We start from the raw sequence: 57,671 nt of genomic DNA on the forward strand, positions 1-57,671 counted from the left end.
GTGCTCCAGGAACTCCAGGGATTCCGTCTACTCCGTTTACCTTAACCCATTTGGTATTATCACTTGCATCTCGTACATACACTATTCCTGTATTATAGTCAATATACATTTGAATAGTAGAATCTAATCCTTTAGTACCCGGCAATCCGTTTCCTCCACTAATACCGTTTTTACCATCGATTCCGTTTTTACCATTGATAGAAGACCACGTACCATCTGGATTTTGCACATAAACGGTTCCACTTGTACTATCTACATATAAGCTTATATTTTCACCAGGATAACCTGGGGCTCCTTTTGGACCAGGAACACCAGTTCCTGTAATAATAGTGGTGTTTGCATTAACTTCTGCAGCAGTAGCTATTCTTTGCCATTTATTGTCATACCAATAGTAGTAACCTGGTGTAACATCAGCAATTGTACTCGTGTTAAAAACCATTAAACTGTTTACATTGCCATTGGTAATAGTGCTAACGTCAGTTGAACTTTTTAAAGCAACTCTAGGTATTAAAACCCCTTTATCATTTGCAAAAATTTCTAATTGCGATGATACATTTGGAGTTGGAGTCCCTATACCAACCTGTGCATAAGCACCTATACTACCTAATACAAAAAACAAAGGAAGTAATCTATTCTTCATAAGATTTAATCTTTATGGGTTATTAAATTATTTAAATTTTACTGGTTCCAAATAATTCATCTTACTATATGAAGCTCGTTGAAATTTTGGATTCACAAAATTCTTCTTTAATATTCCCTATCATTACCGCTAAAAGTTTTTACAGTTTCATTTTAAGACATTACTTACAAATAATTGTTAAAAAAAATCTAGAAAATGGAATTTATGCTTAGTTACACTTTTATTTTTATAAAAAAAGCAGCAAGAAAACTTGCTACTTTTGAAAACAATTATTTCGAAACAATTGTTAATTATAACCTTATTGATTGTTTACATATAGATATCCTGCTTTTTCGACTTTATTTCCGTTATTATCATATTGCACTGTGTAGAAATAAGTACCTGTTGGAAGTTTATCTCCTTTTTTGACAGTAGCACGTCCGTCTGAATATCCTTGGAATGGACTTGTTACATTGTCATAACCGTCTTTCTCATATACTATAACTCCATACCTATTGTATATTTTTACACTGTTATTAGGGTAGCAATCGATTCCTTTAATTACGAAACTATCGTTTATTCCATCACCGTTAGATGAGATCCCGTTATATATTTCTTCAAGACAGGCAACATTTATTGTTTGCGTATATGAAGTTTGGTTGCCACATTGATCGTTTGCTGTCCAAGTTCTCAATAAAGTATATCTGCTGCTGCAGTCGCCCTCCACCCGAGTTTCTTCATAGGCAACGGTTGCATTTCCGCAATTATCTGTTGCCGTTAATGTAACTACTGGAGGAATTGTATCGCAATTTGCATTTACAACAGCTTGAGGCATTGCTTCAACAAAAACTGGTGCAGTGGTGTCATGCACTGTAATTGTCTGCGTACAGATAGTGCTATTAGTAACCGTATTTTCTCCAGCATCTCTAACACCATTTCCATTTGGATCATTATATTCTGTTACCGTATATGTTCTTGTTATATTGGCATTACATCCTTGATCCGCACTATTAGATGCTGTAATTTCAAGTGCCCCACAAGAAGTTATTCTTCCATTTCCGTTTCCTAAAGCTTCAAATTGGGCTTTTGTTAAAGTAGTTGCGTTTGGCAATTGATCATAACAAGATACAGTTGTCGGTTGGAAAGTTGGACAAATTACACTAAAAGTACAACAAGATACAGGTGAAACTCCAGATACTGTTATTGTATTACATCCATTTGCATCTTGAATATTAACACTATAATTTGCTCCTACAGCAACTGTATTTGAGGTCCAAGTATTTCCTAACCATGTGCCTGGGGCTCCTGTTCCCGTTGCTGTATAAGGCCCCTGACCTGTTACTGATAATGTTATATTATATTGATTTCCGCTTCCTAAACATGTTGCTGATGGAGTTCCAGCTAAAGCAACATTTGTAATAATTACATTTTGAGCTGCCGTGACACTGCTTCCACTTCCGTTACTAAAGGTCCAAGTTATAACAGTTGTACCTGGTGTTGTGATTGGGAAAACGGTAGTGGTTGTTCCTGTTATTGCTGCGCCACAACTATCTAAAATCACTGGTGCAATTGGTGTTACACTACATTGACCAGTAATGTCCGCAAGAACTGGAGATACTAATGTGCTCGGTGAAATTATAACATTTTGATTTGCTGTTGCTATATTTCCGTTTCCGTCATCAAATGTCCATGTAACCACTGTTGTTCCTTGTGCTGTAATTGGGAAAGTTGTAGTGGTTGTTCCTGTTATTGTTCCTGCGCAGGCATCCGTTGCTGTTGGTACTGCAGGTGTTGCATTACATTGTCCTGTCACATCTGCCAATACTGGTGCAACCGGCGCAACTGTATCATCAATAATTACATTTTGAGCAGCTGTTGCAATATTTCCGTTTCCGTCATCAAACGTCCATGTAACCACTGTTGTTCCTTGAGCTGTTATTGGGAAAGCTGTAGTGGTTGTTCCTGTTATTGTACCTGCGCAGGCGTCTACTGCTGTTGGTACTGCAGGGGTTGCATTACATTGTCCTGTTACATCTGCCAATACTGGTGCAACCGGAGCAATCGTATCATCAATAATTACATTTTGAGCAGCTGTTGCAATATTTCCGTTTCCGTCATCAAACGTCCATGTTACCACTGTTGTTCCTTGTACTGTTATTGGGAAAGCTGTAGTGGTTGTTCCTGTTATTGTTCCTGCGCAGGCATCTACTGCTGTTGGTACTGCAGGGGTTGCATTACATTGTCCTGTTACATCTGCCAAAACAGGTGCAACCGGCGCAACTGTATCATCAATAATTACATTTTGATTCGCTGTTGCAATATTTCCGTTTCCGTCATCAAATGTCCATGTAACTACTGTTGTTCCCTGGGTTGTAATTGGGAAAACGGTAGTGGTTGTTCCTGTTATTATACCTGCGCAGGCATCTGCTGCTGTTGGTTCTGCAGGGGTTGCATTACATTGTCCTGTTACATCTGCTAAAACTGGTGCAACCGGAGCAATCGTATCATCAATAATTACATTTTGATTCGCTGTTGCAATATTTCCGTTTCCGTCATCAAATGTCCATGTAACTACTGATGTTCCTTGTGCTGTAATTGGGAAAACGGTAGTGGTTGTTCCTGTTATTGTTCCTGCGCAGGCATCTGCTGCTGCTGGTGCAATTGGAGTTGCATCACACTGACCTGTTAAATCTGCTAAAACTGGTACAACTGGCGCAACAGTATCGTCAATGATTACATTTTGATTTGCTGTTGATGTATTTCCGTTTCCGTCATCAAATGTCCATGTAACTACTGTTGTTCCCTGGGTTGTAATTGGAAAAGCTGTAGTCGTTGTACCTGTTATTGTTCCTGCACACGCATCTGTTGCTGTTGGTGCACTAGGTGTTGCATCGCATTGTCCTGTTACATCTGCCAATACTGGAGCAACCGGTGCAATCGTATCATCAATAATTATATTTTGAGTCGCTGTCGATGTATTTCCTGAACTATCTGTAAAGTTCCAAGTAACTACAGTTGTTCCCTGTGTTGTTATTGGAAAAATAGTAGAAGTTGTACCTGTTATTACGCCACTATCACAATTATCTGTAGTAGTTGGTGTCAGAGGCGTTGCCGAACATTCTGCTGTTACATCTGCTAATACCGGCACGACTGGTGTTGTAGTATCTGTTATAATAACATTTTGATTTGCAAATGATATATTTCCGTTTCCATCATCAAATGTCCACAAAACAATAGTTGTACCTTTTGCTGTAATTGGAAATGCAGTTGTTGTTGCTCCAGTAATTGCTCCTGTACAGGTATCTGTAGCTATTGGTACTGTTGGTGTTGCAGAACATTCTCCTGTTACATCTGCTAAAATTGGCATAACAGGCCCCAATGTATCATCTATTATTACATTTTGATTTGCAGTTTGTGTATATCCGTTTCCATAATCAAAAGTCCAAGTAACTACAGTTGTTCCTTGAGTTGTAATTGGAAATAAAGTTGTTGTTGCTCCGGTAATTGTACCTGCACAAGGATCTGTAATTGTCGGTGCTATTGGTGTTGCTTCGCATTGTCCTGTAATATCTGCTAAAACTGATGGAGCTACTGTTGCATTTATAGTGATACTTGCAGTTGTTGTTCCTGAACAAGTTGCATTACTAAAATTGTAAGTAATCGTATGAGTTCCAACTGTAGAAAGTGCTAAATCTATTGTTCCTGTTGATGGGTCAATAATTAAACCAGTATCTCCGCTGTAAGTACCGCCTGCTTCACCTGTTTGAGTTACTGTGGCTGTACCCCTATTACAATAAGGACTACTTGAGTAAGCAATTGATGCAGTTGGCAATTCATTTATTTCAATTAACGCTATGTCTGTACTAGAGCAAGTACCATCAGTGAAACTATAAGTTACCGTATGATCTCCTATCGTAGAACCAGCTAAATCTATAGTTCCCGTTACAGCATCAATAATTAAACCCGCATCTCCACTATAGGTTCCTCCTGTTGTACCTGTCTGGGTAACTGTCGCAGTACCTGTTTGACAATATGGAGTGCTTGGATAGGTTATTCCTGCAATAGGCAACGAATTAACTATAACCGTTACAGGCTGTATATTACTACAAGTTGCATTAGTGCCTTTTATGTAATATGTGCCGCTAACATCTATAATAGTTGGATCAACTATTGGATCTGTACCTTCTGAATCTGTAAAATAAGAGTATGTTAAACCTGTTTCACTTCCTGCAGTTATTGCTGGTGCAGTAATATCTACTGTATTAGGAAAACAAACAGCTGCCGGATTTGTTATTGAAACAACAGGAAGCGCTGTTATATTTATTGTTAAATTTGAAACTGTAGTACTGCTGCATGGAGGCCCAAAAGTTACGGAACAAGAAAAATTATTATTTCCAACTGATAAAGCATTATAATTTACCAGAGGGCTTTTAAGAGTTTCATTAGCTGTAGTAATTCCAGGTCCAGTCCATAAATATGAAATTGCACCCACAGTATCTACATCTAATTGTAATGTTCCTGTACTAAGATTACAAAATGTTGCTGGAGTTGACTGACCTTCAGCCGTAGCTGTTGGAGCCGCTGCTACACCTATCTGTGCCGATTGAGTTATGATATTTCCACAACCGTCTTTAATTCTAAAAAAATAAGTGTTATCTGTTAAACCCGAAAAAGTATTACCACTTTGATAAGCACCAAAATTAGTTCCACCATCTGTACTAAGAGCATACTCTAAAACATTTCCAGGTGCAGGCGAGTTTGATGTTGCTGCGATAGTTAAAGTTCCATTAGTCGCGCCACTGCTGCAAACATACCCACCAGTATTAGTTTTATCCACAGTAATAACATTATTAGAATCATAAGTCAAGGTTTGAGTAAGGACATTCACAGTTCCTCCTTTTATTCGTAAACCAAAAACATAAGTACCATAACTTAATCCGTTAAAAGGAAGTGATGCTGTATTACTGGCTAAATCTCTAACCTGACCAACACTTGATGGACCAGAAACAATAATAACCTGATAAGCACTTACACTATCAAAATTTCCATTCATTACATAATTAAATCCTCCGCAAACAGGCGTTATAGTATTTCCGTTTAAAGTAGCATTATAACCTGAAACTGTAGCATTTATAGTTCTTGTACCACAAGGAATAGTCATATCTAAAGTATAATGACCTGATGGCCAATAATCTAAAGGATCTGAAGCATTTACTCTAGGTAATGTAGCGCTTCCTGAAGTAGCATTTAATGGAGTACTGCTTGTGTATCCTACAGGTACTAAAGGATTATCTGATGCTGTGACTGTATAATTAATAATATCTCCAGCCTGAACAGGAGTTACTGTTAAAATTAGTCTTCCGTAACCTAAAACATTTAAATTTTGCTGTACTCCAGTAAGAACCTGACTAATAGTAAAAGTTGAAGCTGCGGGAATTGATATATTTTGAGAAACTGGAAGCGTATCAAAACTTCTTGTAGTACTCCCTTGTGCATCTACATAAGTCACATGGTAAGTAGCTCCTGCTGTAAAACCAGCAATAAGTTGTGCAGTACTGTTAATAGTAGTTGTAACAATATCTGCAGGATTTGCTATGTTAGTAAATGTAACATTCAAAGGAAAACAGCTTAACCTGTTAGGTACCGCTCTAATAAGTCCTGCTCCTGCACAATTACTTGGTCCCATAGTACCGCCGCTATTATATTGCGTAACATTAAATTCTTTAGAATTACCACAATTATCACTCAGAACTACCTTCATAGTGCCACTTGCTATTTCTGCTAATACGCCAGCTTTTGTAGCAACTAGTGGTAATCTAACTGTATTAAGCAAAGGTGAATAACCCGCTCCACCTACATCACTATATCCATCAGCGTTAGTATCCTGACCGTAGAGCTGTCCTTGATATAATATTTTCCAGCTAAATCTTGCCGCATCGCTTGGCGAAATAGTAGTGCTATTAGCTATATATTGAAATAATAATTCGTTAATAACATTCAGAGGCGTAGAACAGTTATTTGTTGTATTAAAACTAGGATAGGCTAAACTTCCTAATTTAAAATCATTTACCGTTACTGTAGGATTAGAAATAGATGTTGCTCCAGTAATAGTCTGTCCGCAATCATCAGTCACGCTTACTAAATAGTTATTAACTCCCAACGGATTAAAATTAAAAGTAGTTGCACTTATTGGTCCGCTATTTTGCAAAATAACACCTGGCGCTGACTGTGCAGCTATAGTATATGTATAAGGTGCCTTTCCCGCTGTTACTGTCGATGTTAATGAAGCCGTTCCTCCTACGCAATCTGCTACCTTTGTAGGCGTAGAAACAGTCATGGCAGTGTAGCCATCTGTAACCGTGATATTTGTGCTTGAAAATACAGTTCCTCCAGCAGTTGCTCTAGCATTTACAACATAAACTCCCGAACTTAATCCTGTAAAAACATTAGTGTTTGTAAACTGTGTAGGATCTCCAGAAACTGGTGCCACTACAACACCAGCTTTTGACAATTGGTATTGCGGAGTAGCACCCAAACCTGTACTGCTTGCAGTTACAATTCCACTGTTAAAACATCCTGTGTTGCTCGCGATGCCAGAGACAGTTTGAGCAAAAGCTTCATTACCCATGAAACTCATTACTGGTAATATAATTAACAGTACTAGTAAAGTAATTTTTGATTTCATAATTGTTTTTATTAATTAAAACAGGCTTACTTTGAACACGATATCTTTTTTAAATAGTAAAAGATATGCTGTTATTAAAACAACTGTTTTGTAATTAAATCCTATATTTTATTGATTTACACCCTCTTACGAAAGCGGGCGCAAAAGTCTAGCTTGTTCAATTTTGTTATTACCCTTAAAAGTTTAAAAAGTTATAAAATAGGGTATTTATCGTTTGGAGGAAAGATTCTCCAAATAAATGGAAATGAACTGAACAGCAACTAAACAATAATTAAAAGACTTAATTACAGATAGTTAAACAATAATTTGAAAAATTATTTTATTATAAAAAAAGGTACGGGCGTAATAAAAAAAAATAGCTCTTTAAGTGTGGCTTATAGTAATGGCCTTATAACACCTGATGAATTATCCTACTAAAGATTTTGTAATTCAACTATCAAATGTAAATAAACCAAATTATTAGTTTTTTACTTTTAAAACACAAAAGTACTGAATTTCAACACATTAATAAAATTTTAACACTAAAAAAGTTAGGAAAGTATTTATAAAAAAAAAGAGATTACTACTATATTTTAATTTATTGCAAAAAATAAAGAGCTAAAAAAAACATTTATAAAAAAAAAGAGAGGACATTTATCCTCTCTTTTCTAATTTAAAGTTTTACAATCAAGTTTATTTGATTCCCTTTTTAAGTTTATCTACTGTAGAATCCTGTAATAGTTTAATTTGATCTACCACAATTTGAGCAATTGCTGTTGCCCCTTTCAGAGAAAGATGAGTATCATCAGCTTTATCTTTATCGTAATAGGCATTTTCACCTGCTTTAAAATGTAAATGCAATTGCTTTGATTTTTCTGGACCATAAGATTGCTCCAACAATTCTGTATAATATTCTAAATCTATAAATGGAACTTTATATTCCTGAGCAACCAATCGTGTTTCTAACGGATAATCGCCATGTGTTGGCACTAATACACCTTTTTCATTGAAGTTTCGTCTGGATATAGACGTAAGCAATATTGGTGTTGCGCCTTTTTCTCTAGTTTCTTTTACAAACCGAATTAGATTATACCTGTAAGTTGTATGCGGATTTGTATATCTCGTAGAATCTTCTATTTTTTCATCATTATGACCAAATTCAATAAAAACATAATCACCTTTTTTTAATTTTTTATAAATTGAATCCCAACGGTTTTCATTTATAAAGCTTTTGGTACTTCTGCCATTTACAGCTTTGTTTACTACAAGAATATTATCTTTAAAAAATGGCTGAAGCACCTGCGCCCAACCATGTTCCGGATTGCGGTCTGGATCTTTTTTATTCGCCATTGTCGAATCACCAATTGTATATAATGTTGTTTTCTGAGAAAAACAAACTGACGAGATTAATAATGCTATTATGATATATTTTTTCATTTTTTTGATATTAGACTTCTTAGATACTAGACTTATTAGACATTAGACTTCTTAGATATTAGACTTCTTAGATACTAGACTTCTTAGATACTAGACTTCTTAGATACTAGATTATTAGATTATTAGAATATGCTTTTTTTGTTTCTTTGAACCTCCAAAAAACCTATTTTGCAGCTGTTGGAACTGTCGCCTTCTTGCCAATAAAAACATCTGTCATCAAAACATTTTCAGCATTTTCGTTTGAAATCGCGTTTTTAGCTTCTTTAATTTCAATATTATTCAAACTGATATTTCGGATTTTTTTATCTGCAAATCCTTGAATTACAATTCCAGATTCAGTTGCTTTATTACATGAGATATTTGAAAAATGAATATTCGAGATGTCTGATTGAAAACCTTTTCCTTCTCCATGGTAATTAGCAGTGATGTACAAACAATCTTCTACTTCATCCAACTTAATATTTCGGACAAAAATATTTTTTATAAATCCACCACGATCTGCATTGGTTTTTACATAAATACCTCTTTTTAAATACCCAACTGTTTTACAATTCTCAACAAAAACATTTTGAATTCCAGCTGACATTTCGCTTCCCAAAACAACTCCATGAAGTCCTTTAAAATTGCAGTTTCTAATGACAATATTTTGGCTCGGTATTGCTGTATTCGCTCTGCCTTCATGATCTCTGCCTGCTTTTATAGCTACGTTATCATCACCATTATTGAAAGTTACATTTTCAATTAAAACATCTTTTGCATATTCTGGATCAATTCCGTCATTATTATAATTTAAGGCTTTATAACTGATGCCTCTAATCGTAATACTCTGTGATTTTAAAAGATGCAGACACCAGAAAGGGGAATTTTCAATACGAATATTTTCAACTAAAATATTTTTGCAATTAAAAAACTGAATCAGCTGCGGACGCAAAAAATAACCTTCACCAAATTTCCTGTCTTTTAAAGGAACATTCGTGTGATTCATTTCACGGCTCAAATCTTTTCCCTTCCCTTCTTTTTCTTTAAAACTTTTCCATATTTTGCTTCCTTCTCCATCAATTGTTCCTTCTCCTGTAATAGCAATATTTGTACAATCATAAGCATAAATAAGCGGACTGTAATTATACAGCATCGTACCTTCCCAACTGGTTAAAACCATTGGCAGATAGTCTTGAGGATTGTCACTAAATTTAATTTTCGCTCCTTTTTCAAGCTTAAGATTTACATTGCTTACAAAATGAATTGGTCCGTTAATTTTATAAGTGCCTTTAGGAACTATAATGGTTCCGCCATTATTCTTTTTGCACAATACCATTGCTTTATCAAATGCAATTTTATTATTTGAAATTGAATCTCCTTTCGCACCTAATTTTGCAATATTTATTTGATAAGAAGGAAAAACAGGAAGCTGAATTCTATTAACAATTGAATCAACCTTTGCACTCGGAAATTCGTTATTCTGCGCGAAAGAGCTTAATGAAATCAATAAAAAAATAATGCATTTAAATTTCATAATATCGTTTGCTAGTTCCTGATTTTATTTAGAGTACCAGTTTGGTATTTCATCTTTAAGAATGTTTTCAATTGTATATTTTTCAGCCTCATTTTTTTGAAGCTGATGTGACCATGCTACTCTTTTAGCTGGCTGAAAACCTTCACCTGAACAATTGTATTCAGCATAAAAAGATGTTTTTTCAGCTTCTGGTTTAGACCAATTTTCCCAGCCCTCTGGTCTTATTTGTTTTCCTAATTCACAACTTATAAAAACAGTTTTAGCATAAATTCGCCACGGTCTTCCTAAATAAACTGCTGTTGCTTCTGGATTAGCTGTTAATTTGCAATTTTTAAAAACAAATCCAAATGCGGTTCCTTCTGGAGTTGATGCTGCGGTGATGTACGAATTTTTAATGCTGTTGATAGTACAATTTTCAAATAATGAAGTGGCACTTCCAAAGATAAAGTCCGTAGTTCCTTCAATGTAACAATCTTTAAAATATTGTTTTGCTTCTTTACCGGATAAGTACAAAGTATCCTGATTTCCTAAAATAGAACAGTTAGAAACCTTAGCGCGATTTGCCACAATTGATAAAGCAATTCCTTGGCCATTATCGCCAGAAGTATTTTTAATCGTTAAATTGGCGGCCGAAAAATCATCGCCTTCAACCAAAACTGTATAAGTATAAAAAGTACTGTTTCTTCCTAAATTGATTTTTTTAAAATTATCATCAAAGGTAATAATAGTATTTTCTCTGCTTTCTCCAACGAGAGCAACATTTGTATTCCATTCAGGAACACGAATTTTCTCATTATAAATACCATTTTTGACAAGTATAGTTACTTTTTCATAAGGAAAAGCTGGACTTGCATAAACTGCATCCTGAATTTTAGTAAAATCGCCTGATCCGTCTTGGGCAACAGTTATAAAATTATCTTTTTTTTTTGCCGAAGCTTCAGTTGAAGAAACTTTTACTCCATTTTTAATGGCCCAGGCTGCATATTTCTTCAGCACTTCTTTTGGCGCATCAGAATACCAAGAATAACCGTTTCTTCTTTCAGACCCAATTTGATCGAGAGATTTTTTCCTTATTCCATCGCGGTCACAAAAGAAAGGTTCATTAGTTTCAAGATCCATAAATCGAGCCCATATTGGTCCAGCATTTACGGCAGGAATCATTTTTTTATCTACAATTTTTCCGGTGTCGTCTAAAACTCTTTTCTCTTCAAGATTGGTTATTTTTGTTTTCTCAAACCAAGCCTGCGCGCTTTTAACAGCGGTAATAATTTCTGGAGAAGGTTTTTCGATTGACATTAAAAGCAATACAATTTTTGTCGATTCATAACCGCTTAACGATGCTAGTTCAAAAGCTCTTGCATTGGCCGGAGCCAGAGTAACTTCATCATGCTGTGCACACCAGGCTGTTAAAACGCCATTTTGCTTATACTGGGTTTTCAAAATACAGTCTATTCCTTTATCAAAAGCTTTTTTTGTTTTTTCAACAATTGTCTGTGATGGCTTAATACTATAATAATCAGTTCCTTCACTGACTTGCTTCATTACATTCAAGATGTTAACCATCGAATCGTCATTGTAGGTAATATGCGTATAATATCCTTTTTTTAATGGATAAAATTGAGGCCAGCCTCCATTTTTATATTGAGCTTCAAGAAGATAATTCAATCCCTTTAAAAAAGATTCTTTGTAACGCTCATCTTTTACCTGCGCATACATTCTAGACATAAAAAGCATTTCCTGACAAGTTGCACCATTATCTGTTGTAGTTTCTACAGCTGTTTTTTTAAGTGCAATCAAATCTTTTTCTTCCTTTTGAGTCAGTTCTTTCTGCATCTGGATATTTTTTGGCCAGCCGCCAATATCTCTTTGATACAACAAAACATTCTCAGCTATTTTTTTGGCTTCCGCCGAACCAAACCAAGATGCTTCATTTTTGCGAATAATATCAGGCCAGTTTTTATAAGTATTTTGAGCATTCGATGCCAAACTTACCAATACAAAAAGGAATACTGCTGTTCTTTTTAATTGAATCATTTTTAAGTTATTTAGTAATTCTAAACCAATCTATTGAAACGTTTCCGGAGTCATTTGTAACTTTTTCGCTCAAAGCAAAAAGTCCAACTTTCGCGCCAATCCATTTTCCTTCTTTTGATACAAATTCATTCCCAATTTGCTGATATTTTTTATCATCTAAACTATATAAAAAACTGCAGATACCTCCTTTTTTAATTTGAACTCTCAAATAGATAGTAGAATTTGGTATCGCAATCGGACTTGTTTCTGTTTCCGTTATCTTTTTATCAAAAGTTCCTGTTTTTTGATTTAAAAATAATTTTCCATTGTCATTTTTCAGAGATAAATAACTGTAATCCAAGCCCATTATAATCAAACCCGTTGATTCACCGTTTAGTCTTGTATTAAAAGTCATTTTGGTTGTAACTGTGAATTCTTCTGCTGGAAATTTCTGCAGCAATAAATTGGGCGCTTCAAAAATCTTTTTACTGTCTTTAATTGTAGGCAGACAATACAAATTTAAATAACCTAAACTTGTGGGAAATCCCCAATTTGTCTGCGCATTTGCCTGCCATTGCCATTGTAAACCTAATTTGGGTAAATTAAACTCATCTGATTCTGCCGGAGTTTCAATTGGATATTTTTTTCCAACATTTGGTTTTTTAAAAGTTGTTACAGGCTCACCAATTCCGTTTCTATCAAAATCTTGTCCCATAATAGGCCAGTCATTTTCCCATCTCATTGGCTGTAAATGTACAATTCGTCCGTAAGCCCCTTTATCCTGAAAATGTATGAACCAGTCTTCTCCAGTTTGTGTTTGTACCCAAGCTCCTTGATGCGGACCATTAATTTTTGTTTTTCCTTGTTCTAAAACTTTCTTTTTCTCATAAGGCCCAAAAACATTTTTAGATCTTAAAACGGTTTGCCAGCCTGTAGAAACACCGCCTGCGGGAGCAAAAATATAATAGTAATTGTTTCGTTTGTAGAATTTTGGACCTTCAATTGTGCCTTCGCTTTCATGACCGTCAATAATCATTACTTCATCGCTCTTAGCAAAGGTTCCTTCTGGATTCATACTGCAAACTGTGATTAAGCTTTTAATCTGCGCTCGGCTTCCTGCATAAGCGTGAACCAAATATGCTTTGCCGTCATCATCCCACAACGGACTCGGATCAATTAATCCGGTTCCGCCTTTTACCAAAACAGGTTCTGACCAAGGCCCTTCGGCTTTTTTGGCTTTAATCATATAAATTCCGAAATCAGGATCTGGGTAATAAATATAAAATTCATTTTCATGGAAGGTAATACAAGGCGCCCAAACTCCATTTCCATGCTGCACTTTATCAAAAGTCTCAGTTGGTATTTGCTTAATAAGCGCATAGCTTATAATCTTCCAATTCACTAAATCTTTAGAATGCAAAATAGGCAAACCCGGAATACAGTTAAAAGAAGATGCTGTCATATAAAAATCATCACCAACTCTAACTACATCAGGATCTGAATAATCTGCATGAATAATTGGGTTTGTATACGTTCCATCACCATTGTCAGGCACCCAGACTTGAGCAAAATTTTTCTGCAAGAAAAATATGGATATTAAAAAAAAGATGACTTTTATATTTTTCATTGTATATTATTTCTAATTATCTAATTGTCCTAATTATCTAATTATCTATTCAATTCTAAAGCTGCTAAAATAAAAGGTCCAGTTGCCTTAGGATCATTATCTTTCTTTTTTTCGTTTACATAATAGTCATAAGAGCCATCTCTATATGGAGTTCCGCCTAAACCAGCAACCTGACAAGCCTGCGTTAAAGTAATACCGCCATCTGCATCAACTTTTATTAATTTTGTTGTTAAGCCATCAAAAGCTTTGTTCGCTAGTTTTTTATATTTTGCGGGCAAATATCCTTTGTTTGCTCCTTTTGCAAAAGCATAAGCAAACATAGAAGATCCTGAAGCTTCTAAATAATTTCCTTTTTTGCCAACTTTGTCCGTCACTTGATACCACAAACCTGATTTATCTTGAAATTTGGCCAAAGAAGCCGATACATCATTTAAATATTTTACCAATTCTTTTTGTTTTGGATGCTCTTTTGGAAAATAATCTAATGCATCAACAAGTGCCATTGCATACCAGCCTAAAGCTCTTGACCAAAAATTAGGAGAGTTTCCAGTTTCTTTATTTGCCCATGGCATTGCTTTGCTTTCATCCCATCCATGATATAATAATCCTGTTTTTGGATCTGTTGCATGCAATTGAATCTGTTCGAATTGTTTTGCAACATCATCCAAGCTTTTTCCTTCTTCAAACGTAGCAGTGTATTGTGCATAAAATGGTTCTCCCATATATAATCCGTCAAGCCACATTTGGTTCGGATAAATATTTTTATGCCAGAATCCGCCGCTTTTTGTTCTTGGCTGTTCAGCGATTTGCTTACGCAATAACTGCATTGCTTTCAGGTATTTCTCTTCTTTAGTTTTATCATATATATTAAAAAGAAGACGTCCGGATACTACCATATCAATGTTATATTTGTCTAGTTCGTATGTTTTGATAGTTCCGTCATTTTGCACTAAAGCATCAACGTAACCTTTTACATAAACAGGATATCTTGGATCTGGATTTACCTTATATAACTCTTCAATTGAATGCAAAACCAAACCATGAACATAATCCCATTTTGGTGCTTTCGAATCATCAATCATATAAGCTTCTGGATGGCGTTTCATTAATGTCAGAGCCATTTTATCAGACCATTTTAAATCTTTAGAAATTACGATATCTTTTTTTGCAGGTTCTTGCGAAGTCACTTTACAGCTTGTAAATGCGATTAAACAAACCAAAACTGCTGCTGTAAAATAACCTCGTTTTTTATTATTTTTCATTTTAAAATATATTTAAATTTCACTATTATCTAATTCAATTGTTGCAAAAACAAAAGCTGCCAACGCTGGCGAACCGTTGTCTTTGCTTTTCCATTCACATAATATTCATTTTTTCCGCTGCGAAAAGGTTTTCCAGTTTTATTTTATGGAAATTGTCATAAAATATAAAATTACATTTTTCCTTTTTTGTTCAGCAATTCTAATTTTTCATCAAGATATTTTATAAATTCTTCTTTTGATTTTATGCCATTTTTCTCTTGTTCCCAGGCACCTAAAAGATAAAAAGAGGTCGATTTTGTTGTTGGTTTAAAAACCAAAAGATAATCCAATTCTGTATCCGCAATATTTTCAATTGTATTTACTTCATAAAAAAGCGCCATTCCTAATTTGTCTGGAACTAGCGATTGTTCTCCGTAAGTCGCTAAATAGGCCCATTTTTTATTTTTGCTTTCTTTTTTAAGCAATTCTGTATTTTTTTGTTTTACAATTCCGGTACAGATTCCTTTGATTTCTTTTGAAGCCTGAATTGTATGCTGTGTGTAGAGCTGATCTGGCTTAATGGTTAAAATTGAAGTGAAATCAATTTTATCAGCCGCTGTTTTCCATCCGTAATAATTCACTTTTATAGCTGATTCATTTGTTTTATTAGAAACAACAGCAATAGTTGAATCTACTTCACGAAAGTGGAGTTTTTCATTGTTTAAATAACGGTCGATTGATCCGATTCCTATTCCTTTTCCGGCTTTCAAAATATCAGCTCCCCAATCGCTCATTTCATGGTACGAATCAAAATTATCCTGACCCACTTTCGGCAAAATAATATCTGAAGTCTTTTTTCCAAAAATATCAATAGCATTTCTCCAGTCTAAATACAAACGGTATCCAATTCGGTTATTTTCCCATCCTGGGCCTTCGTAACGAATATCGAAAGAATGGTCTGTATGTTCAGGAGCCAATTTTAATCTGTCAACATTTTTAAAAACAGTGCCGCCAATATATTTGCGTCCTTCCCACTTTCCATCTGTTTTTGCTGCTATTTCAGCATATGTTTTTGCTGTTTTTGAATCATTTTTTTGAGCATTTACAGCTGTAAAACCCATTAAAAATAAAGCCGCTATTTGAATTTTTGTTTTCATTCGTATTGTATTATTTAAACATTTTATCTAAGAATTGCGCTGTGTAAATTATCATTTCATCAAACCAAGGCTGAAAAAACCAAAAAGAATGAGGTGAGTTTTCAATTGTTTTTACTTCACTGTAAATTTTATTCTGATTTAAAATTGTAATCATATCATCTCTTCCAGCATGAAACCTTTCAAAACTGCTGTTTATAAAAAGTATCGGCGGTGTATTTTTATCAGTGTGATTTAAGGCCGATGCATTGTTCCAGTTTTCTGGATTTTCTTCATAACTACCTTTAAGCCAAAACCCTGCCATTTCTCCTTCTTTCGATTCTGGATGCTTAAATGCTAAAATTCCATCAACATCGATAATTGCATTTACTTTTGATGATGATTTACTTTTAAAACCCGCATCTTCAAAAGATGGATTATCATTTGTTGTACCTATCAAAGCGGCCATCTGACCTCCTGAAGAACATCCTAAAACCGCAATTTTGTTTGTATCTACATTGAATTTCCTTGCATTATCTTTTATGAATTTAATGGCATTTTTTACATCATAAATTGCTTCAGGATATTTTGCTTCTAATGATAATCTGTATTCAACTGCAAAACAAGAATACCCTTTTGAGGCAATTTCTTTTGCAAAAACCTGCATTTGGCTTTTATTTCCTGATCTCCATCCGCCACCATGAATCATGATTACTGCGGGATTCTTTTTTTTCTTCTTATAAAAAAAAGCATCTAAATGTAATGCCCTATTTTCCTTCAAATCATAAACAACATCGCTTATCTGATTTACATTTTTATCTGTTTTTGCCTGAACAATTGTAATGAAAGGATACTGTTTAATCAATTTATTGTATGTACTCTTTACAGTATAAGACGTATCTATACTATATTGATTTTGAGCTCTTACGACTCCAGAAAGCAACAATAAAAATAATACTATTTTCTTCATTTCAGGACTTCTAATTTAGTTAAGAAAGGAGTTCGATTCAGGATCAAACTCCTTTTTAACTTCTTCAAAAAACAATAATCTCAAAAAACTAAAAATTACTAATAACCAGGATTTTGAGGAAAATTTTAATTCTGATTTTCAAGTTTAATTGTTTGGTTAAAATATAATAGTTAAGTGGTTTTAATTTTTAATTGATTCAATTTTCTTTCCATTTATATAAGTGTTAATGAAATTTATGTTTTTTACATTCTTTAGCGAATAAACCGAATCTACTTTTATAATTTCAACATCTTTAAATGTTATGTTTTCTATTGGAGACTCTTTATAACCATCGGCCAGAATACCAAATTTACCTCCATTTTTAACTTTAATATTTTCCATATTAATATTTCTGATGGTTGGTATGTATTTTCCAACTTGGCTGCCGTATAAATCATAAAACATGGTTACTCTCAAAACGCATTCTTTTACTGTTCCAACTTCAAGATTTCTAACGTAAATATCTTCTGTAGTGCCTCCACGTTTAGAGTTTGTTTTGATGCGGATTGCCCTGTCAAGATTCGGACTGTCCATTACGCAGTTTTCTACAAACACATTATTAACTCCAGCTGTAATTTCGCTTCCCATTACAACACCTCCGTGTCCGTCGATCATTTTGCAATTTTGAACAATGATGTTTTTACTCGGAATTCCAACTCTTCTTCCATCTCCGTCTCTTCCTGATTTTATTGCAATACAGTCATCACCAGTATTAAAAGTACAGTTTCTAATGATTACATTTTGAGAATATTCGGGATCACAGCCGTCATTATTAGGTCCGTGGCTGTTAACTGTAACACCGTCAACAATTACGTTATTAGATTTTAAAGGATGCAGAATCCAAAACGGAGCATTTATTACAGTAATATCTTTTACTAAAATGGTGTTGCATTCGAAAAATTCAATAAAATTTGGACGCAGGTAATGTCCTTCTCCAAAAATTCTTTCTTCAACCGGAACTCCTTTTTCAGCCATTTCAACTAAATTATCACGGTTAAGAGGATCATGCTGTGAAGGCTGTCCTTTTTCCCAGCCATAACCTTTACTGCCACACCAAGGCCACCAATTTGTATTATTTGCCTGTCCATTCAAAGTTCCTTTTCCTGTAATCGCAACATTTGTTTTGTTTCTTGCCGATATAAGAGGAGAATGATTCATCAGTTCGGTTCCTTCAAAAGAAGTATGGATCAAAGGATATTCTTTTGAATTAGTAGTAAAAAGGATTTCAGCTTTATCTTCTAGATGCAGATTTACATTACTTTCTAAATATATTGGACCGGTTAAATATTTCCCATTTGGCACAATAACTTTCCCGCCTCCATTTGCTGTACAAGCTTTAATTGCTTTCGCAAAAGCCTGTGTATTTGATGTTTTGCCATCGGCTACAGCCCCATAATCATTTATATTATAAGTTTTATTTAAAAAGTGCGTTTTTGGAATGCTTTTAATGATTAAATCCATTTTTTTCCATGGATCAGATTCAGAAACATTCGAAACTTGTTTTCCACATGATAAAATCAACATAGAAACAGCAAAGAAAATCGCAATTGATCTTAACGTTAAAGACTTACTTGTAAACATTTACGTTGTATTTTGGTTTTTAGGAAGTAAAACATCAATTATTTTGTAATCGATTACACGAAAGTATAAAATTTGTTTCAACAGACCAAATTTATTTAGAAATAATTTATATATTTAATTTTTATTTGCAATTATATTTACACTTAATGTAAAAAAAAACATAATTTTTTATCATTGTGGGATTGCAAACGTTTTAGTTATCATTTCTGGTAATCGATAACAATAAATATTAAATTATATAAAAAAAATGTATTTTTGTCTAAGAATTAATCTGAAAAACCTTTTCGAATGAGCGAAAAAATAACCATTTATGATATTGCCAAGAAGCTGAATATCACTGCTGCGACTGTTTCCAGAGCGTTAAACAACAATCCGAAAATAAAAGAAAGCACACGTGACTTGGTAATCAAAACCGCTGCCTCGATGAACTATAAGCAAAACAAACTTGCTTTAGCATTAAAAAGCGGCCGTAGTAATAATATAGGTGTTATTGTTCCTCGTATAGACAGCAACTTTTTCGCTTCGGTAATTCGAGGTATTGAAGAAGAACTGCATCCTCATGGTTATCAAGTTATTATTTGCCAGACACACGAGAGTCCGAAAAGAGAAAATGAAAATTTATATACTTTAATCGATGCTCAAGTCGACGGAATCATTATGTCTGTTACCGATGTAAGCAACGAAAATGACGGTGCTTTTCATAATGTATTAGAAAAAAATGTACCGCTTATCTTTTTTGATAGAAGCAAACATATTGACGGAGTAAGTTCTGTAACTATTAATGACTTTAAAGGAGGTTATATCGCTACCAAACATCTTATAAATGAAGGATGCAGAGCAATAGCACATTTATCTGGAGATCAATCTCTTGAAATCTTTAAAAATAGGTTTTTAGGATATAAACAAGCTTTATTAGATAACGGAATGACTTTTAAAGAAGAATATGTTATTCCGGTAAAAAGTATGGTTGACGCTGGAAAAGATGCTGTTGATATTTTACTGGCTCTAGAAACGCCGCCTGACGCTATATTTTCTTCGAGTGATTTCGCCGCTTTAGGCGCCATTCAGGAGTTAAAAGAAAGAAATGTAAATATTCCAAAGGAGTTTTGCGTAGCAGGTTTCAGTAACGAACCTTTTACCAAATTTATGGAGCTTTCTATAACTTCAGTAGATCAGTCTCCGCTTGAAATGGGAAAAATGTCAGCTCGTGTCTTCTTGGAACAAGTAGATAAAACCGACACTATTAAAATAGAAAAAAAGGTAGTTCTCGCTCCAGAATTACACATTCGTAAATCTTCTTCAAGAACTAACTTCTAGTTTTAAAAAAAACTGTATAGCGATATAAGTTCATTTAAAATACAATACTTAGTAAAAAGGCAGCTCATTGATGAGCTGCCTTTTAGTTTTGAATTATATGACTTTATATTACTGATATGATAAAAAAATCCTATAAAGAAACTCCTCTTTTCCAAGGAATAAATACATCTTGTTTCAACTGGTCTGCCTTTGTTTCCACGTTTCCGCTCGCCAATTCTATAATGTAATCTACGATTTCTGCTCCAACTTCGGAAATTGTTTTTTCACCAGTAATCACAGTTCCAGCATTTACATCGATAATATCCGACATTCTATTAATTAATGCCGTGTTCGAAGAAATTTTTACAACGGGTGCAATCGGATTTCCCATCGGATTTCCTAAACCTGTGGTAAATAAAACAACTGTTGCTCCCGCCCCAACCAATCCTGTGGTGCATTCGGCGTCATTTCCTGGCGTATTTAAAAGATTTAAACCTGGTTTTGAAATATATTCACCGTAGTCTAAAACATCTACAATAGGTGAAGTTCCGCCTTTTTTAGCTGCGCCAGCAGATTTCATAGCGTCTGTAATTAATCCGTCTTTGATGTTTCCTGGAGATGGGTTCATATCAAACCCTGAACCTGCATCTACAACTGATTTTTCAAAAGCTTTCATTAAAGTTAAAAACTTATCTGCCTTTTCTTCGTCCACACATCGGTTCATCAATTCTTGTTCAACACCACATAATTCTGGAAACTCTGCCAAAATTGTTTTCCCTCCCAAAGCTGCAAAAATATCTGAAACAATTCCTAATGCTGGATTAGCAGAAATCCCTGAAAATCCGTCGGAACCTCCACATTCTAAACCAATACTTAGCTTTGAAAGAGGAGCAGGTTTGCGTTCAATTTTGTTTGCTCTTTTAATGGCTTCATAAGAATCTTTAATCACCATTTGAAACATTTGATCCGTAGTTCCAATTTGTTGTTGTTCATAGATCAAAATTTCTTTATCACTATTCGGGCTCATTTCTTTCAATGCCTTCTTTAAAATATCTACTTGCAAATTTTGGCAACCCAAACTCAAAACAGTAGCACCTGCAACATTTGGGTTATTCACATATCCTGCAAGGAGTTTTGCCAACAATTCAGAATCTTGTCGAATCCCTCCACAACCACCTTGATGATTGATAAATTTTACTTCGATATTATCTAAAAGATTTTCATTTAAATTTTTATCAGAAACTTCTTCAATGCTTTTTTCTTCAATTAAAGAGCGTAACAAATTTTTATAAGAAACTTCTTTTTTGGGCATTAATTCGTTTTCGAAAATATCTTTAAGTTTTTCGATATTTTTGTTTTCACAAAAAACCAATGGAAAAAACAACCAAACGTTTTTGGTTCCAACTTGTCCATCAGTACGATGGTATCCGTTAAAAGTTTTGTCTTTCCAACGATCTACATTTGGTGGAGTCCAACCTAAATTTCCGTTTTTACCAAAAACTTTTTCACTTTGATGTTTTACATTTTCGGTAGTAATTACTTCTCCTTTTTTTATAGGTTTAGCAGCTTTTCCTACCAAAACGCCATACATTATAATATCATTACCAATTGTAAAATCTTTCTCAGCGATTTTATGTTTTGCTTTAACATCAGTTGTTGGTGAGACGGTAGTTCCTTCAAATATAATTTGTTCGTTTTGTACCAAGTCGGTCAAAGCAACAATTACGTTATCTGCTGGGTTTACTTTTATTAATTTTTTTTGCATGATCGTTTTTTTTTTAAGTTGCGAAGTTTCTAAGATGTGTTCAAAAACTTAGGACCTTCGAATCTCAGAAACTATTCTAATTAATATTGTTTGCTGAAATTAGCAAATCCTTTTTCTATTCCGTTTTCTTCAATTTCATTTAAGGCCAATACTGAAGCTTCCGATAAGCCTTTTACTTTAGTTAAATCTTCACCCCAGAATTCAGTGTTCGCTAATATTTTAGCTACAACTAAATCTGAAGATCCTAATTGCCAAGCGTTTTTAAATGCCTCAACTATCTCTGGAGAATCTTTTACAGGTAATACTTCGTTATTCCAATTCCCTTTGTAGAATTGAATTAAACTCGCTAAAGAAAAAGTCAAATTAACTGGCAATTTGTTGTTAGCATTATAATATCCCAATAAACTTGGTAAAACTCTTACTTTGAATTTTGAGATAGAATTTAATGCAATATCAGCAAGTGCATGTTTGATAAATGGATTTTTAAATCGGTCCATTACCTCTTCAGAATAGGCCGTAATTTCATTTTTGTCCATATCAAGAGTTTCGCTAATTTCACTAATAACACTGTTTACGAATTTTCCAGTAAAATCTCCGTTAACAGTTTCCATTACTAATTTGTTACCATACAAAAGTGAAAAAGGAACCATTGCCGTGTGTGCGCCGTTTAAAATACGAACTTTAATCATTTTAAAAGGACGTATATCATCGACAATTTTTACATTCAAATCTGTTTTATGAAAAGGTAATTTTGATTTTAAAGCATCGCCACCTTCAATAGCCCAAAGAAAGAAAGGTTCAGCAGCCACGATTAAATTGTCCTGATAATCTAATTTATTGTTGTATTCTTCAATTTCAGCTCTTGGATATCCAGGAACAATTCTGTCAACCAAAGTACTATGATAGGTACAAACATCTGACACCCAAGTTTTAAATGCATCCTCTAACTTCCATGTATCGCAATATTGCAAAATATATTTTTTTAGCGTCTCTGAGTTATAATCAATCAACTCACAAGGAATGATTGTTACTCCTTTAGAAGTATCTCCGTTGAAATGTTTGAATCTTTCATATAATAAAACAGTCAGCTTTGCAGGAAATGAAACTGGCGGTTGCATATCTGGAGTATCACTTTCAATGAATTCAATTCCAGCTTCAGTAGTATTTGAAACAATAAACTGAAGTTCTTCTTCTTTAGCTAAAGCTAAATAATCAGCAAATTCAGTATACGGATTTATAGCTTTTACAATATTAGTAATCAACTCAATATCTTGTATTTTTTCGCCTTTTTTAATTCCGTTCATAAACAAAGTATAAAGACCGTCCTGATCATTAATCAAGTTTACCATACCGTCTTTCAAAGGTTGAACCACTGCAATACCAGCATTAAAATCAACTTCTTTATTTAGTTTGTGAAAAGCGTAATCAACAAAAGCTCTTAAGAAATTTCCTTCTCCAAACTGAATTACTTTAATAGGCTGTAGTTTTTCTAATCCTATATTTTTTCTGTTTAACTGTTTCATTTTAAATCATTAATGCGTTATAAATAACCACGTTAAATACCTTATTAACTTATTATTTTCTGTTTCTATATTGTAAAAGAAACATTACACCGTTGGGTAAAATAAAACCTGCTGTGAGGAATGGCAAGATTTATTTTGCAAGCGTAATGCTCAATTACAACATCTAAAACTCTAAAAAAAACTGCAAGCCAAATAAAGGAATCGGTATGATTACTCCTTATTTATTTTTAATATTTTTGATGATATCCAGAACCTGACTTACTTTGTTTTTCAAACCGTCAAAATCTTTATTATCAAGTATTTCTTTTGAAATTAACTGCGATCCAATACCCACACAAAATGCGCCTGCATTAAACCATGAAGCCAAGCTTTCTGCAGTTGGCAAAACGCCTCCTGTTGGCATAATGCTGGTCCACGGACATGGGCCTTTTACCGCTTTTATAAATTCTGGACCGTAAATATCGCCGGGGAATAATTTTACAATCTCACAGCCTAATTCTTCCGCTCTAGCAATTTCAGTAAGCGTTCCGCAGCCTGGTGACCACAATACTTTGCGTCTGTTGCAGGCAATTGCAATGTCTTCCCTGAAAACCGGAGTTACAATAAAGTTAGCTCCCAGACTCATGTATACTGAAGCCGCAGCGGCATCTGTAATAGAACCAACTCCCAACATCATTCCCGGCAGTTCTGCCAAAGCATATTTGTTTAAAGCGCCAAAAACTTCATGTGCAAAGTCGCCTCTGCTGGTAAACTCCATTAAACGGGAACCGCCATCGTAGCAGGCTTTTAAAACCTTTTTGCTTAATTCTATATCAGAATGAAAAAACAGCGGAACCATTCCGTTTTCTTTCATTGTCTGCGCAACTTCAATTCTTGAATATTTTGCCATATTTATAGTATTATCGTGATACTAACGCAGCGCCGTCACCATCAATCATATTTTCAACTTCTTTCAGTGTAACCAAGTTGTAATCCCCTGCAATGGTATGTTTTAAACAGCAGGCCGCAACTGCAAAATCTAATGCTCTCTGATTATTGTTTTGGTATTTTGTCAAGCCATAAATTAAGCCTCCCATAAAAGCATCTCCGCTTCCTACCCTATCTACAACAGGTGTCACTTCTTTGACAGCTGCATTGTAAATCGCTTTTCCATCGAACAAAATACCGCCAATTCTTTGATGAGAAGCACTAACAGAATAGCGCAGGGTCGTAGCAGCAATTTTCAAACTCGGAATCAAATCAAACAATTTTGTATATAAAACCGGAAGTGATTTTTCATCTTGATAATTTGGATTTACTTTCGGAATTCCCAGCATGAAATAAGCTGTATCAATATCTCCTAAAATAACATTGCTGTATTTAAGCATTTCCGGCATAACATCGCTTGGCGTTTTGCCGTATTGCCATAATTTTGATCTGTAATTTAAATCGCATGAAATTGTAATTCCCAGTTTGTGAGCCACTTTAATAGCTTCTAAACAAGCTTCGGCGGCACTTTCAGAAATTGCCGGCGTTATACCGCTCCAGTGAAACCAATCTGCACCTTCAAGCACTTTCTCCCAGTCAATATTTCCTTTTTGAATAGTTGCCATCGAACTGTGCGCGCGATCGTATACTACATTGCTCCCGCGGGTTCCTGCACCAGTTTCAAGAAAATAGATTCCCAGGCGTTCTCCTCCAAAAATGATATTTTTAGATTCTACGTTCATTTTTCTCATTTCTTTTAATGCAGATCCTCCAATTTCATTTTCAGGCAATCTGGTTACAAACTCCGCATTTACGCCATAATTTGCCAAAGAAACACAAACATTAAATTCACCGCCTCCATAAGAAGCTCCAAACTCTTTTGCCTGAGAAAAACGAAGATGTCTCTCTGTTGAAAGACGCAGCATTATTTCGCCGAATGCAACTACTTTACTCATATTTTTTTATTGTTTTTACCAGTAAAAATATTTTTTCCACCATTAAGATAGTAAGAGAATTAAGCTTTGCAGCCAAAATTAAAATTCTTTATTTCTTTTAAATACTAAGTTCTACACTTAATTTTCTTACTATCTTAATGGTAAAACTTTATTTAAAATTTGAAATATTCTTTTGCGTTGTTATACGAAATATCAGCAACCAATTTTCCAATCCATTCCATATCAGCAGGAAGCTCTCCTCTTTGAATTTCATCTCCTAAAAGATTACAAAGAATACGTCTGAAATATTCGTGTCTTGGAAAAGACAAAAAGCTTCTTGAATCTGTCAGCATTCCAACAAAACAACTGATTAATCCCATATTTGAAAGGGCATTTAATTGCTTTGTCATTCCGTCTTTCTGATCTAAAAACCACCATCCTGAACCAAATTGTACTTTTCCGCGAACGCTTCCGTCATTGAAATTTCCAATCATTGTAGCCATAACTTCATTATCTGCTGGATTTAGGTTATAAACAATGGTTTTCGTCAATTTATCTTTGCTGTCTAAGGCATTTAAGAAAGAAGATAATTTTTGCGCCTGCGGATAATCTCCAATAGAATCCCAGCCAGTATCCGGACCTAAAATTCTGTGCATGCGCGCATTATTATTTCTTAAAGCACCTAAGTGAAATTGCTGTACCCATCCAAATTCATGATAGGTTTCAGATAAGAACAATAAAACTGCACTTTGAAATTTTAATGCTTCTTCAGGAGTTAAAACCCCATTTTCTCTTTTCTTTTTAAAAATTGAATTGATTTCACTTTCAGTAAAATTCTCAAAATAAATCTGATCCAAACCGTGATCACTCAATTTACAGCCATTTGCAGCAAAAAATTCGATTCTCTTTTTTAATGCCGATTGTAAATCTGAATACGTATTAATCGCAATTCCGGACACATCCCCCAACGTGTCCAGATATGCGTTATAACCATCATTTGAAATTAAGATGGCTTTATCGGGTCTGAACGCAGTGCTGACTTTAGTTCCGAAAGGATTTGAAGCCAGTTTTTGGTGATGTTCGAGATTATCAATTGGATCTTCTGTCGTACATACTAATTCGGCATTTACTTTTTTAAGTAAATTTTGAGTGCTGTACGCTTCAGAATTTATTTTTTCAGAAGTTTCTATATATATTTTCTCAGCCGACTTTTCATTTAATAAATCATAAATATCAAAATAGCGGGCCAATTCTAAATGTGTCCAGTGATATAAAGGGTTACGCATTGTATACGGAACCGTTTTTCCCCAGTTTAAAAATTTATCTTTGTCAGATCCGTTTCCAGTAATAAACTGCTCGCTGATCCCTAATGTACGCATAGCACGCCATTTGTAGTGATCACCGTTTATCCAAACTTGAGTGATATTATCAAAGATTTTATTATCTGCTATATTTTGTGGCGACAAGTGATTGTGATAATCAATTATAGGCTGATTTTTAGAATAGTTATGATATAATTCTTCAGCATATTTGTTTTCAAGCAAAAAATTATCGTTTATGAAAGTCTTATTTGAGCTCATGTTCTTTTAATTATAATTGAGAATTATTCGTTTGATGGTTTGCCAATTGTAGCCAAAATACCGCCATCTACATATAAAATATGACCGTTTACAAAATCACTTGCCTTAGAAGACAAGAATATTGCAGCTCCAGCCAAATCGCTTGGATCGCCCCATTTTGCAGCAGGAGTTCTGCTTATAATAAAATCATTAAAAGGGTGTCCGTCAACTCTGATTGGTTTTGTCTGTTCTGTTGCAAAATATCCAGGCCCGATTCCGTTGATTTGAACATTGTATTTTGCCCATTCTGTAGCCATATTTTTAGTCAGCATTTTTAAACCGCCTTTTGCAGCAGCGTAAGCACCAACTGTATTTCGGCCCAATTCGCTCATCATAGAACAGATATTAATGATTTTTCCTTGCTGTCTTTCGATCATTCCTTTGGCAACATGTTTAGAAACAATAAACGGACTTACCAAATCAATATCTATAACTTCTTTAAAATCTGACACTTCCATTTCAATCAGCGGAATTCTTTTGATGATTCCAGCATTATTAATCAAAATATCAATGGGTCCGACTTCACTTTCTATTTTCTGAACAGCAGTTTTAACTTCCTGTTCATCAGTTACATTAAATTTATACCCAACTGCATTTATACCTTCATTTTGAAGTTCTTTTACAGCATCATCAATTTTTTGCTGTGATGAATTTCCGTTCACCACAATTGTAGCACCAGCTTGTCCTAAGCCTTTTGCCATTGCCATTCCAAGTCCGTGTGTACTTCCTGTAATCAAGGCAACTTTCCCTTTTATATCAAATAATGAGTTTGTCATAATTATTATCTTAGTTCGGTTATTTTGCAAACATCCATATCTCCGTAATCTAAATTCTCTCCTGCCATTCCCCAGATAAAAGTGTAATTACTGGTTCCTGAACCTGAGTGAATAGACCATGGCGGAGAAATAACCGCTTGATGATTGTTCATCCAGATATGTCTTGTTTCTTGCGGCTGTCCCATAAAATGGCACACTGCCTGATTTTCTGGAATATCTAAGTAAAAATAAACTTCCATTCTACGATCGTGTACGTGTGCTGGCATGGTATTCCAGACACTTCCTGGACGTAATTCAGTCATTCCCATCTGCAATTGGCAAGTTGTTACCACACTTCCAATAATCATTTGATTAACTGTACGGTGATTTGCGGTTTCCATCTTACCTAATTCTAATTTATTTGCTTCTGCCAAACTAACTTTTACCGTTGGATAAGAAGTATGAGCCGGAGCAGAATTAATATAAAATTTAGCAGGATTTTTGCTGTCATCGCTTTTAAAAATTACTTCTTTATTACCTTTTCCAATATAAAGTGCATCTTTAAAACCTAACGGAAAAGAAGTTCCTTCTACAAGTACAGAACCGCTTCCTCCAACATTTATAATCCCTATTTCTCTTCTTTCTAAAAAATAGCTTGCCTTAAGCGGATCAATACTTTCCAGTTTTAATTCACTTACAGGAACTGCTGAACCAGCGATATAACGATCATAATGCGAGTACGTTAAAACAATTTCGTTTTCCTGCATTAAGTCATCAATTAAGAATTCGTTTCTTAATTCTTGAGTATCATATTTTTTTACTGCTTCAGGGCTAGACGCGTATCTTGAACTATATTTTGTCATAATAAATTTTTAAAATGTAATCGATTGCACAAAAGTATATTTTTATCTTTAAAAACCATAATTCCAACCAAAATTTATTCTGTTTTTAAGTAAAATTTACAATTCTACCTTTTTCATTCTCGGAACTAAAATGTGCATTATCAGCCAAGCCAATAAATAAGATGCACCGCAAATGCAAAACATAATAAAATATCCGGTTTCTATTTTTCCAAGTTTGGTGTAATAAACAAACATATTTTTCTGAACTACTAAAGTCAGTAAAATTCCTCCAAGCGCTCCAAACATACCTCCAATTCCTGTTACAGAAGCTGTTGCTTGTTTAGGAAACATGTCAGAAACTGTTGTAAAAATATTAGCACTCCAGGCCTGATGAGCAGAAACTGCCAGACCAATAACCAAAATTGCAAGCCACATATTTATAGCTCCCAAATACTGAGAGAACAATACTGGCAAAACTGCAAATGCATACAATAACATACTCGTTTTTCGCGCTTTATAAGCTGGCCAGTTGTTATTAATTAATTTTAATGGAAGCCAGCCACCGCCAATACTTCCAACGCTTCCAATCATATAAACCAAAGCACAAGGCCAAATAATTTCTGTAGATGAAAGCTTGTATTGTTTCATTAAAAAATCTGGAAGCCAGAACAAATAAAACCACCAAACCGGATCTGTCAATAATTTTCCGATGGCAAAAGCCCAAGTCTGGCGAAAAGAAAGCAATTTCATCCACGAAACCTTTTCTGTATCTTCTGTTTCAACTATTACTGTTTTATCTGAATTAATATATTCTAATTCAGCTTGTGACAAACGTTTTTGTTTTTCAGGTACTTCGTATAAAAGAAACCATAATCCGAGCCATACAAAACCAACAATTCCAGTTAAAATAAAAGCCCATTGCCATCCATAATTTGCAGCAATATGCGGCACAGTAAGCGGCACAATGATAGCACCAATATTACTTCCTGAATTAAAAATTCCTGTTGCCAAAGCTCTCTCTTTCTGCGGAAACCATTCTGCTGTAGCTTTTATCGCTGCAGGAAAATTTCCTGCTTCTGTAATTCCTAAAAACACACGGGCAATTAAAAATCCTCCTGTTCCTGTTGCAAGTGCATGACCAATTGCAGCCAAACTCCATAAGCCAGTTGCAATCGCGTATCCTAATTTGGTTCCTAGTTTATCTATAATACCTCCAGCAACCAACATTCCCATTGCGTAAGCAATTTTGAAAGCAAGCTCAATATTTGAATAATCAATAACTTCCTGTTCTGGTGTCCAGTGAAAAGCTTCTGCCAAAAAAGGACGCAGGTAACTTATTACATTTCTATCCAGATAATTAACAGTTGTTGCAAAAAAAACTAAACTACAAATAGTCCAGCGGTATTTTCCTATTGCTGCATTAGCTTGATTCATAATTTTGAGTTGGTTAGTTAGTTGGTTTAGATTTTATCGCAAATCAGTAATGGGTCTATATTTAGGAACTAAAGTTTTCATTACCACCCATCCAATTAAGTAACAAACTGCACAAATTGAGAAAATAATCATATAACCTGAGTTAATACCATTTACAACAGTATCTCCGGATTCTGATAATAATTTTAAGAAATCACCTAAATTACCAACACCTTTTTCTTTTAAAAATACCTTTTCTGTTTCTGGATTCAAAAATTGAGGATACTTCTCTAATAAAGATTGTCCGTTTATCAAACTCCAGTTCCTTTGCGTGAAATCAAATAAAAGTCCTGATCCTTTATTAATTAGAGTTGAACCTAAACCTCCTGCTAAACCTCCAATTCCTGTAACTGTGGCAATTGCTTTTTTAGGAAACATATCGCCAACTGTCGTAAAAATATTAGCCGACCAAGATTGGTGTGCTGCTCCTGCAATACCAATAATAATTACCGGTACCCAGTAGCTGATATATCCTAAAGGCTGAGCTACTAAAGCAAGCAATGGAAAGAATGCAAAAATCAACATCGCTCTCATTCTGCCTTCGTACGGGTTCATTCCTTTTTTCTCTACAAAATAAGTTGGCAGCCATCCGCCAATAATTGACAATAAAGTAATCATATAAAGTACAAACAGCGGCAAGGCAGCTTGTGTAGAATCCATTCCATATACAGAACTTAAATAAGCTGGAGTCCAGAATAAAAAGAACCACCAAACACCGTCTGTCATAAATTTTCCAAAGGCAAAAGCCCACGTTTGTTTGTATTTAAAACATTCTGCAAAAGATACTTTTGTTGAAGTTTCAGGCACGTAACCAATTATTTTAGCATCAGCGATATCATCTTGCTGAATATATTCTAATTCTGCCGCATTAACTCTTTTATGTTTTTCTGGTTTATCATACATAAAAACCCAAAAGCCCATCCAGACAAAACCTAGTGCGCCAATAATAATGAAAGCCATTTCCCATCCAAAAGATTTTGCAATAAACGGAATAGAGATTGGTGCTGCTAAAGCTCCAACTGTTGCTCCGGCATTAAAAATACTGGTAGAAAATGCTCTGTCTTTTTTTGGAAAATATTCTGCAGTTGTTTTAATTGCTGCCGGAAAGTTTCCTGCCTCGCCTATTGCCAAAACAAAACGTGCAAAAATAAAGAGCGTAACACTGACATTAATAACCATTCCAGTATCATTGACAGTGCGAATTGCTTCTTTTGCTCCTTCAAAACCAACAAACCAGTTTCCTGTAATTATTCCAGCAGTTGCAATACCGCAAAAAGCATGGAGACAAGCTCCTATAGACCAAATCCCGATGGCCCACAGAAATCCTTTTTTGGTATCCATCCAATCCACAAATCGTCCGGCAAACAATAATGAAACAGCATAAAAAATAGAAAATAAAGCTGTAATATTTCCGTAATCGTTATTTGTCCAATGAAATTCAGGTGCAATAAAATCACTCCATGTCAATGAAAGTACTTGTCTGTCTAGGTAGTTAATTGTAGTTGCAAAAAAAAGCAGTGCACATATACTCCAACGATACTTTCCTATAGATTTATTGGTCTGGCTCATTGCAGCGGTATTTGTTTGGTTCATGGTAGATAGTGTAAAATTTATAATCTTTTGGTTATTTAATTTTGCTATTCAACTCCAATTTATAAACACTAAAAATCAACGAGTTAAACATATCAAAATCAAATAATGTAATCGATTGCACAAATATAGTTTTTAATCTTTATATTCCAAATAAATTGTATAAAAAATTATTTTACACAATTAAATAAACATATCACATAAAAAAAATAATACAAAATTACATATTAAACAATATATTTGTTAAAAGACAACATATGAATTTTGTCCTTTTTAGGGGGTAAAATCGTCCTGAAATAACCAGTACCCCAGCCCTATTGAATTTTTAAATAAAAAGACCTTTTATAATCAGTCCAAAACTAAGAATTCAGACAAAAACTTTAATTTTGGCTTTATACTATTATAGTAACCTTAATCCTTTTTGAAATTGAAAAAACTTAAAATACGCATAGTAAAATTTTTTAAATTATTTGTTCTATTTTTAGCAATAAGCAATCTGACGCAGGCACAGAATCAGATAGTTCCTCTATGGAATAAAATCCCAGATGAAATTAAAGCTCCGGATTATAAAGAAAAAGAAATAATCAAGGAAGGACTGGTTCAAAGTACAAGTCTGGTTTCAATTCCAACTTTAAGCATTTTTGTTCCTACAGCAGTTAAACCAAATCAAACAGCGGTAATTATTTTCCCCGGCGGAGGATATTCACATCTTGCTATTGATAAGGAAGGAACAAAAGTTGCAAATTGGCTTAACAGTTTAGGAATTACAGCATTTGTACTAAAATACCGTTTGCCAAGCGATCTGATTATGAAAAATAAAAATATCGGCCCGCTTCAAGATGCTCAGGAAGCAGTAAGATATGTGAGAGAAAATGCTGCAAAATGGAATATCAACACCAATAAAATTGGAGCAATAGGGTTTTCTGCTGGCGGACATTTGGCATCGACACTGGCAACGCATTACGATGATAAAACATATGAATCGGCTTCAAAAATTAGTGCGCGCCCTGATTTTTCACTTCTGATTTATCCTGTAATTTCGATGCAAAACGAAGTAACACACAAAGGCTCTCAAACCAGTTTATTAGGCAATAATCCATCACAGGATTTAATTGATTCATTTTCAAATGAAAAAAAAGTTACACCACAGACACCTCCAACTTTCTTGGTTCATGCCACAGATGACGGAGCTGTTATTCCAGAAAATAGTATTTATTATTATCTGGCATTAAAGAAAAACGGAGTTACATCTGAACTGCATTTATATGAAAACGGCGGTCACGGCTTTGGTTTAGGCGTAAAAGACACAAGTAAAAACTGGACAAAAGACTGCGAAGAATGGCTTAAAAGTCATGGATATTAAGTAGCAAATTTTATAATAAAAAAAGGGTTTTTAAATTTGATTAACGTGTAATCAAATCTAAAAACCCGATAAAAATTAGATCTTATTGTATGCTTGCAAATTTATACAATAACCCACGATCTTATGAAAGTGGCAAATTTCATTAACTAGATTGTTTCTCCAAAAACAGTAATCTAATAGAAGTCATTAATGATGATTAAAAAGGCAAAAACATCTTAAATATCGACTTCTACAGCACAAATCTACAAGCCTGTTTAGAGAAATCATTACGGGTTTCCTCATTTTAGTAAAATATTTTTTTAGTTACCAAGTCGATAAGATGTTAAGATTCTTTCCCGAGACTTGGGAATGAAAAACTTAGTTGCTTTTCTTGTCCTAGATTAAGTTGAAAATACTTCTTTAAGACATAAATTTGTTTCATCAATTAAAAGTTCAATTAATAACTGAAAGTTAAACCGAAATAGATATAGAATTTTTTCTTGTCCTAGATTAAGTTGAAACTAATTTTTAACTGATAAATTTGCTAAAGAAATTACAAGTTATATAAACTTAGCAACTCAGTCCCGATGCTTCAGGATAGAAACTAAGAAGCTTAAAAAAAACTGATTATGAAAATATTTGAATTCTTAATACTCGGAAAAAACGAACCAATTTTAGAGATCTTACTAAGACTGGTAAATGCTTACGAAAACTGGAATGCAGTTGGTTTTAATGATGAAAAGGCGGCTCAAGAATATTTTCTAAACAACAAAATCGACATTGTTCTATTGAGTTCCGGAATCGAAGATCATGTCGAAAAAGAATTTACTTCTTTTTGCTTAAAACAACAGCCCGATGTCGAAGTAATTGAGCATTTTGGCGGCGGAAGCGGTTTGTTAAAATCAGAAATACAACACCGATTGTATCTGAAAGGAAAAATTTAGGTATATAACTTCTAATAAATGGAAAAGAAATATTCAGTTGCTATTTATCCTTCGCAAGAAGTTATTGATGCTGTCAAAACAATGAAAGATTATTTAAAAATCAAAATTGATTGGTACAGCAGCTGTAATTCAACCGCGCATATTACGATTTGCGAATTCACAATTGACGATTCTCAAATCGATAAATTCAAACAGAAACTTCTCAAAATTTGTGATACTTTTTTACCATCTCAAGTGTATTTCGATCACTTCGGATCCTACGAAAGCGGTGCGTTTTATATTGCACCAAATGAAAAATCAAAAGTAAATCTTAAACCCATTATGAAAAAGGTTCAAGAAATTTTGAAGCCTTTAAAACTTAAAAAAAGCGAAGATCCTCATATGTCAATCGGCAGAAAATTAACGCCCGAAAATCTCAGAATAGCGTCAGAACTTTTTACCACAATTGAAATAGATTTTTTATGCAAAGAAATTGTGTTGAGGGAACTTGATCCAATTAAAAAACAGTTTTTCGTAATTAAAACTTTCCCTTTTGGAAGCAATCCGCAGCCTGAGTTTGTTCAGGGAAGTTTGTTTTAATCATTTACTACAAAGGCACTAAGACATAAAGTTTTTTTTAATAATTCCTAAGATTTTAAGGAACGAAAAGTACCATAAAACGAAAAAAAAACTTTGCATCTTTATAAACTAATTATAAATACCACAAGATAAGCTTTGCGTCTTAGTAACTTCGCAGCAAAACTTCATAAACTTTTTTTCGTATATTTGAATTTTACAATTCATAACTATATGAAATCTCTAGATTCATTTTACCAAGATATTACGGAAGGCTCTACAATCGAACCAAGTTCATTATTGCCCAATGACATTCAAAAAGAAATTGGTCATTTTAATGTTTTTGATATTAAAGAACTTTTAGAACGACTTCAAGGAAAATCAGTAATGCCTTATGACAGACGCGCTTACTATAAAATCAGTTTAATTAGAGGGAAAAATAGAGCTGAATATGCCGATAAAATAATCGACATAGAAAAGCAAGGATTATTATTTGCTACTCCAAAAATTCCGTACAATTATTTACCGCAAGACACGAATCAATCCGGGCAATTTTGTGTTTTTACAAGTGAATTTTTATCTAAAAACAAAAGCGGCATCGATCTCGACGAACTTCCTATTTTTGCTTCAGACGGTTATCCGATTTTTCAGCTTACAGATGAAGAAGTTGAAGAGGTTGCATTGATTTTCAATAAAATACAAAAAGAAATCAATTCTGATTACATCTATAAATACGATTTGATTCGAAATTATGTTGCTGAACTGATTCACTTCGGACAAAAATTACAGCCTATAACAGCGCTTTATTCTAAGCATAATTCTGCTGCAAGAGTTTCGTCTTTGTTTGCTGAATTATTAGAAAGACAATTTCCTATAGAATCACCAAACCAACGATTAGAACTTCGAACAGCCAAAGATTTTGCATCAAGATTATCGGTTCATGTCAATCACTTAAATAAGGTTTTAAAAGAAAACACCGGAAAAACCACAACTGAATTAATCAGCAGCAGATTAACAAATGAAGCAAAAATTCTTCTAAAACAAACGGATTGGAATATCTCTGAGATCGCATATTCACTAGGTTTTGAAGAACTGGCTCACTTTTCAAATTTTTTTAAAAAACAAACTTCTATAACACCTTTGGCTTTTAGATTGTAGATTGATGATTTTTTTAGATTTTAAAATTCTTAATTTTTCTTTTCTCTGATTTGAATTTTGCAAACATCGGTTTGATATTTACAATTCCCCAACGCTGCTTCACTCCTACCTTTGTCTTATCAATTTAAAAGATCGAAAAGATGAATTTATCAAACAACAAAATTTTAATAACAGGCGGTGCCAGCGGTATCGGACTTGGACTTACTGAAAGATTTCTTCAAGAAAATAATACTGTAATTATTTGCGGACGAAGAGAATCTGTTTTAAATGAAGTAAAAACAAAATTTCCATCTGTCATTACAAAAGTATGCGACTTATCTTTAGAAGAAGACCGTGTTGCACTTTACAAATGGATTCAGGAAAATCATCCAGATTTAAATGTTTTAATCAATAATGCCGGAATTCAAAAATGGGTTTCTGTTACAGATGCTGATTTCTACGAAAGTATGAAAGCTGAACTGGCAACAAATATCGAAGCACCACTTCATTTAACTTCTTTATTTATTGAATTGAAATCTTTGACAACGGTAATGAATGTAACTTCTGGATTGGCTTTTTCGCCTTTTGCAAAAGTTCCGGTTTATTCTGCTACAAAAGCATTTTTCCGTTCGTTTACGATTTCACTTCGTCATTTATTAAAAGCAAAAAAAATTGAAGTAATTGAAATTATTCCGCCTGCACTTAATACAGATCTTGGCGGTGTTGGCTTGCATGACGCGCATCCGAGTGTAAGCGATTTCATTGTTTCTATTTTTGAACAATTAAAAGAAGGAAGAACAGAACTTACTTTTGGCACAAGTCAAATCAGATTAAATGCAAGTGTTCCGGAATTAAAGGCTTCATTTGAGGCTTTGCATTCTAACTTATAAGTTAACTTAAAATTTGAACACATAGAAACATAGATATTGTAAACCGTTAAAAGGCATTTCATTTATTTAAACAAGCATAGCAATGCAGTTAAACAGCTATGTGTTAGAAACTAGTTTCTTTTTTTATTCTTTACAAATCAAAATAAAATATATGTTTCTATGTGTTTAAATTTTTCTCTCGCAGATTTATCAGATCTGGCAGATTTTGAATTTTTAATTATATAACAAAATACAAATGGCAGTAAATACAAAAATAGCTCTAGTTACAGGCGGTAGCAGAGGTTTAGGAAAAAATATGGCAATTGCGATTGCAAAAAAAGGAATTGATGTAATTATAACTTATAACAGCAAAAAAGAAGAAGCTGATTTGGTTGTAAAAGAAATCGAAAGCTTAGGTCAAAAAGCGGCATCACTTCAATTAAATGTAGCGGAGTCAAGTACTTTTGATACTTTTTTTGAAAGTATTTCTTCAACTTTAAAAAACACTTTTAAGACGGATAAATTCGACTTTTTGGTAAACAATGCCGGAATCGGAATTCACAATTCATTCATCGGAACAACAGAAGCTGAATTTGATCAATTGACTAATATTCAGTTTAAAGGTCCGTTTTTCTTGACTCAAAAAGCATTGAATGTAATGAATGACGGAGGCGGAATTGTAAATATTTCTACCGGTTTAGCGAGATTTTCTTTCCCAGGTTATGCCGCTTATGCTTCGATGAAAGGTGCGATTGAAACTTTGACAAAATATCAGGCAAAAGAATTAGGCGCAAGAAAAATCAGAGCAAATGTAGTGGCTCCAGGTGCAATAGAAACTGATTTTGGCGGAGGTGTCGTTCGCGATAATGAGCAAATGAATCAGCAGATTGCATCGGTTACTGCTTTAGGAAGAGTTGGTTTGCCAGATGATATTGGCGGTGTGGTTGCTTTTTTATGTTCTGAAGAAGCGCGCTGGGTAAACGCACAGCGAATTGAAGTTTCTGGCGGAATGATGTTGTAATTATCAAATAGCTAAGGATAAAAATAAACCCGGCAAGTTTTAAAAACTTGCCGGGTTTGGCATTTAACCATATTGAATTAGTAAGCAATATTCTCTTTTAATTTTTCTCAATTATGACATCGAAACCTCCGTTTTTATCGAATACGACGTCATAAAATTTAGAACTTTTTTCTACTCCGACTTCATAAGTTGTTTCGTTTTTATAATCGACGACCACAGCAATTTCTCGAATGGCATTGGCCGGATAATTTTTCTTTAAATAAGCTTGCGCTCTTGCAGGCAATTGGCTTAACGGAATCTGTAATTCAAATGCTTTTAAAACTCCCAAATTATCATAAACAGCCAGCGCTTCGGCATTTGTATCTGTTTTAAATTTGGCCTCATACCGAATTTCATCATTATCATCTCCAACATATTCTACCGACCAAAGCGGTATTTTATTTGGATATTCTTTCTGAAAAGTAAACAGCACTTTTTCAGGCGGCGTTATTTTTTCAGGAGAAACTCCGTTTTGACCGATTATCAAACTGCTGTATAAAAAGAGAAAAACAAGTAAAAAATTTTTCATAATTCATCATTTTTAAATTAACAACTTCAAAATAACGTATTAAAATTACTACTTTAAAATGAAGAATAAATGAATTTTTTGAAAATGTTTTTTGTCTCAGTATTCAGTCTCAGTGTTCAGTCTCAGTGATCACACTCACAATTCATAACTCATAACTCACAACTCACAACTCAAAATTCACAACTCACAATTCACAACTCACAATTCACAACTCCTTCTTAACCCTATCCAGCAATTCCCTCTTATAAGTTATGCCAATTGGTAATTTTTCGTTTTTAATGATAACAAAATCTTTTTCTGTCACTTCTATTTTGTCGAGCGCCACGATATACGATTTATGAATTCGCATAAAACTTTTCTCCGGAAGGCATTTCTCTAATTCGCTGGTTGTTATAGAAGCCAGATACGTTCTTTTTATAGTATGCAATTTCACGTAGTTGCCAAAACTCTGTGCAAACAAAAGCTGTTCCAACTCAATATCCATAAAATAACCGTCGACTTTTACATTTACCGTATTTACAATTATTTCATCTTCTTTAATTTTTACATTTTCTGTCGAAAAAAAGCGATCAATAGCTTTTAAGAATCTTGGAAAATAAATAGGCTTCAGTAAATAATCAATAACACCATAATCGTAGCTTTCGAGTGCAAACTCAGAATAAGCCGTCGTTAAAATGGTTTTAGGATGATTCGGAATAATCTTTAATAATTCCATTCCAGAGATTTCTGGCATATTAATATCCAAAAACATCAAATCGACATGGTTTTCACGAAGATAATCCATTGCTTCAATGCCATTATAACCCTGAAAAACCAATTCTAATTGCGGATTTTGCTTGATGTAATTCGCCAGCACGTAATGTGCTGCCGGCTCATCATCTACAATTATACATTTTTTTGGTTCTTTCATTCTACAAACTTTTTCAATTGTAATTTCAAATCTACGATGTACGTATTTTTATCGTCTTGAATATTTAATTTATAGTCTTTTCCGTAAATCAAATTCAAACGTTCAATTGTATTTTTCAAACCAATTTTAGTCGAAATCACATCAGCTTTTTTCTTCGGAATTGAATTTACAAGATGTAAATGCAATAAACCGTTTTCTACTGTAATAAAAATGCGGACAAAACATTTTTCGATGGCACAGGTTCCGTGTTTAAAAGCATTTTCAATAAATGCGATCAACAGCATCGGTGACACTTTATATGCATTTTCGTTGTCAATTTTACAGTCGTATGTTATTTCACAGCGGTAACCCACTCGCTCTTTTTCAAGCTGTACATAACTGTTTATAAATTCCAGTTCGTCTTCTAAAGATACACATTGTTTGTTATTGCTTTCCAATTGATAACGCATCAATTGCGAAACTTTCATAATCAAATCTGGTGTTCTGTCCGGGAATTCTAAACTGATTCCGTAGAGCGTATTGAAAGTATTGAATAGAAAATGCGGATTCAATTGTCCTTTTAAAGAATTCAATTGCATTTCATTGAAAAGCAGGGCTTCGTCAGTGCGTTTTCTATGAATTCGGTAGAATTTAAAAACGATAATCGGACTTAAAATACAAACCAATGTTCCTAAAACACTTGCCAATTGGTACACATAACTTCGTTGATGCGAGTTTTGATACAAACGAAAACTGCTGAACATATCGAGCATTGTAATTTCATATAAAATGACCGAAAAAACGAATACTCCAAAAAGAGTTAAAAAGATGTATGTTACTGGGCGCTGTGTTTTAAATAATATAGGAAGCAGAAAAAAACGATTAAATTGGGCATGCATGTATAAAATAAAATAGAAAAAAATGCCCATTAAGATGGAAGCTGCCGAACTGAACAGCATCCAATCATTTTTCAGCGTATATATGGTAAAGGAAAAACCAACAACAGCAATTTCCTGCCACCATTTGTTATCCAATATGTTATCAAACTTTTTATTCATTTTTAAAACTTAAATAGTTTACAAATTAACCACAAATTTTTAATTTTTATTCCCAATAAATGACAAATTGAATTGGTCATTTATTATCGCAGTACATCATTTATCAAGGCTAAAATCGGAGCAAGAGAAATAATTTTGTTAGATAATTTCACACTTTGAGTTTTATGTATTTCAAAAAAATTACTTTATTATTTTTCTTGATTTTTGCCTCCATTGGTTATTCTCAAAACTTGTCTTTAAAAGAAGCTATAAAAACAGGTCTTGAAAACTACGGTTCAATCAAAGCAAAAACCAATTACACCAGCGCCTCAAAAGAGACTCTAAAACAATCTCGCCGTGATTATCTTCCTAATCTAAATTTATCTGCTCAGCAGGATTATGGAACCATCAACGGACAAAATGGTGCTTTATACGGATTTAATGGTTTAGGAACTGCTTCTTCCGGACCTGCCTTGCCAGACCAAAACTGGAACTCAGCTTTTGGGGCTTTGTATTTAGTCAACATGAACTGGGATTTTTTCACCTTCGGAAAAATTCAGGAGAAAATCAATTTGGCTAAAATGGATGTTCAGGCCAAAGAAAAAGATTTAAGGCAGGAAATGTTCCAGCAGGAAATTAAAATTTCAGCAGCGTACTTAAATTTATTGGCAAGCCAAAGATTATTGATTTCACAGCAAAAGAATTTAAGCCGTGCAGAAGTTTTCAAAAAGACAGCTGTTGCGCGAGTTAAAAACGGATTATTGGCTGGAGTTGATTCGACTTTGGCAACTGCAGAAGTTTCTAAAGCTAAAATTGCTTTAAACCTGGCTCGCAACTTTGTTAAAGAACAAAACAACAAATTAGTCGATCTAATGGGTGTTGCTCCTCAGGATTTTGTTACCGATACCCTTTTTGTAAATCAGATTCCGAAAGAGGTTTTAAAAGCAACTGCTTCTACAGACAGTCTGCATCCACTTCTTCAATATTATAAAACGAAGATTGACTACAGCAATCAGCAAGTTAAATTATACAAGCGTTTTTATTATCCTACAATGAGTGCTTTTGGTGTTTTGCAGACAAGAGCATCAGGTTTTCAATCGGATTATATAACCAATCAGACCGCTTTCAGCAGAAATTACTGGGACGGCGTGAACCCGGATCGTACCAATTATTTGGTTGGAATTGGAATCAGCTGGAATTTAACAACTCCATTTAGAATGAGCAAACAAGTCAGCGCTCAGAAATTTGTTTCGCAAGGTCTTCAGGAAGAATACAATCAGGTTGACAGAGAATTAAAGTCACAATTAGCCTTGGCTGATGATAAAATCAACATCACACTTGACAATTATGCCGAAGCGCCAATTCAGGTTGATGCAGCGAAAAGAGCATATTTGCAAAAATCAACTTTATACAAAAACGGATTAACAGATTTAACCGATTTAACACAAACAATTTACACATTAAATCGTGCGGAAATTGACCGTGATATTGTCAACAACAATGTATGGCAGTCGTTTTTGCTTAAGGTAGCCGCAACCGGCAATTTTGACTTATTTATAAATGAATTTTAATTATAGAGCCTAATGAATTTAATACGTTTCGCACTCCGCAAACCCATCTCCATATTAGTATTGGTTGCGGGTCTATTTTTCTTCGGAATTGGTGCCATCAAGGACATTAAGGTAGATATTCTTCCGAAGATGAACTTGCCGGTTATTTATATCGCGCATCCTTTTGGAGGATACACTCCAGACCAAATGGAGGCTTATTTTGCTAAAACTTATGTCAACATTTTACCTTTTGCAAATGGTGTAAAATCTGTTGAAACCAAGAATATCCAAGGGTTAATGATTATGAAATTAACCTATTATGAAAACACAAACATGGCGCAGGCAGCAGCCGAATTAAGTTCGCTTTCGAACAGGATTCAGGCAGCATTTCCTCCGGGAACACAGCCTCCTTTTATCATTCGTTTTGATGCTTCTTCGTTGCCAATCGGGCAATTGGTGTTGAGCAGTAAAATCAGATCGAATAACGAATTGCAGGATTTAGCCAACGTTTATGTTCGTGCTTCTTTTACTTCGATTCCAGGTTTATTATCGCCAGCACCTTTCGGCGGAAGCCCAAGAACTATTGAGGTTAACGTAGATCCAGATTTATTGCGTTCGCATAATATGACGCCAGATCAAATTGTTGAAGCCATTCGTATCAACAACCAAACGGCGCCTTCTGGAAATGTTAGAATGGGCGATGTAAACTACATTACGCCAACGAACAATACCATTAAAGAAGTTAAAGATTTTGAAAATATACCGTTGTTTAAAGGGAGCGTTCAAAACTTAAAATTAGGCGATGTTGCCACTGTAAAAGATGGTGCCGATATTACGCAGGGTTATGCTTTGGTAAACGGAAAACGCTCAGTTTATATCAGTATTGCAAAAGCGGGAGATGCTTCGACTTGGGATGTGGTTCAGAAATTAAAAGCCGAATTGCCTAAAATTCAGAGTACACTTCCTGAAGATGTAAAATTATCATACGAATTTGACCAGTCGGTTTATGTAATTAATTCGGTTAAAAGTTTAGTTACAGAGGGAATTATCGGAGCCGTTCTAACCGGTTTAATGGTTTTATTATTTTTAGGAGATAAACGTGCGGCCTTGATTGTAATCTTAACGATTCCGATTTCGATTATTTCTGGCGTTTTATTCCTTAAATTATTCGGACAAACGATCAACTTAATGTCTTTAAGCGGATTGGCTTTGGCAATTGGTATTTTGGTGGATGAAAGTACCGTAACCATCGAGAATATTCACCAGCATCTCGACATGGGAAAACCAAAAGCACTCGCGATTTGGGATGCCTGTCAGGAAATTGCGTTGCCTAAATTATTAATCTTGCTTTGTATTTTAGCCGTGTTTGCACCCGCTTTTACCATGGTTGGTATTCCTGGAGCGTTGTTTTTGCCTTTAGCATTGGCAATTGGTTTTTCAATGGTAATTTCGTTTTTACTGTCTCAGACTTTTGTTCCTGTTATGGCAAACTGGCTGATGAAAGGATACGATAAACACGAACATACTCCAGAAATCACAGATGATGAAGCAGAATTTAATGCATGCGGTTTGACTCCAGAATCTGAAAAAGATCTGATCACGCAGAAAAAAGGATATGTTGAAAAAATAGATACAGACAATAACGGAAAAATTGGCGCTTTTGAGCGTTTCAGAATCCGATTCATGAGAACTTTGGATCGTTTGTTTCCTTTTAAAAGAGCAGCTGCCTTAATCTACTTAATTGTAATTACGCTTCTTGCTGTAGTATTTCTTAATTTCATCGGAAAAGATGTTTTTCCAAAAGTAAACTCAAGTCAGTTTCAGCTGAGAATGCGCGCTCCCGATGGAACACGTTTAGAAAGAACAGAAGAAAAAGCCATTATTGTTCTGAAAGAATTAAAGAAAATGGTTGGGCCGGAACATATCGGAATCTCATCTGTATACGTGGGTCAGCACCCGTCTTTATTCTCGATTAACCCAATTTATTTGTTCATGGCAGGTTCGCACGAAGCTGTTTTTCAAGTAAGCTTAAAAGAATATCATACGGATATGGACAATTTTAAAGACGAATTTAGAAAGCGTCTTAAAAAAGTGCTTCCGGATGTAAAAATCTCTTTTGAACCAATTGAATTGACGGATAAAGTTTTAAGCCAGGGTTCTCCTACTCCAATCGAAATTCGAATTGCAGGAAAAGACAAAAGAAGAAATGAATTATACGCAAATCAAATTGTAGACAAACTAAAAGCGATTTCGTATTTCAGAGACGTTCAAATCGGGCAGCCAATTCACTATCCAGCAATGAATATTGATATTGACAGAACTCGCGCAGCCGAATTAGGCGTAGATATGAATGATATTTCTAGATCGTTAGTTGCTTCGACCTCATCATCTCGATATACAGAGAAAAATACTTGGGTAGATGAAAGAGCAGGATTATCGTATAACGTTCAGGTGCAAGTGCCTTTGAACAAAATGAAAAGCAAAACAGATATTGGCGAAATTCCGGTACTAAAAAACTCGCTTCGTCCTGTTTTGAGTGACGTTGCAAAAATTACACCGGGATTTGTAAGCGGTGAAAATGACAATTTAGGGGCTATGCCATACATTACCGTTACAGCAAACATTTACCAGACCGATTTAGGGACGGCAACAAAAGATGTTGGTGCAACAATTAACTCATTAGGCGAATTACCACGCGGTTTGTTTATTACGCCAATTGGGTTAAGTAAAGTATTGGAAGAAACATTAAGCAGTTTACAAGTCGGATTATTGGTTGCCATCTTTGTAATCTTCTTAATGTTAGCCGCTAATTTCCAGTCGTTCAAAGTTTCGCTGGTCATTTTAACAACAGTTCCGGCGGTGGTTTTAGGAGCATTATTAATGTTGACTATTACAGGTTCTACCTTAAATTTACAGTCGTATATGGGAATCATCATGTCGGTTGGGGTTTCGATTGCCAATGCGGTTTTATTGGTTACGAATGCTGAGCAATTGCGAAAACGAAACGGAAATGCATTAGAATCTGCACGTGAAGCCGCGGCGCTGCGTCTTCGTCCTATTATCATGACTTCTGTTGCGATGATTGCGGGAATGCTTCCAATGGCAATTGGTCACGGCGAAGGAGGCGATCAGGTTTCTCCGTTAGGAAGAGCCGTTATTGGCGGATTATTATTCTCAACCTTTACGGTTTTACTAATTTTGCCGTTAATTTTCGCTTGGGCACAGGAAAAAACAACAACACAATCGGTTTCTTTAGATCCGGAGGACGAAGAAAGCATTCATTATATCTCATCATTAAAATCGAAAAATGAAATCACCACTAAAAAATAATTTGTTGAAAACAACTACCAATAAATTAAAAGGTGATACCATAAATGACCTTTATAAAATAACTTTCACATTTATGAAAAATAAAATAGTATTATCAACCGGATTATTTTTTGCAGCCTTATTTTTTCTAAGCAGTTGCAATTCAAACAAAAAAGAAGAAGCTGTTGCCGAGTTAGAACCTAAAACAGAAACGATACTTTTAGAAAAACAAAAACTGACAACCGAATTGCGCCTGCCAGCCGAAATAACAGGTTTCCAGCAAGTTGATCTTTACGCAAAAGTAAGCAGTTTTGTAAAATTGCTTAAAGTTGATATTGGAACAAAAGTAAAAAAAGGACAGCTTTTGATTGTTTTAGAAGCGCCAGAAATAAGTTCGCAATTGGCTGCAGCCGAATCGAGATTAAAATCGATGGAAGCGATTTACGCAACCAGCAAAAGCACCTACAACCGTTTGTACGAAACAAGCAAGGTAGAAGGAACTATTTCTAAAAATGATTTAGAAATGGCAAGCGGTAAAAAGAATTCTGATTACGCACAATACCAAGCCGCAGTTGCAGGACACAAAGAAGTTTCGATTATGAGAGGCTATCTTGAAATTCGCGCTCCTTTTGATGGTGTTGTAGCGGCAAGAAATGTGAATTTAGGAACATTTGTAGGTCCAGCCGGAAAAGGTTCTGATTTGCCTTTATTAACGATTCAGCAGCAAGATAAATTGCGTTTGGCTGTTTCGGTTCCGGAATTGTACACAGGATATTTGCACACAGGCGACGAAATGAGTTTTAATGTAAAATCATTGCCAGAAAATTTTAAAGCTACCATTACAAGAATGTCTGGCGCTTTAGATTTAAAATTAAGATCTGAAAGAGTAGAAATGGATATTCATAATACCAAAGGAGATTTATTGCCAGGAATGGTAGCCGAAGTTTTATTGCCATTGAACGCGAAAGACAGCACTTTTGTGATTCCGAAAACGGCTTTGGTAAGTTCTGCCGAAGGTTTATATGTAATTAAAGTACTAAACCACAAAGCAACACGAGTTGATGTGAAAAAAGGAAGAGAAATCGATGATAAAATTGAAATCTTCGGCGATTTGAACCCGAAAGATAAACTGGTAAAAATTGCCAGCGAAGAAACTAAAGAAGGCGATATAATAAACGAATAACCTGCGTTTGAGTCTTCTTCTAGTAGATTACCCAAAAACTGTACGCTTAATGCGGCATTTTAAAATTAGATTTGATTTTAGAATGCAAATTTGCCAAAAGGGGCGGTGCTGTTAAAGTACCGTCCTTTTTTTGTTTTGGGAGGTTTTGGAGGTTTCGCGGAGATTCGCTGAGATGGCGCGGAGGTTCGCGGAGGTTTTTTATGGCTTGTGAATTAATCTCGCGGAGTCACAATTTTTTTTTCAACTACACAGTGATGAGAAAATTTAAGTTTCGGTCAGAACACATTGTTTTTTTTTTCTACTCTTGGTTAATTCTTAGAAAAAGGCATTTATGGAAAACCGTAAACAATAATCAAAATACTAGTTTACTTTTCCAAAAAATTTAAATAATATAATTATGGGAACAACAGTAGGAACAGTATTAATATCTTATGATATTAATAAATCACATTCAACAGTTAAAGCAGCATTAGAAAATTTAGGCTATCATGACAATTTCAAAAATTCCAATGATCCAAAAACGTATCTTTTACCAAATACAACAATGTGGCATTCAAACAAATCCTCCGATCAAGCTATGAGTGATTTAAAATCAGTTTGTAGAAGTTTACAAGTCACACTTGAAAAAGCCGTAGCAGTTAAAGCTACAGATTTTGTAGGGATTTAAGTAAATGTAATTTAAAATTTGCGAAAAGGGATGGTCCTTTAAAAAGTATCACCCCTTTTTTTTAATTATGAAAAGTACATTTAGCATTTGTAATTAGAATTTTATATTTTTAATCACAACAACAAATCCAACTTAATACCAAACAATTACGAGAAATTTTACAGTTTTAGTAATCCTGATTTTAGTAGTATCAAGTACATATTCAAACAAATTAAAAATTAACCCTATTCTCAACACAGTTAATGAAAATATTTCTTCAAAAAGAAGATAATGACATTGTTTATAAACTTTTTCCAACACAAAATTTGTGGACATTTATAAAATTAAACACAAGAAATGGGCAAATGTGGCAAGTTCAATATGATACGAAAGAAAACAATCGTTTAGAAACATCTTTAAATTTAATACCTCTTGTTGTAAAGGAGAATGAGGTCAATAATAGATTTACTCTATTTCCAACACAAAACATTTTTACCTTCATTCTTCTTGATTAACTTGATGGTAAAACATGGCAGGTTCAATGGTCTACGAAAGCTAATGAACGTCTTGTTATTCCAATAGAATAAAAATACTAACACTACACTTGTACCAATAAGAAGGATGTTTTCCTTAAAATTTCTCAGGAGATATTTCTCGATGTTCCTTCCAATCTTTTGTGCCAAACCACACCACAAAAGGATTTTCCCTCTCATCGGGGCTAGAGCACTCATTTTCAAAAGGTATAAATCAGGTATAAATCAGGTATAAATCAGGTATAAATCAGGTATAAATCAGGTATAAATCAGGTATAAGTACGTGGTTAGTTAGATTGTTAAATTGATATTTTTGATAAACATTTACACCCTAATGTAGACCATTGATTAAATTCATTGAAGTAAAAATACATACAATTACAATGATTATAAATAGACACTTTATGTTTTCCCGTAATCATCTATATAAAATTGCATATATATATTTAACTAATCAAAAACAATATCTTTAAATATTTTTTTACGTTATCTAAAAAACTCATCCCAAATAATACTCGATTATCATGATTATATTAAAAAACAAGAAAAAAACAATTGAAATTGAACAGGACAATAAAATTTTTACTTCAGCAAAAATTATTACTGATAAAGATATATTTGAATTTACATCCGACCAAGATGGAAACTTTGAGTATGAGGGAAAAACAATTTCTTTGAAAGATTATATTGAAGACGAAAAAAGAAGTTTCTATAAAAACCTTATCCAAAATAAATATAATGAAATCGAAAACATTATCATTCTATCTGGTGCAGGTTCTTCTGTTACCATTGGTAAAACAAAAAAAGGCTTAGCTATGTCCGGTTTATGGGAATTGTTTGAAAAAGAAGACAGTACAACTTTAAATGTATTGCTAACTAAAACCGGTCATGATAAAAAAGTCAAAGATTTAGAAGCTCTTTTATCTTTAGCAGGAATTTACAACGTTGTAAACAAAGGATCAATAGAGAAGGAAATTATTAAAGTTAAAGAATTTATAGTGTTCAATTGCTCCCTAAATTTGCCTTCCAACTCGCCTCATGAAAAATTTCTAAATAAAATTACATTAAGGCCTCAAAAATATCCAAGAATAAAGCTGTTTACATTAAATTATGACACACTATTTGAACAAGCTGCCAGCGAAGAAATGTTAACCGTTATAGATGGTTTTACTTTTTCAAATCCTAGAGAATTTAATGGCAAGTATTTCGACTACGACATTATAGAAACTCGTCATAATAGACAGGATAAAAAAGATAGCACAATATCAAAACTATTTTATCTTTTCAAAATGCATGGTTCTTTGAATTGGCAAAAAAAGGATAAAAAAATAGTACAAGCTGATAGCAAAAGCATTATTATCAATGATAGAGTTATGATTTTTCCACAGGATAGTAAATATGAACACTCTTATGAACAACCTTATTTTGAAATGATGGCACGTTTTCAGCAGTCATTACGCACTGAAAACACATTATTAATAACTATAGGATTCAGTTTTGTAGACAAACATATTTCATCTGTTATACTAGAATCTTTGAAACAAAATCCGGCGCTTAATCTGATTGCTTTTGGATACCCTGAAGTAATTTTACAAGATAATGAATACCAAAAGGATTTACATAGAGCAACTCAACAAAGTAGAATAACTCTAGTTGCTGAAACATTTGAAAAATTAGCTGACGAATATCCAGAAAACATTTCTTACAAAAGAAACGATATACTTGAAGAATTGTCTCAACTTATAAATAAAAAATAATGGATCCATATTCAGAAAGTAGATTTATAGGATTCGTTACAATGGTTTCTCCATTACAAACAAGAGTTCATTTCCCTTCGTCAATATTGTTGAAAAAATTTTTCAATGCAGATGATGGCTATCATGCTATTACTGGTAAGTACGTCGTAATCGAAGGAACAGGATGTGGCTTTTTAGGTAAAATAGCAGAAATAGCATTACCTGAAAAAGAAAGATTAGAACTTACTGAATCAAAATTTGAAAAAGATGTTTTTCATCCGACAGGAAAAATAGAAATATTATTGTGTTTTGATAATTATAAACTTAAAGCAAAAAAAGGCTTAGATCAATTGCCTCCGGTTAGCGCAAAAGTTTATTTATGTTCAGACACTTTTTTAGGTTCATTACTCACTCAATTTGGAGTGAAAGACGGCATTGTACCAAAAACTCTTCCTTTAGCAACTTTGCCCGATAACGAAAATCATAAAATTGATGTATCTTCTCAAGCTTTGTTTGGAAGGCATTGCGCAATAGTTGGAACAACTGGAGGAGGAAAAAGCTGGACAGTTGCCAAATTAATTGAGCAAGTTGTTGCACAAAATGGCAAGGCAATTTTGATTGATGCCACTGGAGAATATGAGACTTTAAAATCAAACGAAATTGATTATTATAAATTTAATGAAATATCACAAGACGGTATTTATTTTAATTATAAAAAATTAAGAGAAACTGATTTGTTTGCATTATTCAGGCCTTCACAACAATCGCAATTACCAAAGCTTCAAGAAGCAATGAAGAGTTTGAGATTAATCGAAATCATAAATAATAAAAACACCCCCCTTGATACAACTGATAGTTTAATCAAAAACGAAGCTTTTACTACCAGTAGAGAACATGGATATACAACACTGAAGAAAAAAGATACAACGGAAAATTTTAAATATATATCAGCATGTAAAAATAATACAAGTGTTTATTCAAATCACTGTACTTTTGAAATGACTGCCTTGGCAGCTCAAATATTAAGTGAATGTGTATACGATAATGGAAGCCCAGACAATCCGGCAAGAAATAATTGTCAGTCATTAATTTCAAGGATATTGTTAACGACAAATGATCGATCATTCTTAAATGTTTTTGATTTCAAGAATGAACTTGATCTTTTATGTAAAAATGAATTTGAAAGTATATTTGAGAATTTTTTAAGAGGTAAATCAAATGTTTTAATTCTTTCGGTTTCTAATGTTTCTACTGAAAACAAACTACGTGAAATTTTAGTTAATTCAATTGGACGTTATTTATTAGAAAAAGCTCTTAGCGAAGCTTTTAAAGCGGCAAGCAAAAAAAGTCTTTTATTATTTTTAGATGAAGCTCATTTATTTTTAAATAAGAAAGTTAAAGACGAATACTCAATAGAAGTTGAACTAGATGCTTTTGATAGAATCGCCAAAGAATGTAGAAAATTTGGCTTATTCCTAGTTATATCAACACAAATGCCAAGGGATATTCCTAGAGGGGTTTTAAGTCAGATGGGAACTTTTATTGTACATCGATTAATTAATCAACAAGATAGAGAAGCGATTGAATTTGCTTGTTCTGATGCTAATAAAAGTGCTTTATCATTTTTACCTATTTTGAGTTCTGGTGAAGCAATGTTAACTGGTGTTGATTTTCCCATGCCGATGATTTTAAAAATAACTGAACCTAACGTAAAACCTGATTCCAATACTCCAAGTGTTTTTTAAAATTTTGATACCACCAGTATTATGCAATACTAAATTGACACTACAAAAATTAAAAATAAATTTAAGCCAAAATCATGAGAATCATTGACAAAATCGAGGAAGTAATTAAGCAATTTAGTCAACATTTTGACAAAATAGAGGATGAATTTAATCTTCATAATGATTACTTTAAATCGCTAATTTACTCAGAGCACGATACAATCGGTCAAGTTCTCAAGCATCATTTGGTTGTAGAACATTATTTGACAAACTATCTACAAGCTAGTTTTACAACTCTTGATTTTGATTCAGCAAAACTTTCCTTCTCACAGAAAGCAAATTTAATTTCAATTCATGACACTCGAGCTTCATTCGTCAAACCAGGTATTATTGAACTAAATAGGATTAGAAACAAATTTGCACATAATCTAAAAGTAGAGTTGTCCTTAAGGTCAATGAATGAAATGTTAAAGGTACTAAAGATATCAAGGAAAGAAAAAGAATATGATAATCCTCTTGAAGTACTGATTGATTTTTCTACCGTTGCTTCTACTTTTTTAATTGTAAATACAGAAGAAATTAATTTACTTTTTCAAGAAATATTTGATGCTATAAAAAATCATAAAGGATAATCAGACTGTCCATAATCACCCGCTCGTGCTCACAAGCAAAAAACTAATGATTCAGTATAACTATGTAATTATGAGTAATTAAACTGCCAATTTAAAAAAATGCAAGACCAAAATTGATCTTGCATTTTTTATAACTTGATAAATAAAAGCATCTTTTTACACTGTCTGACGCTCGTGTTTTCCTTCTTTAATTTCTTCAACCATTTTTTTATTAAAAGCAGGCAAATCACCAGGGTTTCGGCTGGTTACTAATCCATTGTCTACGACTACTTCTGAGTCTTCCCACTGTGCTCCGGCATTTTGCAAATCTTTTTTAACAGAGAAGAACGAAGTTACTTTTCGACCTTGTAAAACATCAGCATTTACAAGAATTTGAGGTCCATGACAAATAGCTGCTACTGGTTTTTTACTTTCAAAAAAGGAACGTACAAAATTTACTGCTCCCTCTTCTCTTCTTAATAAATCCGGATTTATAACGCCACCAGGAAGAACCAAAGCATCGTAATCTGCTTCATTTGCCTGATCTAATACAACATCAACATTATATTCTTTGCTCCAATTACCGTCTTTCCAAGATTTGATAGTTCCTGATTTCAAACTGATGATATCTGCGTTCCAACCTTGCTCTTCTAGATAGGCTTTAGGAGATGATAATTCTGATTCTTCAAAACCGTCTGTGGCTAATATGGCTATATTCTTTTTCATAATTTTAAATATTAAAATGTTATTAATTTGATTTTAGTTAAAATTAGTTATTTCAGACAGCCAGCGAAAACAGACTATGTTAAACCTTTCTTTAATAAAAGTTAATTAATTGAAATTCAAATTATTATTAAAAATTAAATTGAAATTATATAAAATTCATGTCAATTTAGTTTACTATTTTATAGGATGAAAGCTGAAAAAACAATTCTATAAATTAGTTATACAAAATAAAAAACTGCCCATTTCGAAGTTTTTCTCAGCTAAGCAAATACCTTTTTTCTGGATAATTCTAAAAATTCAAGATCATAAAAAATTGAATACCAGCATAAATAAACTACCTTCACTAAAAAACACAAATGAACAAAGCCGGCCCAATCATTATTATTGAAGACGATTTAGAAGATCAGGAAATCTTGAACGATGTTTTTAAAGACCTCAACTATAAAAATGAAGTCATCTTTTTTGGAGAAGGAGAAAAAGCACTAGAATATTTGACCAAGACAGAAGTTGAACCCTTTATTATTTTCTCTGATATCAATATGCCAAGGCTAAGCGGTATGGAACTGCGCGAAAAAATTCATCAAAATGAAGATTTACGATTAAAGTCGATTCCGTATTTGTTTTTTTCTACAAGCGCCGAACAAAGGCATGTTGTGGATGCTTATTCAAAATCTATTCAAGGATTTTTTGTAAAGCCTTCAGACTATAGCGAAATAAAAGAAACTATTAAAATCATTGTAACTTATTGGCAGTCTTGTGTATCTCCCAACTATGTTAAATAAGTAAGTAAAAAACGCACTGCAAAATCACACGCTGCGCAAAGTCTCCTGACTTTGCGTTTTTTTTAATCTTAAAATTCTAAAAGAATTAAAGTCTACTGACTTTTTTAAAAAATACGGCTTATAATTTTAATTGTAATTCTTGTTACCTCCAATTCTGAGGCATTTGCAAAGTAACTAAAAAAGGCCAACTTCACAATTAAAAACTTATTTATCAGATACTTTAGTATATTATTTTTACTCGTTTCTAAAAAATAATAGCTGAAAAATTTGCGAAACCGAATAGTTGCATTTATATTTGCAACCAATTGGTTTCTTAAATATTAATTTAAAACAGAATTTATGGCACGTATTAATCCTTACATTCACTTTAATGGAAATGCCGAAGAAGCATTTACATTTTATAAATCGGTTTTTGGCGGAACGTTTTCAAAGATTTCCCGTTACAAAGACATAGCAAGCGATGAATATCCTATTCCAGAAAATGATGCTCAGAGAATCATGCATATTGCCCTGCCTATCAGCAAAGATAATTTGTTAATGGCCAGTGACACTTTAACAAGTATGGGAGAGGTAATGGAAACCGACAATAGATATACGGTTTTTATTAGCGTAGAAAGCCAGGAAGAAGCCGTTAAATTATTCGTCGGACTTTCGAATGGCGGTACCATTGAAATGCCAATAAGTTATGGTCCTTCCGGAAATTACTTTGGTATGTTTGCTGATAAATTTGGCGTACAGTGGATGGTCGATTTTGATCCTAAAAACACATGAGGCGAGACATTTTTCAAGCTATTGCAGACCCAACAAGGCGATCAATTATTACACTACTTGCTCTTCAGTCTATGACGCCAAATGCCATTGCAGCGAATTTTGATACAACCCGACAGTCGATTTCAAAACATCTTCGCATACTCACAGAATGCGAAATTATAAAACAGGAACAACAAGGAAGAGAAATTTATTATTCACTTCAAATTGAAAAAATGAAAGAAATTGATAAATGGCTGAACCAATTTAGAGAAATTTGGAAAACCGCTTTTAACCAGCTTGATGACGTATTATTAACTATGAAAAACCAGAAAAAATGAAAAACGATTTGCTATTTGATTTTACCTTAGACAAACCATCAAAAACAGTATTTATAACACGCGAATTTGATGCATCTTTGCCGTTAGTTTGGGATGCTTTTACGAAAGCAGAGCTTTTAGACCAATGGGTTGCACCAAAACCTTGGTCGGCCAGAACAAAACACATGAATTTTGAAGTTGGCGGAAGAAGATTTTATGCCATGGTGAGTCCTGAAGGACAAGAGCGCTGGTCGGTTCAGGAATTTACTTCTATCACGCCAAAAACCAATTTTAAAATGTACAATACATTTTCAGACGAAAATGAAAATCGTCAATTACCTGGTTCAGACTGGGATTATAATTTTAGCGAACAAAACGGAATAACAAAAGTAAAAATCACTATTGTAAATGAATCTCTAGAACGTTTAGAAAAAATGATTGAAATGGGCTTTACAGAAGGATTTAAAATGAGTATCGATAACTTAGAAAAGTTATTAGAAACCCTATCTCAAAAATAATTTAAAATAAATTACAGCAGCGCATTACTCCTTACAATTACTGTAACGGAATAGGTTAAGAAGATCTTGGTTATTAATCAGCATTTATTTTAAATCCTTCTTAATAACCAAATACTTCAAATCTGTATTTCCAACATTTTTTATCCCGTGTTCGACATTCGAGGGACAGTAGAAGCTTGTATTTGGTCCTGCTGTAACAGTTTTTCCGTCAAGGAAAAATTCGGCGGTTCCTTCTAAAATGTAGAAAAGTTCTTCTTCAATATGATGGTGCGGTGCGTGCGTTGATTTTCCGGGTTCGACAATACTCATTTTGAGTGTGTTTTCCTGAGTGAAGTTTTTATCGGCAAACCAATATTGATATCCTGATTTTGTTTTTGTGGCTTTGTCTAATTCAAAGTGATTGACACAGTTTTCGATTGTATATTGCTGTCCAGCTGGAGCAGTATCTTTCTTTGCTTCTTGTGAAAATGCAAACTGATGAAAAAACAAAAATGCAATTGCTGTTTTTATAAGTGTTGTTGTTTTCATTTTTTTATTGCAATGTTACGAAAAAATGAAATTGCTAGAAAGTCTACAATTTATAGTTCTACCGCTAAAAGTTCTTTTTCTAAAGTGTGCAAAGCACTTTCTATTTTTAAACGTTGTTCTGATCTTGGATTTCTGTGGCCTGATGTGTAATGCTGTATTTGTTTTTCTATTGGTTAACTTATAAGAAAAAAACTTATTTTTAGTATTGCTGATGAAATATCTGAAAATTAAAATATTATAAAAAAGATATCTTCTTTCATAGTCCTCCCCGAAGTTTCAGGAGAAACTGAATCCTTTTATGATGCCATTAAGCCTTGGTACACCATAAAAGATACAATCAATAGCGTGAAAAATCGTCCTAAAATCACGAAATGCTCCACTTCTAAAAAATATTATCATTCAAAAACCTTTTATTTTACAAGGCTTTTGCAAGTTTTTGCAACACTCTATCGTACGATAAGAAAATATTATAACTAAATTGTATTGTAATCAGAAAAACGGCTGTATATTTGCCTAACGGTGTTAAACAATTTAATACTCAAATAAAATGGCTAGTAAAGATCGTATTTTAAGACAAAAAGAAGAGACAAGAAATAACATTCTTGGGGCTGCTTATGATATCGTAAAAGAAGAAGGCTGGAATGGTTTGAGTATGCGAAAGATTGCTGACAAGATCGAATATACTGCTCCTATTATATATGAATACTTCTCGAATAAAGAAGCCATTTTATTAGAATTGACAGGAAAAGGGTTTATCAAACTAACCAAAGAATTGGAAAAAGCGAAAGCTAAGTTTGAAAAACCAGAAGAACAATTAGAAGCCATGTGGATGGCCTATTGGGATTTTGCTTTTACGGATACCGAAATGTATCAAGTAATGTTTGGTGTTCAAATGACTTGCTGTGCGCAGCGATGTTCTGCTCAAGAGGCACCTTACAAATTATTCACAGGAGTAATTGCTGAAATTATGAAAAACAGCAACCCTACTGACGAAGTTATTAAACAAAAATATTTTACTTTCTTTTCTGTCATTCACGGTTTGATTGCTATTAACATTATCAACAAAAGTGACATTTTAGAAACGATCAACAATCAAATCTTAAAAGATGCGATTGGCGGAATCATCAAATCAATACAATAAAAAAATTTTCAATTTCACTTAACAGTGTTAGAAAATTTAATAGAGTAATATAGAAGTTTTTTTACTATTTTACTTAACAGTGATAAATAATTTAATACCAATTATGAAATAGAATTGGAAGGCTTAATTATATAACCATTTTGCGCCAATTTACTTAACAACGTTAGATAATTTAATTCAATTAAATATGAATTCCAATAATGCCAGATTAACAAATATTTCAACTCAAGAAAATGTCCAACAAATTAAAACCAATATGAAAATGAAAAATGTAATTATAACCAGCTTTATTCTGGCACTTGTTCTAAGCAGCTGTGCCGATAAAACGCAAGCTCCTGCTCCTGCAGCGCCACTCCTGCCAGTAGCTTTAATAAAAATTGAAAACACGAATACTGATACTGAATATCCTGCCTCAATACAAGGAACAGTTGATGTTGAAATTCGTCCGCAGGTAAGTGGAAATCTAGACCGCGTTTTGGTAGATGAAGGTTCTTATGTATCAAAAGGACAATCTTTATTCAAAATTAATGAGCGTCCGTTCCGCGAGCAGCTAAACAATGCATTGGCTAATCTTCATGCTTCTGAAGCGGCCTTAATAAACGCTCAATTAGAAGTAGACAAATTAACTCCTTTAGTACAAAACAAAGTAGTTTCAGACTATCAATTGAAAACAGCTAAAGCTTCTCAAAAAATTGCCGCTGCAAATATTGAACAAGCCAGAGCAATGGTTGAATCAGCCAAAATTAATTTAAGCTACACAAATGTTACGGCTCCAGTAAGTGGTTACATTGGAAGGTTGCCTAAAAAACAAGGAAGCTTAGTTTCTTCGAGCGATGTTGAACCATTAACTACATTATCTGACGTACATGAAGTTTTTGCTTACTTCTCTTTAGGAGAAACAGATTTCATCAACTTTAAAGCGCAGTATGCCGGAAATTCTATTGGCGATAAAATTAAACACCTTCCTCCTGTTTCTTTAATCTTAGCTGATAACAATGCGTATCCGCAAACTGGAAAAATTGATATGGTTGACGGTCAGTTCGACAAAACTACCGGAGCCATTACTCTAAGAGCGACTTTCCCAAACAAAAACGGAACGCTTCGTTCTGGAAATACAGGAAAAATTCTATTGGGAATTCAACACAACGATGCGATTTTAGTACCGCAGTCGGCTACTGTAGAAATGCAGGATAAAGTATTTGTTTTCACAGTAAGCAAAGACAATAAAGTAAACAAAATGCCAATTACAGTTGTGGGCAAAAGCGGTACCAATTATTTAATTAAAGACGGAGTAAAATCTGGCGACAGAATTGTTTTAAGCGGTATCGACAAACTTCAGGAAGGACAGGTAATTCAGCCTGAAAATTCTTCTAAAGTTGCAGAAGTAATTAATCAAAAATAATTAAAAGAGAAATGTTCAAAATATTTATACAAAGACCCGTACTGGCGACCGTAATTTCCATTCTATTGGTTATTCTGGGTGTACTTGGCCTAACAAAACTGCCCTTACAACAGTTTCCTGATATTGCACCGCCATCGGTTTTGGTTACGGCAGTTTATCCGGGAGCGAACGCAGAAACGGTTTTGCGTTCTGTTGCACCTTCTTTAGAAGAATCTATAAATGGGGTAGAAAACATGACGTACATGAGTTCTA

The 57,671-nt window shown here is 34.0% G+C and carries 45 protein-coding genes and 1 pseudogene (1 of these 46 running past the window's edge); 22 read left to right on the forward strand and 24 right to left on the reverse strand.

Annotated elements, in window-relative coordinates; all coding sequences use genetic code 11:
• From IR010_RS17895 to IR010_RS17940, 10 genes and pseudogenes are all read right to left on the reverse strand, one after another.
• Positions 1 to 640 (reverse strand): annotated as a pseudogene (locus tag IR010_RS17895) (hypothetical protein); the annotation flags it as partial.
• Between the two features lie 298 nt (positions 641 to 938).
• Complete coding sequence (locus IR010_RS17900) at positions 939 to 7,304, reverse strand: gliding motility-associated C-terminal domain-containing protein (RefSeq protein WP_194605706.1); 6,366 nt, start codon at positions 7,302 to 7,304, stop codon at positions 939 to 941.
• Between the two features lie 672 nt (positions 7,305 to 7,976).
• A complete protein-coding gene (locus IR010_RS17905; protein ID WP_194605708.1) occupies positions 7,977 to 8,720 on the reverse strand; it encodes a rhamnogalacturonan acetylesterase in 744 nt (247 codons plus the stop codon).
• Positions 8,721 to 8,883: 163 nt separating this feature from the next.
• Positions 8,884 to 10,233: a glycoside hydrolase family 28 protein gene (locus tag IR010_RS17910; protein WP_194570578.1), complete on the reverse strand. Its 1,350-nt coding sequence runs from the start codon at positions 10,231 to 10,233 to the stop codon at positions 8,884 to 8,886.
• A gap of 24 nt (positions 10,234 to 10,257) precedes the next feature.
• Entirely contained in the window at positions 10,258 to 12,267 is a 2,010-nt protein-coding gene (pelA, locus tag IR010_RS17915; RefSeq protein WP_194570579.1) for a pectate lyase, read from the reverse strand.
• 7 nt (positions 12,268 to 12,274) lie between these two features.
• The gene (locus IR010_RS17920) at positions 12,275 to 13,873 is read right to left on the reverse strand and encodes a glycoside hydrolase 43 family protein (RefSeq protein ID WP_194570580.1); all 1,599 of its coding nucleotides are present in this window, start codon (positions 13,871 to 13,873) and stop codon (positions 12,275 to 12,277) included.
• Positions 13,874 to 13,914: 41 nt separating this feature from the next.
• Positions 13,915 to 15,135 (reverse strand): glycoside hydrolase family 105 protein, encoded by a 1,221-nt coding sequence (locus IR010_RS17925; RefSeq protein WP_194605710.1) that lies wholly within the window; start codon positions 15,133 to 15,135, stop codon positions 13,915 to 13,917.
• 170 nt (positions 15,136 to 15,305) lie between these two features.
• Positions 15,306 to 16,271, reverse strand: coding sequence for a DUF4861 family protein (locus tag IR010_RS17930; RefSeq protein ID WP_194605712.1), 966 nt, complete (start codon positions 16,269 to 16,271; stop codon positions 15,306 to 15,308).
• A gap of 10 nt (positions 16,272 to 16,281) precedes the next feature.
• Entirely contained in the window at positions 16,282 to 17,217 is a 936-nt protein-coding gene (locus IR010_RS17935; RefSeq protein ID WP_194570583.1) for an alpha/beta hydrolase, read from the reverse strand.
• 180 nt (positions 17,218 to 17,397) lie between these two features.
• Positions 17,398 to 18,837: a glycoside hydrolase family 28 protein gene (locus IR010_RS17940; RefSeq protein WP_194605714.1), complete on the reverse strand. Its 1,440-nt coding sequence runs from the start codon at positions 18,835 to 18,837 to the stop codon at positions 17,398 to 17,400.
• Positions 18,838 to 19,125: 288 nt separating this feature from the next.
• On the opposite strand from IR010_RS17940, the gene IR010_RS17945 reads away from it, so the two are divergent.
• Positions 19,126 to 20,154 (forward strand): LacI family DNA-binding transcriptional regulator, encoded by a 1,029-nt coding sequence (locus tag IR010_RS17945; RefSeq protein ID WP_194605716.1) that lies wholly within the window; start codon positions 19,126 to 19,128, stop codon positions 20,152 to 20,154.
• Positions 20,155 to 20,284: 130 nt separating this feature from the next.
• On the opposite strand, the gene IR010_RS17950 is transcribed toward IR010_RS17945, so the two are convergent.
• The 9 genes from IR010_RS17950 to IR010_RS17990 form a co-directional block, all read right to left on the reverse strand.
• Positions 20,285 to 21,898, reverse strand: a complete 1,614-nt coding sequence (locus tag IR010_RS17950; RefSeq protein WP_194605718.1) for a UxaA family hydrolase — start codon at positions 21,896 to 21,898, stop codon at positions 20,285 to 20,287.
• A gap of 80 nt (positions 21,899 to 21,978) precedes the next feature.
• Positions 21,979 to 23,421 carry a tagaturonate reductase gene (locus tag IR010_RS17955; protein ID WP_194605720.1) on the reverse strand — a complete coding sequence of 481 codons (1,443 nt, stop codon included), beginning with the start codon at positions 23,419 to 23,421 and terminating at the stop codon, positions 21,979 to 21,981.
• Between the two features lie 217 nt (positions 23,422 to 23,638).
• Positions 23,639 to 24,310, reverse strand: a complete 672-nt coding sequence (locus tag IR010_RS17960) for a bifunctional 4-hydroxy-2-oxoglutarate aldolase/2-dehydro-3-deoxy-phosphogluconate aldolase (protein WP_194605722.1) — start codon at positions 24,308 to 24,310, stop codon at positions 23,639 to 23,641.
• Positions 24,311 to 24,320: 10 nt separating this feature from the next.
• Positions 24,321 to 25,343, reverse strand: coding sequence for a sugar kinase (locus tag IR010_RS17965; RefSeq protein ID WP_194605724.1), 1,023 nt, complete (start codon positions 25,341 to 25,343; stop codon positions 24,321 to 24,323).
• A gap of 152 nt (positions 25,344 to 25,495) precedes the next feature.
• Positions 25,496 to 26,902, reverse strand: coding sequence for a glucuronate isomerase (uxaC, locus tag IR010_RS17970; protein ID WP_194570590.1), 1,407 nt, complete (start codon positions 26,900 to 26,902; stop codon positions 25,496 to 25,498).
• A 23-nt stretch (positions 26,903 to 26,925) separates the two neighbouring features.
• Entirely contained in the window at positions 26,926 to 27,717 is a 792-nt protein-coding gene (locus tag IR010_RS17975) for a gluconate 5-dehydrogenase (RefSeq protein ID WP_029273504.1), read from the reverse strand.
• Between the two features lie 5 nt (positions 27,718 to 27,722).
• Complete coding sequence (gene kduI, locus IR010_RS17980) at positions 27,723 to 28,559, reverse strand: 5-dehydro-4-deoxy-D-glucuronate isomerase (protein ID WP_194605726.1); 837 nt, start codon at positions 28,557 to 28,559, stop codon at positions 27,723 to 27,725.
• Positions 28,560 to 28,655: 96 nt separating this feature from the next.
• Entirely contained in the window at positions 28,656 to 29,972 is a 1,317-nt protein-coding gene (locus IR010_RS17985) for an MFS transporter (protein WP_194605728.1), read from the reverse strand.
• Positions 29,973 to 30,005: 33 nt separating this feature from the next.
• Positions 30,006 to 31,604, reverse strand: a complete 1,599-nt coding sequence (locus tag IR010_RS17990) for an MFS transporter (protein WP_194605730.1) — start codon at positions 31,602 to 31,604, stop codon at positions 30,006 to 30,008.
• 424 nt (positions 31,605 to 32,028) lie between these two features.
• On the opposite strand from IR010_RS17990, the gene IR010_RS17995 reads away from it, so the two are divergent.
• The 6 genes from IR010_RS17995 (at position 32,029) to IR010_RS18020 (ending at position 37,469) form a co-directional block, all read left to right on the forward strand.
• Positions 32,029 to 32,964 (forward strand): alpha/beta hydrolase, encoded by a 936-nt coding sequence (locus IR010_RS17995; protein ID WP_228515194.1) that lies wholly within the window; start codon positions 32,029 to 32,031, stop codon positions 32,962 to 32,964.
• Positions 32,965 to 33,572: 608 nt separating this feature from the next.
• Positions 33,573 to 33,887, forward strand: a complete 315-nt coding sequence (locus tag IR010_RS18000) for a hypothetical protein (protein WP_194605732.1) — start codon at positions 33,573 to 33,575, stop codon at positions 33,885 to 33,887.
• 18 nt (positions 33,888 to 33,905) lie between these two features.
• Positions 33,906 to 34,466 (forward strand): 2'-5' RNA ligase family protein, encoded by a 561-nt coding sequence (locus tag IR010_RS18005; protein ID WP_194605734.1) that lies wholly within the window; start codon positions 33,906 to 33,908, stop codon positions 34,464 to 34,466.
• Positions 34,467 to 34,676: 210 nt separating this feature from the next.
• Entirely contained in the window at positions 34,677 to 35,600 is a 924-nt protein-coding gene (locus IR010_RS18010; RefSeq protein ID WP_029273512.1) for a helix-turn-helix domain-containing protein, read from the forward strand.
• Between the two features lie 140 nt (positions 35,601 to 35,740).
• Positions 35,741 to 36,469, forward strand: a complete 729-nt coding sequence (locus tag IR010_RS18015; RefSeq protein ID WP_194605736.1) for an SDR family oxidoreductase — start codon at positions 35,741 to 35,743, stop codon at positions 36,467 to 36,469.
• A gap of 235 nt (positions 36,470 to 36,704) precedes the next feature.
• On the forward strand, positions 36,705 to 37,469 hold the full coding sequence (locus IR010_RS18020; RefSeq protein WP_194570598.1) for an SDR family oxidoreductase: 765 nt from the start codon (positions 36,705 to 36,707) through the stop codon (positions 37,467 to 37,469).
• A 97-nt stretch (positions 37,470 to 37,566) separates the two neighbouring features.
• Here IR010_RS18020 and IR010_RS18025 read toward each other — a convergent pair whose 3' ends face one another.
• The 3 genes from IR010_RS18025 to IR010_RS18035 form a co-directional block, all read right to left on the reverse strand.
• A complete protein-coding gene (locus tag IR010_RS18025) occupies positions 37,567 to 38,037 on the reverse strand; it encodes a PepSY-like domain-containing protein (protein ID WP_194605738.1) in 471 nt (156 codons plus the stop codon).
• 205 nt (positions 38,038 to 38,242) lie between these two features.
• Entirely contained in the window at positions 38,243 to 38,947 is a 705-nt protein-coding gene (locus IR010_RS18030; RefSeq protein ID WP_194605740.1) for a LytR/AlgR family response regulator transcription factor, read from the reverse strand.
• Complete coding sequence (locus IR010_RS18035; protein WP_029273517.1) at positions 38,944 to 39,984, reverse strand: sensor histidine kinase; 1,041 nt, start codon at positions 39,982 to 39,984, stop codon at positions 38,944 to 38,946. The genes IR010_RS18030 and IR010_RS18035 overlap by 4 nt, the downstream gene beginning before the upstream one ends.
• A gap of 164 nt (positions 39,985 to 40,148) precedes the next feature.
• Between IR010_RS18035 and IR010_RS18040 the strand changes: the two genes are divergently transcribed.
• The 8 genes from IR010_RS18040 (at position 40,149) to IR010_RS18075 (ending at position 51,276) form a co-directional block, all read left to right on the forward strand.
• On the forward strand, positions 40,149 to 41,534 hold the full coding sequence (locus IR010_RS18040; RefSeq protein ID WP_194605742.1) for a TolC family protein: 1,386 nt from the start codon (positions 40,149 to 40,151) through the stop codon (positions 41,532 to 41,534).
• Between the two features lie 12 nt (positions 41,535 to 41,546).
• Positions 41,547 to 44,843, forward strand: coding sequence for an efflux RND transporter permease subunit (locus tag IR010_RS18045; protein ID WP_194605744.1), 3,297 nt, complete (start codon positions 41,547 to 41,549; stop codon positions 44,841 to 44,843).
• A gap of 73 nt (positions 44,844 to 44,916) precedes the next feature.
• Positions 44,917 to 46,005: an efflux RND transporter periplasmic adaptor subunit gene (locus tag IR010_RS18050; protein WP_194605873.1), complete on the forward strand. Its 1,089-nt coding sequence runs from the start codon at positions 44,917 to 44,919 to the stop codon at positions 46,003 to 46,005.
• A 397-nt stretch (positions 46,006 to 46,402) separates the two neighbouring features.
• Positions 46,403 to 46,672 (forward strand): hypothetical protein, encoded by a 270-nt coding sequence (locus IR010_RS18055; protein ID WP_194605746.1) that lies wholly within the window; start codon positions 46,403 to 46,405, stop codon positions 46,670 to 46,672.
• 242 nt (positions 46,673 to 46,914) lie between these two features.
• Positions 46,915 to 47,166 (forward strand): hypothetical protein, encoded by a 252-nt coding sequence (locus IR010_RS18060; RefSeq protein ID WP_194605748.1) that lies wholly within the window; start codon positions 46,915 to 46,917, stop codon positions 47,164 to 47,166.
• Between the two features lie 542 nt (positions 47,167 to 47,708).
• Positions 47,709 to 48,941: an SIR2 family protein gene (locus IR010_RS18065; RefSeq protein WP_194605750.1), complete on the forward strand. Its 1,233-nt coding sequence runs from the start codon at positions 47,709 to 47,711 to the stop codon at positions 48,939 to 48,941.
• Positions 48,941 to 50,665: an ATP-binding protein gene (locus IR010_RS18070; RefSeq protein WP_194605752.1), complete on the forward strand. Its 1,725-nt coding sequence runs from the start codon at positions 48,941 to 48,943 to the stop codon at positions 50,663 to 50,665. The genes IR010_RS18065 and IR010_RS18070 overlap by 1 nt, the downstream gene beginning before the upstream one ends.
• 74 nt (positions 50,666 to 50,739) lie before the next feature.
• Complete coding sequence (locus IR010_RS18075) at positions 50,740 to 51,276, forward strand: hypothetical protein (protein WP_194605754.1); 537 nt, start codon at positions 50,740 to 50,742, stop codon at positions 51,274 to 51,276.
• A gap of 156 nt (positions 51,277 to 51,432) precedes the next feature.
• Here IR010_RS18075 and IR010_RS18080 read toward each other — a convergent pair whose 3' ends face one another.
• Positions 51,433 to 51,981, reverse strand: coding sequence for a type 1 glutamine amidotransferase domain-containing protein (locus tag IR010_RS18080; protein ID WP_194605756.1), 549 nt, complete (start codon positions 51,979 to 51,981; stop codon positions 51,433 to 51,435).
• Positions 51,982 to 52,337: 356 nt separating this feature from the next.
• Between IR010_RS18080 and IR010_RS18085 the strand changes: the two genes are divergently transcribed.
• The 4 genes from IR010_RS18085 (at position 52,338) to IR010_RS18100 (ending at position 54,348) form a co-directional block, all read left to right on the forward strand.
• Complete coding sequence (locus tag IR010_RS18085; protein WP_194605758.1) at positions 52,338 to 52,763, forward strand: response regulator; 426 nt, start codon at positions 52,338 to 52,340, stop codon at positions 52,761 to 52,763.
• 339 nt (positions 52,764 to 53,102) lie between these two features.
• Entirely contained in the window at positions 53,103 to 53,534 is a 432-nt protein-coding gene (locus tag IR010_RS18090; protein WP_029273526.1) for a VOC family protein, read from the forward strand.
• Positions 53,531 to 53,851, forward strand: a complete 321-nt coding sequence (locus IR010_RS18095; protein WP_194605760.1) for an ArsR/SmtB family transcription factor — start codon at positions 53,531 to 53,533, stop codon at positions 53,849 to 53,851. The genes IR010_RS18090 and IR010_RS18095 overlap by 4 nt, the downstream gene beginning before the upstream one ends.
• Positions 53,848 to 54,348 carry an SRPBCC domain-containing protein gene (locus IR010_RS18100; RefSeq protein ID WP_194570607.1) on the forward strand — a complete coding sequence of 167 codons (501 nt, stop codon included), beginning with the start codon at positions 53,848 to 53,850 and terminating at the stop codon, positions 54,346 to 54,348. Before IR010_RS18095 ends, IR010_RS18100 begins: the two co-directional genes overlap by 4 nt.
• Positions 54,349 to 54,432: 84 nt before the next feature.
• On the opposite strand, the gene IR010_RS18105 is transcribed toward IR010_RS18100, so the two are convergent.
• Positions 54,433 to 54,876: a cupin domain-containing protein gene (locus IR010_RS18105; RefSeq protein ID WP_194570608.1), complete on the reverse strand. Its 444-nt coding sequence runs from the start codon at positions 54,874 to 54,876 to the stop codon at positions 54,433 to 54,435.
• 547 nt (positions 54,877 to 55,423) lie between these two features.
• Between IR010_RS18105 and IR010_RS18110 the strand changes: the two genes are divergently transcribed.
• From IR010_RS18110 to IR010_RS18120, 3 genes are all read left to right on the forward strand, one after another.
• Positions 55,424 to 56,017, forward strand: coding sequence for a TetR/AcrR family transcriptional regulator (locus IR010_RS18110; protein ID WP_029273530.1), 594 nt, complete (start codon positions 55,424 to 55,426; stop codon positions 56,015 to 56,017).
• A 187-nt stretch (positions 56,018 to 56,204) separates the two neighbouring features.
• A complete protein-coding gene (locus tag IR010_RS18115) occupies positions 56,205 to 57,419 on the forward strand; it encodes an efflux RND transporter periplasmic adaptor subunit (protein ID WP_194605762.1) in 1,215 nt (404 codons plus the stop codon).
• Between the two features lie 11 nt (positions 57,420 to 57,430).
• A protein-coding gene (locus IR010_RS18120) for an efflux RND transporter permease subunit (RefSeq protein WP_194570609.1) crosses the window boundary here: on the forward strand, positions 57,431 to 57,671 show its start. 2,921 nt of this gene lie beyond the right edge of the window; only the first 241 of its 3,162 coding nucleotides appear in the window; its start codon is at positions 57,431 to 57,433; its stop codon lies off the right edge, out of view.

It is taken from the genome of Flavobacterium sp. MR2016-29 (assembly GCF_015350695.1).
Classification (GTDB): Bacteria; Bacteroidota; Bacteroidia; order Flavobacteriales; family Flavobacteriaceae; genus Flavobacterium.

Excerpts from the sequence above, each read along its gene's own strand:
- IR010_RS18115 (WP_194605762.1), top strand. The coding sequence starts at position 56,205 with ATGAATTCCAATAATGCCAGATTAACAAATATTTCAACTCAAGAAAAT.
- IR010_RS18075 (WP_194605754.1), top strand. The coding sequence starts at position 50,740 with ATGAGAATCATTGACAAAATCGAGGAAGTAATTAAGCAATTTAGTCAA.
- IR010_RS18060 (WP_194605748.1), top strand. The coding sequence starts at position 46,915 with ATGAAAATATTTCTTCAAAAAGAAGATAATGACATTGTTTATAAACTT.
- IR010_RS17945 (WP_194605716.1), top strand. The coding sequence starts at position 19,126 with ATGAGCGAAAAAATAACCATTTATGATATTGCCAAGAAGCTGAATATC.
- IR010_RS18095 (WP_194605760.1), top strand. The coding sequence starts at position 53,531 with ATGAGGCGAGACATTTTTCAAGCTATTGCAGACCCAACAAGGCGATCA.
- IR010_RS17900 (WP_194605706.1), bottom strand. The coding sequence starts at position 7,304 with ATGAAATCAAAAATTACTTTACTAGTACTGTTAATTATATTACCAGTA.
- IR010_RS17965 (WP_194605724.1), bottom strand. The coding sequence starts at position 25,343 with ATGAGTAAAGTAGTTGCATTCGGCGAAATAATGCTGCGTCTTTCAACA.
- IR010_RS18070 (WP_194605752.1), top strand. The coding sequence starts at position 48,941 with ATGGATCCATATTCAGAAAGTAGATTTATAGGATTCGTTACAATGGTT.
- IR010_RS17950 (WP_194605718.1), bottom strand. The coding sequence starts at position 21,898 with ATGCAAAAAAAATTAATAAAAGTAAACCCAGCAGATAACGTAATTGTT.
- IR010_RS18100 (WP_194570607.1), top strand. The coding sequence starts at position 53,848 with ATGAAAAACGATTTGCTATTTGATTTTACCTTAGACAAACCATCAAAA.
- IR010_RS18050 (WP_194605873.1), top strand. The coding sequence starts at position 44,917 with ATGAAAAATAAAATAGTATTATCAACCGGATTATTTTTTGCAGCCTTA.
- IR010_RS18020 (WP_194570598.1), top strand. The coding sequence starts at position 36,705 with ATGGCAGTAAATACAAAAATAGCTCTAGTTACAGGCGGTAGCAGAGGT.
- kduI (WP_194605726.1), bottom strand. The coding sequence starts at position 28,559 with ATGACAAAATATAGTTCAAGATACGCGTCTAGCCCTGAAGCAGTAAAA.
- IR010_RS18010 (WP_029273512.1), top strand. The coding sequence starts at position 34,677 with ATGAAATCTCTAGATTCATTTTACCAAGATATTACGGAAGGCTCTACA.
- IR010_RS17985 (WP_194605728.1), bottom strand. The coding sequence starts at position 29,972 with ATGAATCAAGCTAATGCAGCAATAGGAAAATACCGCTGGACTATTTGT.
- IR010_RS17910 (WP_194570578.1), bottom strand. The coding sequence starts at position 10,233 with ATGAAATTTAAATGCATTATTTTTTTATTGATTTCATTAAGCTCTTTC.
- IR010_RS18040 (WP_194605742.1), top strand. The coding sequence starts at position 40,149 with ATGTATTTCAAAAAAATTACTTTATTATTTTTCTTGATTTTTGCCTCC.
- IR010_RS18005 (WP_194605734.1), top strand. The coding sequence starts at position 33,906 with ATGGAAAAGAAATATTCAGTTGCTATTTATCCTTCGCAAGAAGTTATT.
- IR010_RS17990 (WP_194605730.1), bottom strand. The coding sequence starts at position 31,604 with ATGAACCAAACAAATACCGCTGCAATGAGCCAGACCAATAAATCTATA.
- IR010_RS18045 (WP_194605744.1), top strand. The coding sequence starts at position 41,547 with ATGAATTTAATACGTTTCGCACTCCGCAAACCCATCTCCATATTAGTA.
- IR010_RS17975 (WP_029273504.1), bottom strand. The coding sequence starts at position 27,717 with ATGACAAACTCATTATTTGATATAAAAGGGAAAGTTGCCTTGATTACA.
- IR010_RS18025 (WP_194605738.1), bottom strand. The coding sequence starts at position 38,037 with ATGAAAAATTTTTTACTTGTTTTTCTCTTTTTATACAGCAGTTTGATA.
- IR010_RS17905 (WP_194605708.1), bottom strand. The coding sequence starts at position 8,720 with ATGAAAAAATATATCATAATAGCATTATTAATCTCGTCAGTTTGTTTT.
- IR010_RS18055 (WP_194605746.1), top strand. The coding sequence starts at position 46,403 with ATGGGAACAACAGTAGGAACAGTATTAATATCTTATGATATTAATAAA.
- IR010_RS18035 (WP_029273517.1), bottom strand. The coding sequence starts at position 39,984 with ATGAATAAAAAGTTTGATAACATATTGGATAACAAATGGTGGCAGGAA.
- IR010_RS17940 (WP_194605714.1), bottom strand. The coding sequence starts at position 18,837 with ATGTTTACAAGTAAGTCTTTAACGTTAAGATCAATTGCGATTTTCTTT.
- IR010_RS18015 (WP_194605736.1), top strand. The coding sequence starts at position 35,741 with ATGAATTTATCAAACAACAAAATTTTAATAACAGGCGGTGCCAGCGGT.
- IR010_RS18105 (WP_194570608.1), bottom strand. The coding sequence starts at position 54,876 with ATGAAAACAACAACACTTATAAAAACAGCAATTGCATTTTTGTTTTTT.
- IR010_RS18030 (WP_194605740.1), bottom strand. The coding sequence starts at position 38,947 with ATGAAAGAACCAAAAAAATGTATAATTGTAGATGATGAGCCGGCAGCA.
- IR010_RS18000 (WP_194605732.1), top strand. The coding sequence starts at position 33,573 with ATGAAAATATTTGAATTCTTAATACTCGGAAAAAACGAACCAATTTTA.
- IR010_RS18090 (WP_029273526.1), top strand. The coding sequence starts at position 53,103 with ATGGCACGTATTAATCCTTACATTCACTTTAATGGAAATGCCGAAGAA.
- IR010_RS18085 (WP_194605758.1), top strand. The coding sequence starts at position 52,338 with ATGAACAAAGCCGGCCCAATCATTATTATTGAAGACGATTTAGAAGAT.
- IR010_RS17925 (WP_194605710.1), bottom strand. The coding sequence starts at position 15,135 with ATGAAAAATAATAAAAAACGAGGTTATTTTACAGCAGCAGTTTTGGTT.
- IR010_RS18110 (WP_029273530.1), top strand. The coding sequence starts at position 55,424 with ATGGCTAGTAAAGATCGTATTTTAAGACAAAAAGAAGAGACAAGAAAT.
- IR010_RS17930 (WP_194605712.1), bottom strand. The coding sequence starts at position 16,271 with ATGAAAACAAAAATTCAAATAGCGGCTTTATTTTTAATGGGTTTTACA.
- uxaC (WP_194570590.1), bottom strand. The coding sequence starts at position 26,902 with ATGAGCTCAAATAAGACTTTCATAAACGATAATTTTTTGCTTGAAAAC.
- IR010_RS17920 (WP_194570580.1), bottom strand. The coding sequence starts at position 13,873 with ATGAAAAATATAAAAGTCATCTTTTTTTTAATATCCATATTTTTCTTG.
- IR010_RS17960 (WP_194605722.1), bottom strand. The coding sequence starts at position 24,310 with ATGGCAAAATATTCAAGAATTGAAGTTGCGCAGACAATGAAAGAAAAC.
- IR010_RS17955 (WP_194605720.1), bottom strand. The coding sequence starts at position 23,421 with ATGAAACAGTTAAACAGAAAAAATATAGGATTAGAAAAACTACAGCCT.
- IR010_RS18065 (WP_194605750.1), top strand. The coding sequence starts at position 47,709 with ATGATTATATTAAAAAACAAGAAAAAAACAATTGAAATTGAACAGGAC.
- IR010_RS18080 (WP_194605756.1), bottom strand. The coding sequence starts at position 51,981 with ATGAAAAAGAATATAGCCATATTAGCCACAGACGGTTTTGAAGAATCA.
- IR010_RS17935 (WP_194570583.1), bottom strand. The coding sequence starts at position 17,217 with ATGAAGAAAATAGTATTATTTTTATTGTTGCTTTCTGGAGTCGTAAGA.
- pelA (WP_194570579.1), bottom strand. The coding sequence starts at position 12,267 with ATGATTCAATTAAAAAGAACAGCAGTATTCCTTTTTGTATTGGTAAGT.